Source organism: Microcoleus sp. AT3-D2, from assembly GCF_036705715.1.
Lineage (GTDB): Bacteria > Cyanobacteriota > Cyanobacteriia > Cyanobacteriales > Microcoleaceae > Microcoleus.
In genome coordinates this window covers 1-57,671 of the sequence record NZ_JAUBVE010000021.1, presented here as the reverse complement: position 1 = coordinate 57,671, position 57,671 = coordinate 1, and the positions used below count along the sequence as shown (strand labels likewise).

At 44.8% G+C, this 57,671-nt stretch carries 46 protein-coding genes, 1 tRNA gene and 1 pseudogene (1 of these 48 running past the window's edge); 24 read left to right on the top strand and 24 right to left on the bottom strand.

The features are described 5' to 3' along the window. The 9 genes and pseudogenes from QUB44_RS12105 to QUB44_RS12055 form a co-directional block, all read right to left on the bottom strand. Positions 1-805, bottom strand: partial view of a PAS domain S-box protein gene (locus QUB44_RS12105; protein ID WP_333367267.1) — the 5' portion only. Its footprint begins 4,034 nt before the window's first position; 805 of the gene's 4,839 nt are visible here — the first part of the coding sequence; its start codon is at positions 803-805; the stop codon falls past the left edge of the window. Further along, complete coding sequence (locus tag QUB44_RS12100; RefSeq protein ID WP_333367264.1) at positions 802-1,092, bottom strand: helix-turn-helix transcriptional regulator; 291 nt, start codon at positions 1,090-1,092, stop codon at positions 802-804. Before QUB44_RS12100 ends, QUB44_RS12105 begins: the two co-directional genes overlap by 4 nt. A 556-nt stretch (positions 1,093-1,648) precedes the next feature. Further along, complete coding sequence (locus tag QUB44_RS12095) at positions 1,649-3,124, bottom strand: adenylate/guanylate cyclase domain-containing protein (protein ID WP_333367260.1); 1,476 nt, start codon at positions 3,122-3,124, stop codon at positions 1,649-1,651. A 70-nt stretch (positions 3,125-3,194) separates the two neighbouring features. Then, complete coding sequence (locus QUB44_RS12090; protein WP_333367257.1) at positions 3,195-3,539, bottom strand: slr1659 superfamily regulator; 345 nt, start codon at positions 3,537-3,539, stop codon at positions 3,195-3,197. Between the two features lie 46 nt (positions 3,540-3,585). Continuing rightward, positions 3,586-4,164, bottom strand: a complete 579-nt coding sequence (locus tag QUB44_RS12085) for a DUF6272 family protein (protein WP_333367254.1) — start codon at positions 4,162-4,164, stop codon at positions 3,586-3,588. 77 nt (positions 4,165-4,241) lie between these two features. After that, a pseudogene (locus QUB44_RS31155) lies at positions 4,242-5,187 on the bottom strand (PP2C family protein-serine/threonine phosphatase); the annotation flags it as partial. Positions 5,188-5,199: 12 nt separating this feature from the next. After that, on the bottom strand, positions 5,200-5,493 hold the full coding sequence (locus QUB44_RS12065; RefSeq protein ID WP_333367241.1) for a hypothetical protein: 294 nt from the start codon (positions 5,491-5,493) through the stop codon (positions 5,200-5,202). A gap of 15 nt (positions 5,494-5,508) precedes the next feature. After that, entirely contained in the window at positions 5,509-5,844 is a 336-nt protein-coding gene (locus tag QUB44_RS12060; protein ID WP_333367239.1) for a hypothetical protein, read from the bottom strand. A gap of 75 nt (positions 5,845-5,919) precedes the next feature. After that, positions 5,920-6,207 (bottom strand): hypothetical protein, encoded by a 288-nt coding sequence (locus tag QUB44_RS12055; RefSeq protein ID WP_333367236.1) that lies wholly within the window; start codon positions 6,205-6,207, stop codon positions 5,920-5,922. A gap of 700 nt (positions 6,208-6,907) precedes the next feature. Between QUB44_RS12055 and QUB44_RS12050 the strand changes: the two genes are divergently transcribed. Next, positions 6,908-7,489, top strand: a complete 582-nt coding sequence (locus QUB44_RS12050) for a hypothetical protein (RefSeq protein WP_333367233.1) — start codon at positions 6,908-6,910, stop codon at positions 7,487-7,489. Positions 7,490-7,620: 131 nt separating this feature from the next. On the opposite strand, the gene mnmA is transcribed toward QUB44_RS12050, so the two are convergent. Next, positions 7,621-8,712: a tRNA 2-thiouridine(34) synthase MnmA gene (gene mnmA, locus QUB44_RS12045; RefSeq protein WP_333367230.1), complete on the bottom strand. Its 1,092-nt coding sequence runs from the start codon at positions 8,710-8,712 to the stop codon at positions 7,621-7,623. 115 nt (positions 8,713-8,827) lie between these two features. On the opposite strand from mnmA, the gene QUB44_RS12040 reads away from it, so the two are divergent. Both QUB44_RS12040 and QUB44_RS12035 read left to right on the top strand, forming a co-directional pair. Next, positions 8,828-10,480, top strand: coding sequence for an NAD(P)H-hydrate dehydratase (locus QUB44_RS12040; RefSeq protein WP_333367227.1), 1,653 nt, complete (start codon positions 8,828-8,830; stop codon positions 10,478-10,480). Between the two features lie 268 nt (positions 10,481-10,748). Next, positions 10,749-11,279 (top strand): peptidoglycan-binding protein, encoded by a 531-nt coding sequence (locus QUB44_RS12035; protein WP_333367224.1) that lies wholly within the window; start codon positions 10,749-10,751, stop codon positions 11,277-11,279. A 555-nt stretch (positions 11,280-11,834) separates the two neighbouring features. On the opposite strand, the gene QUB44_RS12030 is transcribed toward QUB44_RS12035, so the two are convergent. The 4 genes from QUB44_RS12030 to QUB44_RS12015 form a co-directional block, all read right to left on the bottom strand. Next, complete coding sequence (locus QUB44_RS12030) at positions 11,835-12,308, bottom strand: TerB family tellurite resistance protein (protein WP_333367221.1); 474 nt, start codon at positions 12,306-12,308, stop codon at positions 11,835-11,837. A 114-nt stretch (positions 12,309-12,422) separates the two neighbouring features. After that, positions 12,423-14,351, bottom strand: coding sequence for a M61 family metallopeptidase (locus QUB44_RS12025; protein WP_333367219.1), 1,929 nt, complete (start codon positions 14,349-14,351; stop codon positions 12,423-12,425). After that, positions 14,348-15,028 (bottom strand): Crp/Fnr family transcriptional regulator, encoded by a 681-nt coding sequence (locus tag QUB44_RS12020; protein ID WP_333165702.1) that lies wholly within the window; start codon positions 15,026-15,028, stop codon positions 14,348-14,350. The genes QUB44_RS12025 and QUB44_RS12020 overlap by 4 nt, the downstream gene beginning before the upstream one ends. Positions 15,029-15,593: 565 nt before the next feature. Beyond that, complete coding sequence (locus QUB44_RS12015) at positions 15,594-16,454, bottom strand: inositol monophosphatase family protein (protein ID WP_333367216.1); 861 nt, start codon at positions 16,452-16,454, stop codon at positions 15,594-15,596. 371 nt (positions 16,455-16,825) lie between these two features. Here QUB44_RS12015 and QUB44_RS12010 point away from each other — a divergent pair, with 371 nt between their 5' ends. Beyond that, a complete protein-coding gene (locus QUB44_RS12010; RefSeq protein ID WP_333367213.1) occupies positions 16,826-17,380 on the top strand; it encodes a hypothetical protein in 555 nt (184 codons plus the stop codon). Positions 17,381-17,511: 131 nt separating this feature from the next. Continuing rightward, on the top strand, positions 17,512-17,877 hold the full coding sequence (locus QUB44_RS12005) for a glycosyltransferase (RefSeq protein WP_333367210.1): 366 nt from the start codon (positions 17,512-17,514) through the stop codon (positions 17,875-17,877). Positions 17,878-18,168: 291 nt separating this feature from the next. Here QUB44_RS12005 and QUB44_RS12000 read toward each other — a convergent pair whose 3' ends face one another. The 3 genes from QUB44_RS12000 to QUB44_RS11990 all read right to left on the bottom strand — a co-directional run bounded on the left by QUB44_RS12000 (position 18,169) and on the right by QUB44_RS11990 (position 21,933). Continuing rightward, positions 18,169-20,094 carry an alpha-amylase family glycosyl hydrolase gene (locus tag QUB44_RS12000; protein ID WP_333367207.1) on the bottom strand — a complete coding sequence of 642 codons (1,926 nt, stop codon included), beginning with the start codon at positions 20,092-20,094 and terminating at the stop codon, positions 18,169-18,171. A 288-nt stretch (positions 20,095-20,382) separates the two neighbouring features. Beyond that, complete coding sequence (locus tag QUB44_RS11995; RefSeq protein ID WP_333367205.1) at positions 20,383-21,288, bottom strand: Rpn family recombination-promoting nuclease/putative transposase; 906 nt, start codon at positions 21,286-21,288, stop codon at positions 20,383-20,385. A 150-nt stretch (positions 21,289-21,438) separates the two neighbouring features. Then, positions 21,439-21,933, bottom strand: coding sequence for a hypothetical protein (locus QUB44_RS11990; RefSeq protein ID WP_333367202.1), 495 nt, complete (start codon positions 21,931-21,933; stop codon positions 21,439-21,441). Between the two features lie 199 nt (positions 21,934-22,132). Here QUB44_RS11990 and QUB44_RS11985 point away from each other — a divergent pair, with 199 nt between their 5' ends. Then, on the top strand, positions 22,133-22,339 hold the full coding sequence (locus tag QUB44_RS11985; protein WP_333367199.1) for a hypothetical protein: 207 nt from the start codon (positions 22,133-22,135) through the stop codon (positions 22,337-22,339). Positions 22,340-22,452: 113 nt separating this feature from the next. Then, positions 22,453-23,457, top strand: a complete 1,005-nt coding sequence (locus tag QUB44_RS11980; protein WP_333367196.1) for a hypothetical protein — start codon at positions 22,453-22,455, stop codon at positions 23,455-23,457. Positions 23,458-23,507: 50 nt separating this feature from the next. Here QUB44_RS11980 and QUB44_RS11975 read toward each other — a convergent pair whose 3' ends face one another. The 3 genes from QUB44_RS11975 to QUB44_RS11970 all read right to left on the bottom strand — a co-directional run bounded on the left by QUB44_RS11975 (position 23,508) and on the right by QUB44_RS11970 (position 25,039). Beyond that, positions 23,508-24,371, bottom strand: coding sequence for an Npun_R2479 family HD domain-containing metalloprotein (locus tag QUB44_RS11975; protein ID WP_333367193.1), 864 nt, complete (start codon positions 24,369-24,371; stop codon positions 23,508-23,510). Positions 24,372-24,701: 330 nt separating this feature from the next. Beyond that, a complete protein-coding gene (locus QUB44_RS31150) occupies positions 24,702-24,830 on the bottom strand; it encodes a Mo-dependent nitrogenase C-terminal domain-containing protein (protein WP_445299893.1) in 129 nt (42 codons plus the stop codon). Beyond that, complete coding sequence (locus QUB44_RS11970) at positions 24,797-25,039, bottom strand: hypothetical protein (RefSeq protein WP_333367190.1); 243 nt, start codon at positions 25,037-25,039, stop codon at positions 24,797-24,799. The genes QUB44_RS31150 and QUB44_RS11970 overlap by 34 nt, the downstream gene beginning before the upstream one ends. 324 nt (positions 25,040-25,363) lie before the next feature. Here QUB44_RS11970 and QUB44_RS11965 point away from each other — a divergent pair, with 324 nt between their 5' ends. Further along, entirely contained in the window at positions 25,364-26,179 is an 816-nt protein-coding gene (locus QUB44_RS11965) for a cobyrinic acid a,c-diamide synthase (RefSeq protein ID WP_333367186.1), read from the top strand. Positions 26,180-26,334: 155 nt separating this feature from the next. Here the strand turns inward: QUB44_RS11965 and QUB44_RS11960 are convergent, their stop codons facing one another. Then, complete coding sequence (locus QUB44_RS11960) at positions 26,335-27,378, bottom strand: AI-2E family transporter (protein ID WP_333367184.1); 1,044 nt, start codon at positions 27,376-27,378, stop codon at positions 26,335-26,337. Between the two features lie 440 nt (positions 27,379-27,818). Here QUB44_RS11960 and gshA point away from each other — a divergent pair, with 440 nt between their 5' ends. The 8 genes from gshA (at position 27,819) to QUB44_RS11920 (ending at position 39,634) form a co-directional block, all read left to right on the top strand. Next, positions 27,819-28,970, top strand: a complete 1,152-nt coding sequence (gshA, locus tag QUB44_RS11955) for a glutamate--cysteine ligase (protein WP_333367181.1) — start codon at positions 27,819-27,821, stop codon at positions 28,968-28,970. A 513-nt stretch (positions 28,971-29,483) separates the two neighbouring features. Beyond that, positions 29,484-29,945: a tRNA (cytidine(34)-2'-O)-methyltransferase gene (locus tag QUB44_RS11950; RefSeq protein WP_333367178.1), complete on the top strand. Its 462-nt coding sequence runs from the start codon at positions 29,484-29,486 to the stop codon at positions 29,943-29,945. A gap of 582 nt (positions 29,946-30,527) precedes the next feature. Further along, positions 30,528-32,999 carry a peptidoglycan DD-metalloendopeptidase family protein gene (locus QUB44_RS11945; RefSeq protein WP_333367173.1) on the top strand — a complete coding sequence of 824 codons (2,472 nt, stop codon included), beginning with the start codon at positions 30,528-30,530 and terminating at the stop codon, positions 32,997-32,999. A 138-nt stretch (positions 33,000-33,137) separates the two neighbouring features. Then, positions 33,138-33,210: transfer RNA gene (locus QUB44_RS11940), tRNA-Met, on the top strand. Between the two features lie 126 nt (positions 33,211-33,336). After that, a complete protein-coding gene (locus QUB44_RS11935; protein WP_190663488.1) occupies positions 33,337-33,936 on the top strand; it encodes a peroxiredoxin in 600 nt (199 codons plus the stop codon). Between the two features lie 211 nt (positions 33,937-34,147). Then, complete coding sequence (locus tag QUB44_RS11930) at positions 34,148-34,687, top strand: redoxin domain-containing protein (protein WP_333367170.1); 540 nt, start codon at positions 34,148-34,150, stop codon at positions 34,685-34,687. A 214-nt stretch (positions 34,688-34,901) separates the two neighbouring features. Then, on the top strand, positions 34,902-38,951 hold the full coding sequence (locus QUB44_RS11925) for a hypothetical protein (protein ID WP_333367167.1): 4,050 nt from the start codon (positions 34,902-34,904) through the stop codon (positions 38,949-38,951). A 122-nt stretch (positions 38,952-39,073) separates the two neighbouring features. Further along, positions 39,074-39,634: a Uma2 family endonuclease gene (locus QUB44_RS11920; protein ID WP_333367327.1), complete on the top strand. Its 561-nt coding sequence runs from the start codon at positions 39,074-39,076 to the stop codon at positions 39,632-39,634. Between the two features lie 391 nt (positions 39,635-40,025). Here the strand turns inward: QUB44_RS11920 and QUB44_RS11915 are convergent, their stop codons facing one another. Then, the gene (locus QUB44_RS11915; protein WP_333367164.1) at positions 40,026-42,494 is read right to left on the bottom strand and encodes an ATP-dependent Clp protease ATP-binding subunit; all 2,469 of its coding nucleotides are present in this window, start codon (positions 42,492-42,494) and stop codon (positions 40,026-40,028) included. Between the two features lie 436 nt (positions 42,495-42,930). Here QUB44_RS11915 and QUB44_RS11910 point away from each other — a divergent pair, with 436 nt between their 5' ends. Continuing rightward, positions 42,931-48,279 carry an AAA family ATPase gene (locus tag QUB44_RS11910; protein WP_333367161.1) on the top strand — a complete coding sequence of 1,783 codons (5,349 nt, stop codon included), beginning with the start codon at positions 42,931-42,933 and terminating at the stop codon, positions 48,277-48,279. 4 nt (positions 48,280-48,283) lie between these two features. Here the strand turns inward: QUB44_RS11910 and QUB44_RS11905 are convergent, their stop codons facing one another. Further along, a complete protein-coding gene (locus QUB44_RS11905; RefSeq protein WP_333367157.1) occupies positions 48,284-48,850 on the bottom strand; it encodes a hypothetical protein in 567 nt (188 codons plus the stop codon). Between the two features lie 122 nt (positions 48,851-48,972). On the opposite strand from QUB44_RS11905, the gene QUB44_RS11900 reads away from it, so the two are divergent. The 3 genes from QUB44_RS11900 (at position 48,973) to QUB44_RS11890 (ending at position 51,757) form a co-directional block, all read left to right on the top strand. After that, positions 48,973-49,986 carry a hypothetical protein gene (locus tag QUB44_RS11900; protein ID WP_333367154.1) on the top strand — a complete coding sequence of 338 codons (1,014 nt, stop codon included), beginning with the start codon at positions 48,973-48,975 and terminating at the stop codon, positions 49,984-49,986. A 157-nt stretch (positions 49,987-50,143) separates the two neighbouring features. Beyond that, positions 50,144-51,244 (top strand): glycosyl transferase, encoded by a 1,101-nt coding sequence (locus tag QUB44_RS11895; RefSeq protein WP_333367324.1) that lies wholly within the window; start codon positions 50,144-50,146, stop codon positions 51,242-51,244. A gap of 96 nt (positions 51,245-51,340) precedes the next feature. Continuing rightward, entirely contained in the window at positions 51,341-51,757 is a 417-nt protein-coding gene (locus tag QUB44_RS11890; protein ID WP_333367151.1) for a secondary thiamine-phosphate synthase enzyme YjbQ, read from the top strand. Here the strand turns inward: QUB44_RS11890 and QUB44_RS11885 are convergent. Beyond that, the gene (locus QUB44_RS11885; protein WP_333367149.1) at positions 51,744-52,259 is read right to left on the bottom strand and encodes a heme-binding protein; all 516 of its coding nucleotides are present in this window, start codon (positions 52,257-52,259) and stop codon (positions 51,744-51,746) included. The two genes, QUB44_RS11890 and QUB44_RS11885, sit on opposite strands and share 14 nt — an antisense overlap. A gap of 419 nt (positions 52,260-52,678) precedes the next feature. On the opposite strand from QUB44_RS11885, the gene QUB44_RS11880 reads away from it, so the two are divergent. From QUB44_RS11880 to QUB44_RS11865, 4 genes are all read left to right on the top strand, one after another. Further along, the gene (locus tag QUB44_RS11880; protein ID WP_333367145.1) at positions 52,679-53,881 is read left to right on the top strand and encodes an EAL domain-containing response regulator; all 1,203 of its coding nucleotides are present in this window, start codon (positions 52,679-52,681) and stop codon (positions 53,879-53,881) included. A gap of 678 nt (positions 53,882-54,559) precedes the next feature. After that, positions 54,560-55,894, top strand: a complete 1,335-nt coding sequence (locus QUB44_RS11875) for an alkaline phosphatase PhoX (protein ID WP_333367142.1) — start codon at positions 54,560-54,562, stop codon at positions 55,892-55,894. A gap of 157 nt (positions 55,895-56,051) precedes the next feature. Further along, on the top strand, positions 56,052-56,504 hold the full coding sequence (locus QUB44_RS11870; protein ID WP_333367139.1) for a DUF732 domain-containing protein: 453 nt from the start codon (positions 56,052-56,054) through the stop codon (positions 56,502-56,504). 632 nt (positions 56,505-57,136) lie between these two features. After that, positions 57,137-57,613, top strand: a complete 477-nt coding sequence (locus QUB44_RS11865; RefSeq protein ID WP_333367137.1) for a sulfite exporter TauE/SafE family protein — start codon at positions 57,137-57,139, stop codon at positions 57,611-57,613. Positions 57,614-57,671: the final 58 nt, after the last annotated feature.

Genomic DNA, 57,671 nt, shown 5'->3' with positions numbered 1-57,671 from the left:
TCTCCTCGACCAGGAGGACTTCCGCCTGCTTGCGATCGGTAATGTCAGCAAGCAAAACGGTCAGTCCACTGGGCGAAGGGTAAATCCGATAGTCATGCCAACCATTCCAAGGGGAGTACAGATTCTCAAACTGGAGCGGCGTTTGTTCGCGGATTGCCCGATGAAACTGCACGAAAGCGTCGGTGTCAACTGCCGCCGGAAATAGCTCCCAAACATTCTGACCCAGAATCGCTGACCGCTGCATTCCAACCATTTCACAGTAGCGATCGTTGGCATAGGTGTAGCGCCAATCGCGATCGAGGATGTAAAACCCATCGTTGATGCTAGAAAGTACCGTTTCTAACTGTTCTTTTGCCGCAGTCGCCGAAGTTTGTGCTGCGGAGCCCCGAGCCTGGGCCTGTTGTTCTAGCGACCTTGCCTCGTGTAAAGTTTGCAAGGCTGCTTTCGCGTTTTTTACAGCAGTGCGCCACGATAGATTGAGTGAAGCGCTCAATCCTGCCGCGATCGAAAACATACCCAGCCGAACAATTGTCTCTACATTAAGTATGTGTAAGGAATAGAACGGCTCAATAAAAAAATAGTTGATTGCCAGCGTGGATAAAATTGTTGCCAGAAACCCAGCCCCGAAACTGCCATACCAGGCACTCACCATCACCGCGATGAAAAACAGGGGCATCGTGGTTGGGTAGATCCACGGTAAAAGCGATCGGGTTAGCCCCAGTGCCAGAGCCACGGAGAGTGTCGCTACACCATAGGGAAGTAGTCGAATATCTCTGAAAATGCTGTTGATTCCCTCTAAACTCACCCTTTGTACTCCTTATCCGAAAAATATCTTGCTCGCAGCGCCTTACTGCATTCGCGAAGCGTTGCATCTGGCGAATTAGCTAACTCATCCAGCAAGATGTAAATTTGCTTGAGTGCCAAGCCAGAAGGCGTAGCGTGTCCATTTTCCCAACGATTAATCGTGGCAAAGGTCATCCCTAATTCATCGGCCAACTTTTTCTGAGACAGCTTCAGCGCTTGCCGCAGTTCTCGCACCAAATTACCGATCGCTGGTTGTTCCGCCCTCAGCCGTTCTATTTTGAGAGGCATCACAAATCACGGCTATAAAGCTGTTTATATTTTACACCTTTGACAGATTCCAGAGGTCAGTCATCACTCTCAAGATATATTTTAGTTGTACTAGCTTGAAAATATAAACGTTTCACCTTAAAAACCAGTGTCGTACCGGGGACGATTCGGCTTTTCTTGAAAGTCTCTGGGTTGTGCCTAAAAGCTTGATTGTTGATGATGTTGTGGCTGATTTTAAACACGCGACAGGCTTCTGTTTTTTTCATCCCAGAAAGCTCTCAGGGCTTGGATGACTTTGTGACGTAGTAGATTGTAACTGTATAGTTTGGCCGTGAGGGGAGTAAACACTATTAAGACGAGGGACTATCTCTAGTATCTTTCCTAACAGCCTTGGCGACTGTTATATTATTTAAATTCAACCGACTTGATATGAATCTTGATTCATAACTCCGCTCAAAAATGGATACTTGCTTTCTGCCAGAAGTCGTAAGCAGCTCAATTTTTTATACCAAACTTTAATCTCCCAGATTCATCTGTGGAGTATATCTACAATCTACAATTTACAATCTACAATCAACTAAATTCCTTTAAGGAGCGATCGCCAATCGCGACAGCGTTTCAGGTAAATGCGAGCTACATGATCGCTGGGATTTGTTCGCAAACACTCTTCAAATAATTTTCCTGCTTCTCGGAATTCCTTCCGCTCGCACAGTAACATAGCTTCATTATATACAGACAAATTTGCTAGCTTTGCCGACAAACTTTCCGGCGGATCTGCATCAAATACCTCATAGACTACGACATATTGAGATTTTCCTTTTACCTGTACTTTATCCACAATCCTAATAGCATAATCTGTGGGATTTCGCAACCGTTCCAAAGTCTGCTGAGAAATTAACAGAGGTACGCCGTAATCTTTGGTCAGTCCTTCAATGCGAGATGCTAAATTAACAGCATCGCTAATCACAGTGCTGTCCATTCGGCTTGTACCCCCCACTGTCCCCAGCATTAAAGAACCCGAATTGATGCCAATGCCAATTTGAATCGGGACGTAGCCGACCTCTTGACGGTATTCGTTGTAATTTTTCAGGATATTTAGCATTGCAATACCCGCTTTCACTGCATCATCTGCAAAGTCACTAAACAAAGCCATAATTGCATCGCCGATGTATTTATCAATAAACCCGTTATTGCTAGTAATTGCCGGCTCCATTCGCGAAAGATAAGCATTGATAAATTTAAAATTTTCTTGGGGAGTCATAGTTTCTGAAAGCGTCGTGAAGTCGCGAATATCCGAAAATAGCACCGACATATCCTGCTGCACTTGGTCGCCTAAATGGACATCTATAATACTTTCATATCCCAACAAATTTAGAAATTGGTGCGGCACAAATCTACCGTAGGCATCAGTTAACTCTGATTCGGCATCCAGAGATTTTTCTAGATTTTGGTTAAGATCAAATAGTTTCTTAATAAATAAATGGCGATCGGCTTCAGCTTCTTTGCGTTCCGTGACATCTTGAAAAACTGCGATCGCAAAAGCAACGTTGCCACCATCGTCAAAAATTGGCGTTCCCCAAATCTCTAGGGGAACTTTCTTGTGGGGTTGATAAATTTCCAGATCATCAGCCGTCGCGTTTTCGCCCCTCAAAGCTCGGACGATCGGCAAATTCTCGAAAGGGTAAATAGTCTCAGTTCCCGCGATATAAATTTGATAACTTTCTGACAAATCCTCCACTGAATTTAAGGGCAAAGCTCCTTGGCCGAGTAACTGGTGTCCGGCGTTATTTACGTAGTAAGGTTGGCCTTGAGAATCCAGCACGAGCACACCTATGGGAATCGCTTCTAGAAATTGAGCCAGCTTGATTTCGCCTTCGCGCACGGCCTCGAATGCGCGAGAGCGTAACTCAGTTTCAACCGTATCGGAATGTTGAGCAGTAGTTTCCAGCAAGATTTCCAGATCCGCTTTTTCCTCCTTCAAGTCTTCCACTTGCTGGCGCAATCTTTCTATCTCTAAAAGTAGCTGTTCTCTAGATGGTTGTTCTTCCAGCATAACTCGAGAATTTGCGCCTCGACTAACAAAAAATTGCTCAACATCTCGCACCCTAAAATTAATCGTGTTTCTATATAAATTCCAACTGCAAACCAGGCATCAGGCGCTGGAAATTCCTCAAAGATTTACCGTGCCAAGCTATGCTTTGAGAGCCTTGTACTGCCATTTGCACCCTGGCTGTTTTGCGGATCTCGATAATAAACTTTGATAGCATATTGATGCCAGAACTGTTCAAAAATTCTAACTGCTGCAAATTGAGGGTAATTTTAGTCGGTTCCAAGTCGGCAACCTTGGTCAGAAACTGCGCTATCGGCGCGTACTCTGCAGGCCCGCTCAGCCTTAGAGATCCAATAAAAATCACGGTTGCCGTTGCTGGATCGTAACAGATCTCGTAATCTTCTGTATTAATTTCCATAGCCACACAAAAAAGTCCCTTAGATATTATCGATCGCCAGCGTTGCTTATACTGTTAATTGCACCATAGTTGTCACCGCAATTACTTCCGGGTCTTTGTGCACGGTCTGGAATTTCCAGCCAAGTTTGGCGGTATAATCGGTGAGCATGGTCAACAAACCCAATCCAGAATTGGTAGAGTTGTCGTCAGCAGCATTTTTTTCCAACTGCTGAATGTAAAGTTCGCTTGGCTCCGAGGTCAGCAACTCCTGAATGTAAGCCTGAAACTTGTCCACAGCTTGCGGAGAGATGCTGTTAGCAACTGAGAAAATCACTCCGTCGCTCTCTAATTGCAGTTTAATATCGATCGGGTACTCCGAGGTTTCATCATTAAACTTCATGGCATTTTCCAATAACTCGTTAGCAATGTAGCTAACAGCGCTTTTTATTTCAGCTTGTCTTTCAATTGTCGAGGGATCATCTTGATTTCCCGGAAAAAAACTCGTCAGGTAGTCAGCCAGAAAATCCGCTGACAAACCATTGTTTCGCCACCGCTGCTTGAGAGGAACTGAACTCGGAGAAAATCCAATTATTAAGTATTCTTGGCTAGCTGGCTGCTCTATGAAATCGCCTAAAATGTTAATCATATCAATGTAAGAGCTAAAGTTTTAGATGAGGTACCCCAGTGAACATATTTTAAACTTTAGAATGGATATCCAAGTAGTTATTTTTGTTTGAGTACCAGCAATGTGATGTCGTCAAAAACTTTTTGTTCGTCGATATGCGATCGCACGTCCTTAATTACAGCGTGCCTGATTTCAGCAGCCGAGCGCTGCCAATTAATCTCTCTTACCTCAATTAACCTATCTAAACCATAAAGCAGTTTATCCATATTTTTAGCTTCCGTAATCCCGTCAGTGTACAGCACAACCACCTCTCCTGAATGCAAATGCACAATTTTTTCAGCAACAAATTCAGCAATATCTGCATCCAGCCCGATCTGGAAACCCAAATCGATTGTATCAAACCGCTCGACAGAACCGTTATATGATGTCTGATCGATTGACCATAATATCCCTACCGGGCGGGTTTTTGAGATTGTCAATTATTGGCAGATATTGGCAGGTTTACCCCCCCTACCTGATTTCGGGCGAAGCGAAGCGGAGGGAATCGACCGGACATGATATTACACCGCACGACAATCATTTCTTCATGCAGGCCGCTCAACTTCAGCATTCCTTGCTGATAGTCTAGCAAGGCAAGGCTGGCGTTTTTATCGCATTTCATCCGCTGCACATTATCGTAAATTACACTGTTAATAGCACTTAAAAATCTTACTGAGTCTGGTTCATTGTAGGCTAGCAAAGTTGGCACTGCCGTCTGAACCATAATCATTAAATACCGCTCTCAAATCCGTGTCCCGTCACATCCCCAAGGCCGATTTTTACTCTACCGTTGTGTTGGAGTACATCGTAATAGTCGCCGCCTACTTCCTCAGCAGCTTGCATAAATCCCGCAATATCTAAGCCGATAAATTCCTTGAGTTCTCGGTCTTTCGGCAGTAGCATCTGCTGAATCTTGCGAATAACGTGTAGTTCGGCGCTCATTCGCATATTTTCAGCTTTTAGGCGATCGTTGAAAGCAGTAATTTTGTGATTTGCACCAACTAAGGCATCGGCAATTTAGTTAAACGCACCCACAACTTGCCCCAGTTCCTCTCTGTTATCCAAAATAGTTTTTTGGGATAAATTTCCACTGACCATCTTTTTTGATGTTTCATCAAGAGCAAATACAGTTTGCATAACTGCCCTGTAAGAAGACACAAATAGATGAATAACGATAGCTAATATTATTAACAGTAAAATAAAAATCAATTGTTTTCTGTTAACAAAAGCATCAATCCGGTGCTGAAAAATAAAATATAACTCATTTACTACAGTTTTATCGCCGAGTTGAAAACTTGTACTTAAAGCCAAATTGCTTCCAGCGATCTAGGTATAATATTTTAGTGATACCGTTTGATATATTGTTTTATCTAGTTGCTTAGTTACCTGCTTAACCAGAGAGTTGAATTTTATTAAATCCTCTGTTAATGCCGAGCGCAAATTACCCTGATGGTTATTGCTAAATGCTACCTCCATATTAATTTCCAAATCATTATTAATTTCTTTCAATCTGCTCGAAAGAGTAATTAGTTGCGCTCTTTCTTCTGGTGTGGCATCGGAACGCAGGCTAATTTTTTGAGAAATTCGCCTAATTCCTGACCAAAGTTTTTCCATTTCTGGAAGCTGACGCAAAGTAGCATTTATTAAATAATAGGTATCCAAATCTGGGTCTGGAATTAGATTGCAAGTATCGCCGACGCGAGCGCTCAGTCTATCAACGTCTGTAGTTATCTGTAGTTAAACAACGTTGATAGACAAAAAATCGTAAGTTTCTAAACTCCACTGGCTGCGGCGAAGTTTTAAATCTTGCCAATCTTGATAAATATTATTAATTTTATCACTGAACATTAATATGTTTCCAAGCTGGCGATCTGTATTAGCCAGGAATTGAAAGTTTGCGTCCATCTTAGCTTCTAAATCTACTCTCGTATCTGGTAGGCTTAAATTTGTATTTAAACTCTGATAATTTAACAGTTGAAGTTTCGGTATATATTCCCTCAACTGGCGCCGATCGCAGGTATTCATTATCGTAGATTTATTTTTGAGTAAAATCTACCCTGCTGTTAATTTCGGAAATCAACAGGTACATGACCAAGGTTAACGGTATTGCAAATAGAAAACCGATCAGGAGAAATTTTTGAGGATAACTCAGCCGATTCATTAAATGGATTGCCACGGATTTCCTGTTCATAATGGATAGATGTCAACAAAATTGTACTCAAAAAGTAGCCTTTGCTACTAAAGTAGTTGCGGGACTCTCGCTCTAGAAAACCACAATACTAATACAATTAATCAGCGATAGCTGATTTAATTTCTAATGCGTTTTTGTCCTATTGCAACAATTTTTGCGGCATCCCTGTGATATCCTTGGCTCAGCTCGCCTCCCACAGTCTAAAACACGTTTAGCAGTTTTGGAACGCAGAATAGTAATTTGTACTGAGAGTTGGGGGCAGGATTAGAGGCTTTTAAGAATATTTACTTAAGCATAAATTTTTCTTAATACCCTGAGACAAAAAGTAAAAATTAAGTAATAACTGGGTAGTGCAAGTTTCCTGAAACACAACTGCAGGCGGCGAGTAGAAAATACTTGCGCCGCACGCACCAGCAGTCAAATCGGTTCTGCACAAAGGAACCAATAGCACCAGCAATAGTGTCTAAATAAGTATCTGTAGTTGAGTGTTCAGGAGCGATCGCGCATTGTGTAAAGTGAGGCAGAGGGCATATTATGAAAAGAATCTCGAAAAATAAATTTCAAAAAAATAAAAACAGAGACCAAAAGCAACCCAATCCTGTAATCTTAGCTTTGGTGCTGACAGGGATTCTGGTATGGGAAATGTATCCGGCGCTAAGACACACCGCTGCGGCTAACGCGGGCGCCCTCAAAGATTCCTTTGCCCAGTTGGAAAGGCAACAGCAGCAAACCGCGCAGCAATTTTCCTCAGCCGCGGTGCCCCAAAACATCAGCTATTCGGTATTGGCACTCAATACTCTAATTTCCGAACCGGGCATTTTGGCCGAGACGATGCGCCCAAATCCCCCGAACAAATTGCCCGCAACCGTAGCAGAAGCAGTTCGCCGAGAGTTGTCGGACTCCACTGGCATTGCTGCTGACAAGTTGAAAGTAACTGAATCGAGCGGACAAAGTTGGCCGAATACTTGTTTAGGACTCGCGAAAACGGATGAAATTTGCGGTCAAATGATTGTCGAAGGTTGGCGGGTTGTGGTTTCTGATGGTAGTCAAACTTGGGTTTACCGTACTAATGCTAGGGGAAATATCTTGCGTTTGGAAAAAAAGTTAGTTAAGTAAATGTACCCATGTGAAATCAAAAATAAACTTCCTTTTGGAACAGGCAAGATGCCTGTTCCACAAAGAGTGAGTTTTCTTGTGGGTGGTTTCTTGTGGGGAGTAGGGGTTGGGCTTCTAGCCCGCCCCTTGCTTTAATTTGGGAGTTGGTTTCTTTCGATGATGCCGCCGCCTAATAGCACATCGCCGTCATACCAAACAGCCGCTTGTCCGGGGGTAATGCTCAACTGCGGTTCGTCAAAAATCAACTTAACTCTTGTACCGCCGGCTTTTTCCTCTGCTTGGGAGGATTCCACCGGAATAATTGTAGCCGGGACGGGTTGCGATCGATATCGAATCTGTACCTGAGCCCGAATCGGAGCCGTCGGTGCAGCCACAGAAACCCAATTCACTTTCTGGACTGTACACTCAGATTCTACTGCCAACTGTCGATCGCCCACAATTACCCGATTGCCAGCAGCATCAAGTTCAATCACATACAGCGGTTCCGGTGCAGCAATCCCAAGTCCCTTCCGCTGGCCGATGGTGTAGTGGTGAACGCCGTCGTGCTGTCCGAGCACCCGCCCTGACTTGTCCACAATGTCACCCTTTTGCGGCGCAATGTACTTATCCAGAAAAGCCCGCATCGAACCGTTACTTTCCACCAAGCACAAATCCTGACTTTCCGGCTTATCAGAAGTTGTCAAGCCAAATTCCGCCGCAATTCTGCGAGTTTCTGTCTTGGTAATTTCCCCCAAAGGAAATTCCGTACCCGCCAACAAATCCTGTGTTAGATCGTACAAGAAATAAGACTGATCTTTCGCAGGGTCGATCGCCCGCAGCAACTGATAGCGACCCGTAGCAGCATCGTAAGTAATCCGAGCGTAGTGGCCTGTAGCGATTTTTTCAATTCCCAGTTCTTCGCGAGCATACTTGAGCATCGGCCCGAACTTCACAGTTTTATTGCACTGCGAACAAGGCAGAGGCGTAATTCCTGCACTGTAACCCTCCACCAAATAATCGACAATACTTGCCTGAAAGACCTCGCGGCTGTCAACAATGTGGTGGGGAACGCCCAAATCTTCGCAAATTTTAGCTGCATCGACCATTCCCTCAGAGCAGCACTGACCTTTGCCCTTCATCAACCACAGCGTTAAACCCACCACTTCATATCCCTGATGGTGTAAAATTGCGGCTGCTGCGGAACTATCGACCCCGCCGGAGAGGCCTACAACAATCTTGTTCATGATTCGGAGAGAAATTGCTATTTTACTGTTACTTTGTTCGATCGAGCTAATTTATTATACCACAAGTATACTACAACTTGCCACTGCTGCTGTTAGCTGAAATTTTAGCACTAATATGACTATTCAAAAATTTGTTGTCACCGCCGACCAAATGCGGCAAATAGAAACCAGAATCTTTGCTGCTGGAATGCCAGTCGCAGCTTTAATGGAAAAAGTCGCGGGACTGATTGCTAGACGCATTCAGGAGCTTTTGAAAGCGGAAGGAAGTTCGGCAACGAGCAGTGTACCGGATTTAACGGATAGAAGGAAAAGGGAAGAAGGGAAAAATCTTGTTAATTCTCAATTGTCAGTTATCGGCGTATTGGTAGGGCCTGGACACAACGGCGGCGATGCTTTGGTTGTTGCCCGCGAATTGCACTTTCAAGGATTCCAAGTAGTTATTTACTGCCCGTTTTCTAAACTAAAAGAACTAACAAAAACTCACGCTGATTATGCGCGTTCTTTAAATATTCCATTTGTTGATAAAGTTGAACTGCTGAAAAACTGCGATTTGCTCGTAGATGGTTTATTTGGCTTTGGATTAGAACGAGAAATTACTAATCAGACAGCCGCCGCGATTGACGAAATAAATAATTTAAATATCCCCATTTTCAGTATAGACATTCCATCGGGAATTCATACAGATACCGGAGAAGTTTTGGGAACCGCAATCCGAGCCAAACATACATTATGTTTGGGTTTGTGGAAAATGGCATTTCTGCAAGACAAAGCGTTAGAATATATCGGCAGCTCAGAATTAATTGATTTTGATATTCCCGCAGCAGATATTGCAGCAATCTTGGGCGAAACGCCAGCAATACAACGCATAACAAAAGCATCGGCAACTCAGCATTTGCCGTTACCCCGATCGCCAATTTCGCACAAATACACTAACGGTCACTTACTAATTATTGCAGGTTCCCGCCGCTACAGCGGAGCCGCAATTTTGGCAGCATTGGGAGCAAGAGCTAGCGGCATCGGAATGCTGTCAATTGCTGTTCCTGAGTCGATTAAATCGATGTTGAGCAGCCAGTTGCCAGAGGCATTAGTTATAGGATGTCCCGAAACCCAGAGCGGTGCAATTAGCGAATTGCCAGTAGCAATTGATTTGAGTACCTATGATGCGATCGCCGCAGGCCCAGGTCTGACATTGGAAGCCGCAATAGCTGTAGAATCTGTACTGGAGAGCGATCGACCTCTGGTTTTAGATGCTGACGGTTTAAATATCCTCGCTCAACTCGGCACAGTCCCGATTTTGTCCGAACGCCCAGCACTGACAATTATCACGCCTCATCCGGGCGAATTCAAGCGTTTATTTCCCGAATTAGCCGACGAAACCGGCGATGATCGAATTGCCGCCACTCAAGCAGCAGCTCAGCTTTGCGGCGCAACGATATTGCTCAAAGGAGCCAGAGTGTGCATAAGTTGGAAGGATGAGGGCGATTCCCTACGGGATAGTGACGCTTCACGTACCATCACCTACCTCAATCCCGAAAGCACCCCAGCCCTCGCCAGAGGCGGCAGCGGCGACGTTCTCACCGGCTTGTTAGGGGGACTATTAGCAAGTGCGATCGCCCGCAAATCCCCCCCCAAATCAGTTGCTGCAACAGCAGCTTGGTGGCACGCTCAAGCCGGAATCATGGCTGCTAAAGAACGGACGGAATTAGGAGTAGATGCCTTTACTTTGACACAGTATTTAATTCCAGCTTTGCGAGAATGTGCTGAGTAAACAATCAACATGAGTTGATAGAGTGCGTACCCCGCATCTTTGTATTGGGTAGGTGTCCACCGCGCACCTTACTCCTTGGTTTGTATTGACAACTAAAGTCATCATAAAAATATTACAACTTGCATTCCTTACGACAAACCAACGGGTAACTCAAACGAGTGACACTCACATGAGTGACACTCCAAAAAGTGACTGTGCATCCACAAATCCCAGCAGTTATACCTGAAATATCAAAGACCAAAACTTAAATATTGAGAGGAACCACATTATGTACACCGAAGAAAGAAGCTTGAACAATGAAACTATGGCTCTCGTCGCCGATACTACTGCTCAATCAAGTCTTGCATTTGCTGAAACCACGGGAGTAAACAAACCCACTTTACAAATGGGTTCAACAGGTCAATCTGTCAAGGAACTACAACAGCTTCTATATCATTGGGCATATTATTTTGGCCCGATTGACGGTATCTTCGGCGTCCAAGTTCAAAACGCGGTCAAAGGCTATCAACACCGCGTCTTTTTAAAAGAAGATGGGATTGTCGGCCCTATCACTTGGGAAGCACTATACTCTGGTGCACCTGTGAATATGCCGATCGTCATGAAGGGCAGTTCTGGTAATGCTGTTAAAATAGTTCAGAATGTCTTGAAAATCAATGGATACTATTTCGGTGCGATTGACGGATTCTTCGGGGCGATGACAGATGTAGCCGTGCGACAATTGCAACTGAGCAAGGCTTTACCGCAAGATGGAATTGTCGGCTACAGAACTTGGCACGCCCTCAGCAAGTTACCGCACTAATGACGGGTTGGATTAATATCTATTTCGGTTGTACGAGCGAAATGATTGTTGACTGTTGACTGTTGACTGTTTACTCGGTGTTGAAAAACTGAATGGTTGAGTGTTGACTGTTTACTCGATCTTATTATGCCGATGCAACCGGAAACGATACCACTTTCAGTTATGGCAAAAAATCGGTAGTTCAATTAGGGATTGAGGCTTTGCCTAAGTCCCTAATTCTCGTTAAGGGGAAGACAGTGCGCGGGAAGGGCGATTAAGAGCGGGATAGCTTCGCTTCACGCAAATTCTGTTACCGTTCCCGGCGATGAAAAGTATTCTCGACTTTTGCGTGTTTATTTGTTAGTATATCTTAGGAAAGTGGGAGTCACCATCCGGTTTATTTCCCTTCTGATTTAGTTGTAAATAGTTGCACTCAGAAAATTACTATGCTGATACTTACCTAACAAGATTTAGGCATGGAGGCTTATCCCCGGTTTCTACGAAAAATTCCAGGTTGAGTAACGAGAAATCTAGGAGTCAACCGGGTTGTTAAGCCAAGCGCACGCAAGTCCCGAACTAGCCTTTGATGAACTTTTCTAATTTTTGAGCCATCTTCTCGACAATTCCCTCCGAAGTATCTCCCGCCGATGATTCAGCTTCAATACGCTTGACCACATCCTCTGAAAGATTTAGCAACTGCACTAATTTTTGATAAGCTGCGGCTTCTTCAGCGTTAATTTTTGGTTCGTCGGGAGTACGAGAACTAGAGGAAATCACTTCATAGCCGAGTTGCAAGACTAATTCCTTTTCATCTTGAGTTTCTAGTTGACCGATCAACTCATCAAGGGGAATATTTTGCATGATGTAATCCCGCAGTTCTTGTTGCATTTGTTGTCCGTCGGTATCTGGGGCAAACAAACGACAAAAGCGATCGAGCATTAAATTAACTTCTTCTGTGGCCAGTTCGCCGTCAGCCCAGGCCATAGAAGCAACAATTCTCAGCAGATTCATTTGGCGGGGCGTAATTGATGGAGGAGGTGGGGTTTGCATAATCAAAAGGGGTAATGGGGAATTGGGAATGGGCAATTGGGAATTGGGAATTGGGAATTGGGAATTGAGCCTGATTCCTTCTTGTCTTTTCTTTCCCGTTCCCCTTCATTTATGTCACAATTTCGATAGAGGAACTCCCAGCCATCCAGTAAAGTTTTGTTTCTGAATAGCGGTGGGCTGTTCCACTGGCACGATCGAGTAACGCATCGGGCGTGGCGGGGCGAGAGTAACAGGACAAGTCCGCAGTTCGTCTTGGTGAAAAACTGTCACCGAGACGATATCCCCAGGCTTGAAATCTTTTAGTCTCTCGCCCGCTTGTTCTGAATTTACCCGAAAACCTTCGATCGCCAGCAACTCGTCTCCAGCATCAATTCCGGCCAATTGTGCCGGAGATCCTACTTCGACAAATTTAACCATTTCCCGCCCGTTTTCCGTTCCCAACGTCCAACCGATGCGAGGTGTTTCGCTAGTTTCACTTGCGGTAAGTTCCAGCCCGAAAGGTTCCAGATACTTGTTGTAAGGCAACTCTTCTGTACCGTCTATATAGCGCGCAAAAAAGTCGCTCAAATCAATGCCGGCGATCGACTCGATCGCACTTTGCAACTGTTCGGGAGTAAAGCCTATTTCTGCTGCTGGCAGCGAAGGAGAATATAACTCTCCGTTTGAGGTTAAATGCGCCGATTTGCCATCCGTTTCCGACTTCAGCTCAAAACCGCCGTTTCCAGCCGAATTAGCATTGCCAAACTGCTGCCACATCAAACGCATCACATCGTCGAGCGAGCGATCGTTGCCGTGTCTGGCTCGAATCAACAAATCGAGCAAAAACGATACAACTTCCCCTTTCAAATAATAGGAAATCTGCGAGTTGTCGCTGTTAGCATCCCGGCGATAAAGTTTAATCCAAGCATCCCAGCTCGACTCGCTCAGAGGCTGCACACTCCGCCCCGGAGTCGTCTGCAAGCGAGTAATTTCCTTAGCTATACCTTGGAAAAAACCTTTAACGCTGTAGAGACCCGATCGAAAAGGAATCACCAAATCGTAATAACTGGTAGTGCCTTCAGAGAACCATAAAGAAGGAGTGTAATTTTCTTTTTCGTAGTCAAATACTTCGAGAGCTTTCGGTCGAATGCGCTTGACATTCCAGAGGTGAAAAAACTCGTGAGCTACCAACTGAATAAAGCGTTCATACTTTTCCTTAGCCCGAAAACCAAAACGCGGATAGTTGAGAGTGCAACTCTCCTTATGTTCCAAACCGCCAAAACCAGAGCCGGACAAATGCAGGAAAAACACATAGCGTTCGTAAGGCAAACCGCCGAACATTTTTGCCTCGACTTCTATCACTTTTTGGATGTCTCGAATCGTGCGTTCTGGTTCTAAATTACCTTTTCCCCAAACAACTAGCTGGTGGGGTTTTCCCATCACTTCAAAATCGTATACTTCGTGACAGCCAATCTCAAAAGGACTGTCTACGAGAGTGTCAAAATCCGCTGCAGCGAAAGTAAGATTTTGGCCAGAAACAGGTGGCAAAGTAGTAACTGTGCGCCATTCGGGCTGCGGCGGCACAACGGTTACGGTGTAACAGTTGCTCTCAAAACCGGACAAGAAAAAGCACAAAGCCGCCGGATTGAAATAACCGTGAGTCGAGTCTAGATGATTGGTTCGCACTGTCAGTTCGTTGGCAAAAATGCGGTAGAAAACCGTGACATCTGACACCGAATTTGTCTCGATTTGCCAGTGATTTTTGCTGAGCTTGCGCCAAGGTAAAGCACGTGAAGCGTAGCTATCCCGTAGGGAATCGCCCGCATGGGAGCTAAAATCTTGCAGGTGGCGGGCGTACTCTCGAACCAAGTAAGAACCGGGAGTCCAGACAGGCATTTTTAAATCCAGAACCGGCTTCGACCAACCTTGCACGCGCAAAGTCACTTCAAACAGGTGGGATTCCGGATTCGGCATCGCCACCGAATATTGAATTGTCGGTGCTGTTAGTTGCCCCTCACGGTTGTCGGCAGCCGACGAGGTATCCAAAGAAGTAACATCAGTCATTGACTTGCCAAATTAATCAAGTGCTTGAGGTTGATCAAATGGATAGTTTGGCGGTCTGGATCGATTTTGATCCAACCTTTACTATCGAGTTTTTCCATAATTTTGCTGGTTTCATCTAGGGTGATATCTGTGACATCAGCTAAGTCTTCATAAGGAATATTGAAGATCTCTTTGCCCTCAGCAGTTTTCTGACCGTAGTTTTCTGCCAGCTCGACTAAAGTATTTGCTAGTTTAACCGCTGGCTGGCGGTTTCGGAGTTGATAGCGGTGATTGGTTTGGCGGAGCCGCCGCACCATCAGTTGCAGCATCCGGTGGTGCAATTGCGGGTCTTTAAACAGGGTTTGGATAAATCGCTGAGCTGTGACGCTGAGAAGTCGCACGGGCGATAGAGCAAGTACGTCATTCGATCGAGGTGATTCGTCCAGAATGGCCATTTCGCCGAAGAAGGCACCCCGTCCTAAAATAGCCATTGATACAGCTCGATCGTTTGACAAGCGGCGGACTTTTACCCAGCCAGACACGACAAAGTAAATCGCGTTGCCCCAAGAATCCTCCATCACCACAGCTCGGCCCGGGGGATACTCATGCTTGACGGCATTTGATAGCAGCCCTCCCAAGGTTTCTGGGTTAGCACCCTTAAATAGAGGGAATAGCTCACTGAAAGCTTCTGTCTTCATCAAAAAAATGGGTAGAAACTCCGTCCTTCAGGACGGCTTTATATTGTCTTTTTTTGATTACTACCGCCTTGGGACTGGTTGGCTCGGTGTGCTTTTGTGTTGCACTTTCAGCGGGACAATTACCGCCTCAAACTTCCCAGCCCTGTACGCATAGTGTTTTGCTCTTTCGAGCCTCCCTTTCGGGGTGATGTTAGCCTGCGCCTTGGTTTAGTGAGCTTGTTGGGCCCAAAGCACTGCCCCAGTGACATTAGGGCTGTTTAACCTTCAGCGACAGAGCCCAAAACTGGCTTCGCATTCAAGGAGTGTCGTGACTCAAAAAACGTAGTCAGTTAAGACGATAGCCCGTCAGAATGGCTTGTCAGATTACTCTTCCAAGCCTCACGCCTGATAGCTGAGGTTCCTGACGCAAACTCGCGGAGGTGGGAAATATGATTAGGCGACACCCAACAGCTAGGGAACGATCAATGTTTGGGAACACAAACAATCCGTTGCTCCTTTAATTGATGATAAGGGTGCAGAGGCCCGGTTCACGTAAAATTGGCAGATTCTTTAATCTTAAACGGGTTTACAAGCCTGCCACTGCCTGTTGAACTTTGCCCAACAGAGGTTCTATGTATTCCGGCCAGCCGATCGCGATTGACTGCGTGTGGGCCAGAGTCTCCGGCTCGATCGCATCTTTAGTCCACCTCAGCGGTTGACCTTGCAAGTCGCAACAAACCAATCCGGCTGCTTTTGCTAAAGCCAGAGGACCGGCGGTATCCCACACTTTAACTCTGCCGTTGAGATATAGGTACAAACCAGCTCGACCGAAGATAACTTCCATTACTTTTAAGCCAAAGCTGCCCAGCGAGTAAAATTCGGCTCCGGGGATGCTTTGGGCGATCGCCCGGGCGTAGTTTTTCTGGTCTTTGTCTCCGAGAATAATTTTACAATTTTCCGCTGTCGGGGCCGGGGGCGCGCATAGCGCGATCGGCTCCGGCGCTTGGGTTCCCACACTTTGGAACAATCCCCAATCTTTGCCGCCAAAATACATTTGGTCAAAAGCCGGGGCGTAGAGCCAGCCGGCCACCGGTTCCCCTTCCAGCAGCAGCCCCACCATCGAAGCGTAGTGCAGTTTTCCCCGAATAAATTCTTCAGTCCCGTCGAGGGGATCGATGCACCAGAGGCGGTGGTAATTGGCGCGGTAAGCTGCTCTGGAGGCGAGGTTTTCCTCCGTGATTCTCCCGTCTTCAGGAAACAAAGCGCTAAATGCTGCCGATAGTTGTCGGTCTAGGTATTGATCTATACTCGTCACGTAGTCGTTGGGCCCTTTCTCGCAAACTTCAAAAGGTTGGGCTGCGAGCTTGTAAGCTTCTTGACCGCACTCGCGCAGGGTGTAGCGAATTTTTTGATCTTGCTCTGGAGAAATATACATGAGGTTAAACATAAATTTTTTAGCTAACTTCAGCATAAAAGCTTAAGTCCTTGGAATCGATCAGCCCATGTCACTGTTTTTGATTCGTACAGGATTTGCGCGTAGGTGTCGAGAAACCAGGTTTCCTAACCATCAGGGTCGTTGGTATAGCCCCAGACAGGAGTCGTGGAACTCAAAAAATTTTTAGACACTAAGCAGATACTAAGCTTTCCCGTATCTAAATTGTATTTTTGGGGCGGGCGAGACACCCCACAATAATGTCATCAAACTTGACTATAAAATTTAGATGCGCCTTAGCTTACTAGATTTATCTGTTTTAAAATCTACAATCTAAAACCCAGTGACCGATCGCACCAGCACGTTCAACAGCAAAGGAGAATAGTTTGAAATACCATTTGGCATTAGGTCGCAAAATAGACCTAGATGGAATTGACCGCGATGCAAAACTCGGCAAATGTCCTCGCCACGTCCTGCGAGCCCTCAGAGACCGCTTAAATGCCGCTGTCCACGCCCCGGATGGCGAAGCCATATCGTTCAGCGACAAGCTGCGATCAAAAATTTCTTCTAAACCCGAACATTGGGCCGCCGCGCGCAAATTGTCCAAGCAAGTCAGCAGCGACGACGTGATATTTTGTAACGGCGAGGACATTGGGATTCCAGTGGCGGCGGTGTGTGGCCAATCGCCCAATCGCCCGAAAATTGTTGTATTTTTCCACAATATCGATCGGCCGCGCGACCGCCTCGCCCTGAAACTATTCGGTTTGGCTGACAAAATTGACGTATTCATTGTCAACGCCCGCCCTCAAACTGACTTGCTCCGTAGTTATTTAGCTATAGCTGAATCGCGCATTTTAGTACTTCTAGAACAGACAGACACCCAATTTTTTACACCGGTCCAGTTTCTGGCGATAAAAAGCGGCAAACAGTTGTTAGCGTAGGATTAGAAAAGCGCGACTACCGACTCTTAGCAGCAGCAACTGCTGACTTAGATGTTGACGTAAAAATTACCGATTTTTCTAAAGATACCAAAGCTTTATCGCAAGCTTTCCCCGATACTATGCCAGAAAATATGTCGCGCAAATTCTACGAATGGCCGGATTTAGTCCAGCTTTACCGCGATGCAGACATAATTGCAGTTTGTTTGGTAGACAATAAATATGCTGCGGGAGTGCAGGGTTTGCTGGAAGCAATGGCCTGCAAGCGATCGGTCGTCATTACTCGGACTCAAGGTATGGTCGATTATTTAGCGGCCCCGGATATTGCCAAAGTGGTAGATGTGGGAGATGCAGCAGGTTTGCGCGAGGCGATCGTCCATTTGCTAAAAAATCCTCAAGAAGCTCAATCTCAAGCGCAGCCGGCCTACGAAATGGTTGTGAACCAGCACAGCAGCGAACGTTATGTCGATGTTTTAGCCCAGAAGTTGCGATCGCTTTAATAAAAATGTAGGGTGCGCTTCGGCGCACCATAACTCACGCATGGAGGATGCACAATGCACACCTTACTGCTAGGGAGAAAAAGCCAAACTATTTATTACCTAAGTCATATTTAAAAAGTAATGAATTATGAGGTGCAGTTAATAATTAAATCTCACAGCAGTTACGTACCGAGTAAATAAACCGGGTTTGAAAAATATAATCGAAAGCCTTCATTAAGGAAGTATTTTCATTCATCAAACCCGGTTTCTGTGCCTAAAACGGTTTCACTCAAAACTCCGAAATCAAAACTCTTAAGACTCCCGTCCACTCGCCCACTTATCCCGCCATTTCACAGTTCCTTCCGAAACTAAAACCCAGCGACGACAAACCAGATTTTCTCGCAGCGGCGACTGTCCTTCCCGTAGCAGCGCATACTTATAAGAAATCAACTTCCCCGCACTTTCATTAAAAGGAATTTCCCCAAACCAAGTATTAGTATTGATATACTCCAACGGGTAACCCTTACTAATATCCCAATTCCCCAATTCAGGACAATCTCCAATCACCACCATTCTTTCTCCAGGCTGAGTTCTAACGCTGTTAAGCTGCGCCCGCACAATAGTTGTCGCCTTAACTCGCTCTCCGACGCGGCTAAAAATCATTACTTCCCGCGCACCCAACTCTAAATTGTACAGCATCCCATCTTTAACTTCAAACTTGCGGCGCGATAAAACCTCCGTATGCTCTCCATCAGGCAGCTCAGTATCAACCTCTTCAATTGTAACAGGATTGCCACGATTCATCGCAACAAACACCACAGAATCGCGATAGCGGCGCACGTAACAATAAACATCAGGAGTTAGATATTTTTGCCACTGACTCCCCATCGAAATAGCTGGATTCAGCCGTCGCAATCCCGACAGCAACCGCACCTCTCGGTAAATCGCCGAATCACTATCCCACTTTTCCATCATCGGGCGGTTATAAGGGTCATTTCCCCCATCTGTATCATCGTGCAGATACTGTTCGGTGCCGTAATAAATGCAGGGAATGCCGCGAGTCGTCATAATTAAACCTATCGCCAACAGCAGCATTTCTGGATCGGGATTCAACGACTGAAACCTCGGCATATCGTGGTTGTCAATAAAAGTAATCAACTCCGTCGCCCCGTAGTAGCGGTGATCCAAATTCAGGACATCTTGGACTAACTTAAATCCCGCGCCCGCACCCTTCCCCAATACTTCTCGAATTGCCACGCACAGACCAAAATCTAAAATAGTCATCCCCGACTCGTTGACAAATTCCACAGAACGATCGTTTCTAGGGTCGCTGTAAATCCATTCGCCAAAAATGAAAACATCAGGTCTGTGTGTTAAAATGTCAGCATTAAATTCCTGCCAAAACCAAATAGGCATATGCTTGACTGTATCAACCCGCAAAGCATCAACACCTCTGTCCAGCCATTGTTTAATTGCTGACTTAATGTAATTCCGGTAGGCAATATTGTTTTCGTTGAAAGTTGCTAAACCCGACAGTTCGCAGTTTTGGACTTGCCATTCATCTTCCCAGTTTGTGACTTCGCCGTAGTGGTGATACCAGTCATCTTCATCGTCGTTAAAGTCAGCTATTTTTACACCGTCGTCGTAGAGTTCCCCTTTTTTACCGCTAAAATCTGGGTTGCTGTGATTGCAGACAATATCAAGTACGAGTTTCATGTTTCGCTGGTGCAACTCGTGTACTAATTTGTCAAATACCGTATCTTTACTTTCTTGTGTTTGGTTAATAGAAGGATTGTCGCCTGTGGCAATAAAGCGGGGATTTAGTCGCTTGAAATCTTTAGTCCAGTAGCCGTGAATTGCAGCTTGTTCGACAAATAATTCTTCAACTTGCTCGAACAGTGGAGTCAGCCAAACGGCGGTAACTCCCATATCTTTTAAATAATCGAGTTTGTCAATAACTCCCTGCAAGTCGCCGCCCCAATATTTGCCCCAATCTTTCCCTTCTGGATCGTAAAGTTCTGGGTTGGGGCCTTCGTTATTTGTGGGGTCGCCGTCGTAAAAGCGATCGACTACAATGAAATAAATTGTTTCTTGTCGGAATTCAATATCTCTGGTGTAAAGGAACTCTAAATCGATTTCGCTTTCTGCCTTAACTTCTTCTACCAGAGACTCAATTTTTTCTTCTGGTTCGCTAACTTCGTATTGAGAGGAAGTTTGATTGGGAGTGACTGATGTCATGAGATGTATTTTTTTATATTGTAAGATTGGTCAGTTATTCGGAGCTAGAGTCGGAGATAGCTTTCCCCTATAACTGACTTTTACAGCATCATACGGAATTTACTGGTTTAATGAAATCTTCCTTTAGACTGAGGGCAGACTCATCCTTGAACATTAAGTGGATGAGAGTTAATGTTTAGCGTAATTCTCAATCCAAGAGGCAAACCCTCAAAAACCTACGCTACCAGGCTCAGCCTGGTAACGAGAAAAGGTGCACTACTTATGCGATCGTACTTTTTCCCTTCCTTTCTATTCCTTCCGCAAGTTTTGGATATCTTCAACGCTCAAACCAGTAGTTTGACTAATGGTTTGATTGTCAAGGACATTCAGAAGTTGCCTAGCAATTTCTAGAGCCTTTTCTCTCATTCCTAGCGCGACTCCTTCTTCTCTACCTTCTTCTCTACCTTCTGCGATGCCTTGTTCTCTGCCTTGTGCGATGCCTTTTTCAATTCCCTTGAGCAAGACACCCTGCTGATCGAGAATAAACATTTCGCGTTCTTCTAAATCTGCCAACTCCTCTGAATTCAAATTAGTTTCATTGGCAATCGCAAAGGCTTGCTGTATTTCCGATACTGTTTCCATTGTTGACGGCACTATTTCCAAGCTGGGAGCATTTTTCATAAAATAAATCCACTTGTCAGTCAAAGTTTCTAACTCATCCAATTGTTTATTGAATTTTGGCAATTCGATAAAAATTAGTTCAATCTCTGGATCGACATAATCAAATAAACGCTTTTTCTCCTTAAACACAAAATGAGAAATCACTTCTTGGTCATGATCAAACATTTCAAAATCAGTAATTGTCAAAGCAATTACAGGTTTTAACTTAAAGTAACCTTGACCGCGAATCAGTTGAGTTGAGTAAGTTTTCGCAGCATTGTAAACCACCCGTTTAGCAAAAGATGCTACATTTAAAACTTGCATTTCGATAATTACAGTTGCGCCTCCTGCAAGCCTGGCTTTGACATCCAGGTAAGAGTCTTTGAGATACGGAACTCTCGATGCTAAATACGGGTCGATAATTTCTAGGTCGGCGATGGTGGGGTTGCCATCATAAATCATGGCATTGAGAAAGCTGATTAAAATTGGTTTGCTTTCGTTGGAGCCGAATATTTTTTTGAATGCAAAATCGGTTTTGGGGTTAATGAATGTCATGGCTAATCTCTTTTAAAATGACTTACCTATTATTTTAACCCAGTGGGAAAATGGATTGGGCGAGTTACCAAAACTAGATATCGGATGCTCTATCCAAGCTTGAGCCGATCGATAATGAAGTCCATCAGTCATTAGCGCTTGCTCTATATTCTATTCTGTCAAATCGACTTGTCGAATCTCTTCTAGCGTCAGATCCAAGCATTGCGCGATTTGCTCGTCGCTCAAACCGACGGCTTGCAAGCGTTGGATCGCCTCTATTTTCGCCTGCCGCTTTCCCCGCAAAAACTCAGGCGACTCTTCCTGCGAGGTGCAGATATTCAGAGATCCGATTACATGATTATGAGCGACATGATGACCAGTAATGACGCCACCAGTAACATTGCTAATTCTCGACTTGCGAATCAGTGCCGATCGCAAGTTTAATTTATTAACATCTTCTCCGAAAGCCTCAGAGAACAACTGCCATAGCTCGTAGCCGATATCTTTAGCATAACCCTCAGTACAGTTAAGCGTTTGAGCAATATCGCCGTACTTTTGCCGCTTCAAAACGCCCTCAATCACGCCAACTTGCATATCATCTAAATGCTTGCCAGTTTTCGCAAAGACCACTTCATCAGCAAAAGCCAGTGCTTCTCGAACGTTCATCAGGCTTCCCTCACAACCTCGCAACAATAAAATTATAACCGTCTATATCCGACTATTTTCGCCTTAAATACAAAAACGGTTGAATAGCTCTTAAAATTTTCTGCATTATCCGACTTTATTCGACTTTATTCGACTATACAAATTAATGTGCAAGTTGTATTGTTGTGGTGTAAAACCATCGCTAAATAAAAATTAACTTATGACGACTACCCAGCTCGCTCTCGACAAAAAAGCAAATCCTTTGATGATGCACCTGAGCATCTTGTCGAAGTACGAAATCTCCGAAGAGGAACCTAGCTACGATCCCAGCACGCAGACTTCCAACATCACCTCCATGAGCGGCTCCTGGTGTACTCGCAATAGCTCCACTTTTAATTGTGACGACGACCAGCAAGAGGACGACTAGAATTTCCTTTGGTTAAGGTCGTTTTTTGCTTGCTGTTTCGTTTCTTGAAAGACCTGTATGAATTTTTGCATTACAGGTCTTTCATTGTCAACATTATTTCAATTGATTTAGTTATGACCGACCTTTTAATCGTGACTTCCGAGACTGACCTTCATGCGGATGTTATTATCAAAGAATTGCAAAAATCGAAGATTCGAGCAATTAGGTTAAATTCAGAAAGTTTTATTCATAAAAGTAAATACTTTTATGAATGGCAAGCTTCTGGCACTCCCCGTCCAAGTTTTTTGTATTTTGAAGACTCCTTGAGAGAAGTTCAAGATGTTGGCGTTATTTGGTGGCGAAAACCCGAAAATTATCAAGTTTATCCAGAAGTTAATGATGCTTGGGCAATCAAATATTGTCAACAGGAAACAGAATCTTTGACTTACTCACTTTCTGGACTATATCCCAAAGCTAGATGGGTCAATCATTACTATAAAATTAGATTGCCATCGCATCGAATCAATCAGATTCCAATTGCTCACAAGCTAGGAATTACCATCCCTCCAACACTCGTCACCAATTCATACGAAGCGGCTTGCAACTTTGTGACACAACAGGGAAAGTGCATTGTCAAACCGATGCGTTACTCTGGATTTTTACATGATGAAAAACAGTATGCTTGCTATACTCGCCCCATTGATGTAGAAACACTCTTAGCATTTCGAGAGAGCATTCGATTGGCACCCGTTTTTATTCAAAAACGCATTCAAAAGAAGGCAGAATATCGCGTTACATTAATTGGTAAGCATGATTTTGTTTGTCGCATTGATGCCCAGCATACCAACGATGCAGACGTGACTTTGGATTGGCGCGTTATCGAACCAGATAAACTCGTTCACGTTCCCGACAAGTTGCCAATGGATTACCTCAACAAACTTCATCAAATGCTTGACGAGTTTGGTTTAAATTTTGGTGCATTCGATATCATTCGCGACGAGGACGACACCCTCTATTTTATCGAACTCAATCCCAATGGACAGTGGTATTGGATCGAAATTCTTACTAAAATGCCTATGGTTCGCGCAATGGTGGAACTCATCGAAGATTTAGCGCTTCAATATCAACAGGATTGCTGAATTCTGTCTTGCATAAGGATTCTAACGATCGCCCGACATCCAGCCAAACCCTAACTAACTACAGCCACCGCAGACTCTGGAACCTGAGAATGCTCCACCCGAAAAACATTTGCGCTCAGATTAGCAACAACTTGTTTTCCCTGCTGCGTCAGTTCCAAATAGCCGATCGCATCCTTCACATACCGATAAACCACATTCCAATAAAACTTCGGATAACCATCCCGCAACTCCCCCGGATTCTGATAGCCCAAAACCAGATTTTGCCCAGTCTCCTCAAACTCGTAAAACAGCGCCGCAATCTTTTGCAAATATCGCGGATCACTCAACTGACCAATTAAATCAGCAGCGCGAACTAAACCCGGATAATTTACAGTATCTTGATAATCTTCATCTGCAGGAACTGGAAAACGAGTCAGCTCAATATTGCGCTTAACCAGCTCAGCATCAATCAGTTTATGACCGCCAAAACGCTCGTCAATAAACATTTTTCCGCGATCGACATGATAAGGCATCAAACTAGCATCCGTAGCCCCCGGAGGCAGCGTTAATTTCAGGTCGCCTATTCCCGTCGCATACAGTCCCAAATCTGTTCTATCTTGCCGACAAACACCTTTAACATACCCGATATCGTGACATAGCAAAGCAATGTGGAAGTGCAGCCAATCTTCGCAAGAAACACCCCCTTCGCGGATGTGCTTCCCACCCAGAATTGCTTGTCCCACCAAGGTCACTAAAATAGTGTGTTCGACATTATGGTAAAGAGCATCGCTATTAGCAATATTTTCTAAAGCCATACTCGCCACCCAAGCAATAATCTCGCCATAGTCAGATTTAAACCCGCCATAAGTGTGGCGGTAGCCTTCAATCAGGCGATTGACAAAAGCCTTAATCAGCAGTTCAGTTGCGTTAAACATATTCACTTCCCTGAGCCCACGTAGATTATTAAATTATTTTTATAGTTATTGTTTTTGCTGCTACCGTTTAATGTTATTTTTGGCTTAAGCGCCACGATGGATACCCACTCCTATCGAGAGGCATCCATTGATATTATCAACAATTATGGCTTAAATTATGGCTCTCGCAACTACCAGAGCAACAGACCCCATAAATAATTTATATCAATGGGCGATCGAGGTATTACACCCCTCAATCAGTAGTACAGGGTTACATCTTCGCCGCATACGTCAGTCGATTTTATATTTTAGATTTACTTCACAGATACATCTGGGGGCTGGAACTAGGATCTAAAATTTTGGGTTGCTCACTACTCTTGTCGGAAACTTGTATCTGTTCTGGCTGACCCCGCCCAAAAACGAGAGCGAGCGAAAGCTTAACCCAATTAATTCCTCATACCCAGGATTAAGCTTGCACATAGGCGGTATGTGGAAAAAATGGTGTCCCAATAACTACATATCTCTTTCACAATGACACCCTGCAGGTATAAGTTTGCACACCACTGAGTTACTGGTGGCTCTCCCACTGCAATGCTATCGAGCCACTGTCCCACTGGTTGCAGGAGGCGATCGCGAAAAGTTAAGTCTTGGCACTGATTGTCCGGGAAAATGCTTATAGTCAAGTTCATGATTGATCTCAGTAATCATTACTAACAAAAACTGATGAATCACCCGGCTTAATCCTCAACGAAACCCACTGTTGCTCCGGGGACGTGAATAAGTTTTATGAGTGACACTCACAGTCGCAAAATGTGATGCGAAGAGCTAGCAATTGTGATTTAAAACTCGCTAAAGTGTGAGACAGATCACGCCTCCTGTTCCCTCCAGAATGTATATTTAGATAGATGGCAAGAAAATAAGACAGAATAACTGGCCACCCTCCCTCGCAGCTCCCCTCTCCCATCATCTGCGATCTATTACTCTGTATACTTACTAATATAAGGTTTCAGGCAATGATTAAACAAAAACATAAATATGCCGACCTTGCTCAACTCTCCCACACAGATACCGTCTTCCAAAAACTCCCTGTAGAAGTTAAAGATTGGGCCCAAAGCTTGCCTTGGAACCAACGGCGCTATGTCTTGTCCCTCTGCTACATATTGTGTGCATCTACTCCCGACTTGCAAGCAGAATTTTTAGATGATTATACAGCCGACGGTTTAGTCTCAAAAATGTTTGAAGATGTAGATACTCTACACCGAGTCAAAGAGTATTTAATCAGATTTCGAGTCAAAAAACAATTAAACGAATCAGATTTAAGAAGCTACATTAAACAATTTTATATCCACTCAGCTCAACAATCGCGCCGAGAAACTGACCAATATTTAGAATCTGCACTCCGCTTCGTCTTGAGTACAGAAGAACGCAATAATGTTTTTAACTACATTTTGGGCTTTGAATTTATTAAAATTGTGTTTCAAATGAGCTGGTTGCAACACGAAAGATTAGCGAGACTCCAAAAAAATCAGTCGCAGTTTATTGAAACCTATATCAAGCCGATTCAACACGCACACAGAATTAATGGCATAATTCTACCGAAAGATGAGAGAATCTTTTTTGCCAGACGCACCTATTACGTTCAACAGCCTAACATTTCCTACAGAAAGCTGATTGAGTTAGTCATGGCAACTTTTACTACAGAAATGGTGAGTAATTGCGGATTTTCTATCAGCCGCCACTCTCAAGCTCTGCGTTTTGACTGCGATTACATTTATGATCCAGAACCAGAAGAAGAAAGATTTCCTACTGACTTGCAATTTATTCATTAACTGTACGCAGTAAGGTGTACCATACATTGCTTTTTTCTCTTTACTTTTCGTTTCGCGTTGGACACAGGAGAGTTTTTGAAGCATGGGACTTCTAGTTTGTAGTTAAAACCGAATTTTCCAGCCGGATTTGATATAAAATAGGAGGGCTGTATCAATTAAACTTCCGATTGCATTTCTTCAATTTCAAACCAGCTAACTATCACTCCCGCGAGCGGAATAGCCAGAAATATGCCTAAAAGTCCTGCTGCTCTCGCGCCTACTAACAGTGCAAAAAACACCACTACCGGATTGAGGTTAAGGGAATTTTGCATGAGTCTCGGATGAATAAAGTTGTCTTGAATTTGCTGCAAAACAATGCAAGCTGCCAAGACTTTTAAAGCTAGCCACACATTTTGAGACAATACAAGAAAACACACTAAGCTAATTCCCAGCGTCGCTCCGATTCCCGGAACTAAGTCAAACAATCCGATGATAAATGCTAAAATTAAAGGAAATCTCACATCTAACAGCAGGAAAATTACAAAGCTTGCTGTTGTCAAAAATAACATTAACAGAATTTGTGCCTGAAAAAATCCTAAAAAGTTTCGCTCTATTGTTAAACTTAAACGCCTGTGCAGGTGTCGAGGTATAAATTTGAGAACCAATACCCACAGCCTCTCTCCATCAAGTAACATGAAAGAGGCCACTACCATAATGAATATTAAATTTAATAAATTGGTTAAAAATACTTGTAAAAAAGCAATGCTCGAAACAACTCCAGCCAAAGCTTGATTTCGCAGTTGTTCCTCAATAACTCGCAGGTTAACTTGCAGGTTTCTCGCCCGCAGGAATGCTTCGATGCGCTCGGACAGAGGCGCCAGAGCATTCACAAATTCAGTCATTCTGTCAATTAATTGCTGCCCTTGAGATAAAAGAGTGACGCCTACGGTGACGGTGAGACTGCCAAAAACTAAAATGGTGAGCAAGACAACGAAGGCGACAGCTAAACTTCGCGGTAAAAATCTCTGGAGAGTTCGCACCGGATAGTTGAGCAAAAAAGCCACGAGTGCAGCAATGGTGAAAACTACGACTGCTGTTTCAAAGTAAGCTAAAAGTTGCAGTCCAGCCCAACCTGAAGCAAATAAAAGCAAAAACCGGACTAAGGCTAAATTGCTTACCATATTCCAAAAATTGGGAGGAGTTCTTTCTTGCTCTTTCACAGGGATTTTTAGGGGTTAATATTATAGCTCAAATTATAGCTCAAAAATATTGCATAGCCCCCTCTTATCATAGCATTCAAGATATATCTGCGGCTATCCTTCTCAAGGCAGAAAACAGATGTCGAAATGAGGCAGGGGTGGGTTCTATTCAGCATAAGTTTGATAGTCACGAATACCCAATGAAAAACGCTCGTGATCGAACAAATAGCCAAACAGCCTTTTTGACTCGAAAACCGCCTCGGAAACTCTTTGCGATGGCAGTATTAGTCGCGGCAGCCCGATCGCCACTAACACACAAACGCTCAAACAAAGCTGCGACCGAAAAACCCAGTTTCAGTGCCAGTCGCGAAAAAATTCAACTCTGCCTCGTGGAAGATAGTATGAACAGGTCAATTTTTGGGATACTAGAAACTAGCACTCAACTTAGCTGAGGAACAAACGTGCTGCTATCAAAAGGCTTTGAAGTAGAAATGTATACCGGCACTCCCGAAGGTGAGGTTGTCGGTCTCTCCGATCGCATAGTTGCCGATCTAGAGGGATTTGTGCGGGAGCCTGATAGCCGCAATGTGGAGTACACGACCGCCCCGCTGTCCAGCTACGATCGCCTGTTATGTGCCTTAGTCAAGCCGCGAGTCCGGCTGCGCGAGTATCTCAAACAATTGGGCGACTATACCTTGCTGCCGGGAAGTACCTTGTCTCTTGGAGGAAGCGATCGATTTTACAGATCCGATCCCAACAACCCTTACCACACCTACATCGAGCAAACCTACGGCACCAAAGTCGTCACCGCCAGCATTCACATCAACATCGGCATCTCCGAACCAGAAATGCTGATGCGCGCCATCCGCCTTGCCCGCGTCGAAGCACCGCTATACCTTGCCTTGAGCGCATCTTCCCCCTTCCTCGACGGCGAAGTCACGGGCTATCATTCCACTAGGTGGGGTTTGTTTCCCAAAACTCCCGCCATCGTCCCCCTGTTTGAAAGTCACAGACATTACATCCAGTGGACTGAAGAACAGCTAGAACTCGGTACTATGCAAAACGTCCGCCATTTGTGGTCTGCAGTGCGACCAAATGGCGATCGTCGCCCCTACTGTCTCAACCGCCTCGAACTGAGAATTTGCGACCTCGAAGTCAATCCTCTGGCTTTGTTAGCCATCACTGCCTTACTAGAAGCTCGCATCTGGCAGATGATGGAAGACCCCAGCTTAGACCCCTTAGAGCTCAGCACCTTGCCTGCGGCCACCCGCAACGAAGACTTAGTTGCCCTCACAGACGCCAACGAAATTGCTGCATCCCGGCAAAGTTTGGATGCCGAACTTACCCACTGGCAAGACGGCAGAACTATTCTGGCACGAGATTGGATTGAGGAGATTTACCGCGAAGTGTGGCCTCTAGCTAAAAAACGCGGCTTTAGTTGCTTTCTATCGCCACTCAAAAAGATTCTCCGGGAAGGCAACACGGCCCAGCAGTGGTTGAAGCTACACGAGGACGGTTCGGACACCCGCAGTATTATTCTGCAAGGGATTCAGGGCATGGCTCACCAAGAATGGGAGCTAGAAGACAACTTGTGCGCCCAGTTAGTTGCCTGAAGTACCCGCCGTTATTATAATGGGGGCTTTCGCTAGCCCTGGCTATGCGTACTCAGCCAATACAAATAGCCCGAACCTCCCGGTCAATCGATTTTAGATTTTAGATTAAAGATTAAAGAATTGAAGCCTTGACCCAGCCCAAAAACGGATACCGTGCCACGTACAGGAGTCGGGGAAAGATAAAAATTTTAGACCCTAGTTCAAGCTCCCAGATTGATCTGTGGGGTAAATCTAAAATCTAAAATCTAAAATCTAAAATCGACTGACCCCACGAATAAATTCGGGGGGCAAGTTTCATCGGATACAGGTTTTTTATTTCTCCACAGATGAATCAAGGGGCTTGTATCCTGGATGCTTTCGGTCAAAAGTTGCAGAGCGAGTCCCAAAAACAAATCAGAATATTTAATCAATGGATCTCGACAAAGGTTATAAATAAAAGCTATAAGGTATATCTACTTGTGGGTAGTTTTATAAATTTCCCAATAGCTGTATTTTTCGCTTTTAATTAGCTTCATGCCCCAACTTGTCTTGATTCACCCGCAAATCCCCCCGAATACTGGCAATATCGCCCGCACTTGCGCTGCCACAGACACGGAACTGCATTTAGTCGGCCCGCTGGGGTTTGAAATTAGCGATCGCTACCTGAAACGGGCCGGCTTAGATTACTGGCCCTACGTCAATCTCCACTGCCACGAAGACTTAGCGGCTTTTCTGGCCTGTCGGCAGCAGCGCGGGGGACGCTCGATTGGATTTAGCACTGGCGGGCGATGCAATTACACGCAATTCCAATTTCAGCCCAGCGACTGGCTGATGTTTGGCTCGGAAACTGTAGGCATTCCCCAATTCGTCTTGGATGCCTGCGACGCCACAGTTTTTATTGCGATGAGCCAGCCTGGAGTCAGGAGTTTGAACCTCTCCGTCAGCGCCGCTGTGGGTTTATTTGAGGCTAAACGACAGTTGGGCGAGCTGGGATAAACCATTATCAGCACATAAATATATAGATATTTAATACCTGCAGCAGGCTGCCAAATCTTCTTTTAAATATAAGAAATTTGTATCAAAGCGGTGAAAATCTAGATAGCCGACATTAATATATTTTATTCATTCAAAAACAGATTGTTATCAGCAACACCAAATGACTGCCAAGAGGATTCAGCAAAAAAAATAAATAATTTTAGCGATTTAGGGCGTCAGCGAACACCAGCTTAGGTCAGAACACTATATCTAGTAAATATACGGTTGTAGCCTGTCCGGAAATTAGCCTAAAGTCGGATAATAGGTAAGAGTTCAGAGCCTTACGGGAATGAAGATTTTATGTATTCGTTCCAGCTATTGCAGTGTAAGGCTTTCGGGGTTAATTGCAGCAGGTTAGACCGAGAATTTAAAAATTTCTGACGGTTTGAGCTTGTCTAAATTAAAAAAGCAAGGTAATCTGGCCTAAGCATGATAGCTGTCAACAATCAGAATATTTTTGCTTGTTGATTTAAATTCAGCGTCATGCGATCCCCTTGAGTGTTTCCAAGGACAGTTAGCGCTTCTCAGTAGGAGGTCGTTTTTTTGAAACGAACATATCCCCAAATTAAGCCTGTTCAGGCTAGTGAAATCGACAGAGACGGTTCTGCGGAACCATCCAAACAGACAACGCTCAGCACAGGCAGAGTTCGCTCTCTCGCCACGATCGGGCTGGCAATATCGGTAGGTGCTTCTGGCATCCTGCTACCGAGAAATGGAGACAGCGCTCGCGCGTCTGAACTCGCACCGACATCGGAATCCACCGCTGAAGTACAGCCAGTATCGGCCAACGGGTCCGTTACGTCCGCACAAGTTGACGGTTCCAGGGCCGAACAGCCCGGATCACCTTCTGAGCCGGTGACGGTTAAGGTGCAGGAGGGGCAAAGCCTTTGGGAGCTTTCTCGGGATTATGAAGTTGAACCGTTGGTACTAGCAACTGCCAACGACATCAAACCCGATACCATACTCCAAGTTGGCCAACAGCTCAGAATTCCGACTGCGACGGAAGCCACACCACAAGAGAACGCCGGCTATAGCACATCGGCTTCGCTAGATAGCGCAGCGACGGTCAATCCCGAACAAGAGTTAAATCTGACTGGCTCCGAGCCATTGGATAATGCAGCCATGACAGCGCTGCCATCAACCGCAGCGACCCCGCTGGTCACGACGGTGCCGGAACAAAGTTTGATCGAGATCCCGAATGCAGACGGGGCGATCGACAGTTTGAAAAAACAGGAAAACCGCACCACAGAATCGGGTCGAACTATGTTCGGGTCGGAGGGGGGAGCCAATTCATCTACACCTACGGCATTTTTGCCCGAGTCAGCACCGACGCTGACCACCCCCGGATATGCAACTGGGACAACTATTCCTGACCTCGATGCCACACCTGTAATTCCCAATTCCGGGGGAGGTCAAGCAGCATCGCCCGATCGAGCATTCGAGTCAATTGAACAGTCTTTGGCAACACCCAGTTTGCCCTCGGCTGTGCTAGTCCCCCCAGCAGGAAGTACCGCCGCGCCGGCTGAGGTTCTCTACAGCGTGCGTCCGGGAGATACGGTAGATGCGATCGCCAAAGGTCACGGCGTATCGCCCAAAGATCTGATCTCCGTCAACAAGCTCGGCAACCCCAACTTTCTGAATGTCAATCAACGGCTCAAAATTCCCCCAGTTGGGTTAAAAAATCCAGGGGTGCAGGCGGCAGCCTCTTATTCTGCCTCCAACTCTACATCTGTCTGGGCGGCAAGTTCGGTTCCCGCATCTTTGAACCCCAGCTCGTCTACCTCGGAAATAGCCGGTGCTGGCGCCGCTCCCGCGCCCACAGTGCCTGTTGTCTCTCCCCTGGAGAACCTGGAAGGTCTGAACAATATTTCAGCGCCGATGGTTCCCCAAATTAACAGCATTCCGCTGACTCAAGTTTCCCAAACCATTAGCGATCCACGGAAGCTGGATCTTCAAGGCGAACCAACATTTACAGGTGCAGTTGACACCAGTGCCCTGCCCTCGCCAGCCAGTGCAACTGCTACCGCCATCGCTACGGGAGAATACCCGCAGCCGATCAGCTTCGTGGCAAATACTAGCGCCCAGGGTTCAAATGCCGATCCAACTAGCGCTTTACCAGAGTCGAATTCGGAGGCTCTCCCCAATGCAGAAGCTCTCAACCCTTATTCCGAACGCTTGAGAGCAGAAGTTGTCAGGCTGCGAGAGGAATATCGTGCCTCGCGCAATTCGATCGGCGCCAATGCGGTGTCCCTGGCTCCAAATGACGGGCCCTCGGTCAACCCGTCTGAGGATATGCCAAGTGTCAATCCATATCTCTACACCCCCGACTATACTGAGGCGGTGCAGAATGAAATCAGCAGACCGCCATCGAGAGCATGGTCTGAGCAGGTTCAGAAGCAGCAGCAAGAGCGTTTAGACCCAGCTCGCGCAGCGGAACTGCAACCGATCAACCTGACGCCGACCTCTGCTGGGCAGCAGCCTATGGTAGCAACTGCTCCTTTGGGCTCTGAGGGTTACGACCTCCTAAGCAACCCGTCTTTGGGACGCATGGTTTCTCCGGAACTGCCTCCGCTTTCCAACCCTGATACTTATCTGCCTAACGGCAAACAACAGTCGGCTAACGGGTTCATTTGGCCATCTAAAGGCGTTCTTACTTCTGGCTACGGTTGGCGCTGGGGACGGATGCACAAGGGAATTGATATTGCAGGGCCGATCGGCACGCCAATTGTGGCAGCATCAGACGGGGTGGTTACCTATGCTCAGTGGAACGACGGCGGCTACGGGTATCTGGTGGAAATTACCCATCCTGACGGCACTGAGACTGTCTATGCCCACAACAGCCGAATTTTGGTGCAAAAGGGTCAGAAAGTCGCTCAAGGGGAACAGATTTCCGAAATGGGCAGCACTGGCTTCAGTACCGGGCCACACTTGCACTTTGAAATTCATCCCGCCGGACAGGGTGCTATCAACCCAATGGCTTTTCTGCCAGACGATGCGTCCAGCGCTTCTCGGTAACAACTGGTCGGAAGTTATGGGTTTTGAATGATTACCAAAACTCATAACTTTTACTGGGAGTCATTAGAAAGAGTGTTGTGTGAAAAGAAGACATAGCTAGCCCTACCGTGCTACGATAGTAAATCGTGAAGTAGATTTGGCTCAGTGGCGCAGTGGTTAGCGCAGGGGACTCATAAGCCCAAGGTCGCAGGTTCAAATCCCGCCTGAGCCATTATTTAATAAAAAAAACTGCGCTCTCAAAGTTGAGAGCGTCTTTTTTTTATTGATCGAGAAGATACTTGTAGTCGTTATGAGTATGATATATTTGTAACAGTTCGTAAAAAAGGAAACAAAATTTATGACCAGTGAATGCCTCCGGGTTGGTCAAGCTGCACCCGATTTCGCCGCAACAGCCGTAGTGGATCAGGAATTCAAGACTGTTAAACTGTCAGACTATAAAGGCAAAAAGTATGTAGTCCTGTTCTTCTACCCCTTGGACTTCACCTTTGTGTGTCCGACTGAGATTACAGCATTTAGCGATCGCTTCGAGGACTTCAAGAAAATCGATACCGAAATCCTCGGCGTATCCGTTGACAGCGAATTCTCTCACCTCGCTTGGATACAAACAGACCGCAAGTCAGGCGGTGTTGGCGACCTCAACTATCCCTTAGTTGCTGACCTCAAAAAAACAATTAGTTCAGACTACAACGTCCTGGACCCAGAAGCAGGCGTTGCCCTCAGAGGTCTGTTCATTATTGACAAAGAAGGCATCATCCAACACTCTACTATTAACAATCTTGCCTTCGGCCGCAACGTGGATGAAACTCTCCGTACTCTGCAAGCTATCCAACACGTCCAGTCTCACCCCGATGAAGTTTGTCCCGCTGGCTGGCAGCCCGGTGACAAAACCATGACTCCCGATCCAGTCAAGTCTAAGGTATTCTTTGCTGCTGTTTAAGTCATGAAAGTGGCGGGGGAACTCCGTCACTCAAAAAAGCCTTTGCAAAAAAGGAAAAAGAAGCCTGCGGTCTAACGGTAATCCGTTGACCGTCGGGTTAGTTCACGCAGATTATATTTGTAGGGACACGGCAGTGTCCTGTCCGTACCCGCAGGGGCATTCATTTAACCGGATTTTTAATTAGCAATTAGCAATTACCCAATTAGGAAATATGCTGACTTCTACTAATTTTAGCGGCTTGTTAAATCAGCGGTTTTTCCAAAATTTATTGCCTATTCCGGCGACTAATTTTCTGAACCTAGGGCAGATGACGCCAGATTTTGAATTGCCGGATATTAATAATGGCAAATTGGTACGGCTGTCTAATTATCGTGGCGATAGACCGGTGGTTCTGGCTTTTACGCGGATTTTTACAGAAAAGCAATATTGCCCTTTCTGTTTTCCTCACATTAAAGCTTTGAATGAAAACTGGGAAAAATTTGCCGATCGCAATATAGAATTATTGATGGTTGCCAGTACCGACGATCGCCAAAGCCAAATTGTGGTTAAAGATTTAGGCTTGAAAATGCCTCTGCTTTCTGATCCAGGCTGTCAAGTTTTTCGGGCTTATCAAGTCGGTCAGGCTTTAGGTGCTCCTTTGCCTGCTCAGTTTGTTTTGGATGCAGATGGAAAACTCCTCTTCAAACATTTGTTTTCTTTCATAGACCACAATGCTAGTGTGGACACTTTATTGAAATATGTCGATCGGTAAGGACACCGCTGCTGTGTCCTAATTTGGAGTTTTTCACCGCTGATGCACGCTGGTTTAGGCCCATCAGCGTTATTTTTTCACCGGTTGACACTGGTTGATACAGCTCTTTAGTTATAAATACTTATTGTGCCAATTGCGATGTCGGAATGTTGCCATATTCGCTCGACATTAATCTAGGCTATAGCTTGAAGGTACTTAGTACAAGTTTAAGCCAATGTCGTCTCCCAAAGATCGATCGAGCAAAATTGAATTGAGCATCTTAGCGTCGCATCCTGAGTTGTTGACAGGTTTAGATGCGTGGCTGCGGCTAGGTTTACTTTCGCCCGCTGAGGTTGAGGAATTGTGCCGACAGTATTTAGTCTGCCCAATCAGAGAGCCCGCTGTAGATTTTTCTGAAATTGAAAACCCGCGAGATCCTATTGCCGAGCCAAAAGTACCTGCCTTATCAACACCTCAAGCAGTACCTAGCAGCAGAGAAAGCCTTGCTAGGCCAACAGAAACTACTCAAACCCCTAATTTTATCGCTCAAATTTTGCACTCGCTAATGGCAGAAATTAGCGTGGTGTGGCTGTTGTTTTTAGGAGTGTTCATGGTAGTTGTCTCCTCTGGAGTCTTAGCTGCCAGTCAGTGGGAAAGATTTCCTGCCGCCGGACAATATGGAGTTTTGTTAGCTTATACTTTAACCTTTTGGGCGATTAGCAGTTGGGCAAACAGACAGCAGAATTTGCACTTGACTGCTCAAACTTTGCAAGAAGTGACGCTGTTGCTAGTGCCAATCAATTTTTGGGCAATGGATACTTTTGGATTGTGGCGGTATCCTTGGGATTGGGCGGTAGCAATCGCAGCGGCACTTATTTTGACTTGGATAACTGCCCGAATTATCAAATATCAATATCAAAGCTGTTCAGGAAAAAACATCACTCGATCGATCGCCCTAAATCACTTGGGATTGAGTTATTTGCACTCTTGGTGGGCATTGGCCGGCTTTGCCCTCACTGCGGTTTATGTGGGTACAGTGGGAACTGCTGCTATTACAGTTTATCAAGTTCAGCAACAACGATTGCAATCTACCCAACTTGGGGGAAATACTGAAACATTCCCCGCTGCTTTCAGTTTGAGCAGAGATTTTTTGACTTACAAAAAAGCAGCTTTAGTAGCTTATTCGTTAGGAATTTTACTGGGTCGAGCGATATTTGTCAAGGATGTAAATATCGCTGAAATGGGTTTAGCTTTGGCGATTTGTGGCGTGCTTTTAGCATGGCTGGATTGGCAGCACCCCCTCGCATCTAGGACTATTGAAAACAATATATCCGACCAGCCAAATCCCAGCAATTTTTTTTACTGGCAATTAGCGGGAGGGGGTTTGTTGGGTTTGGGATACCTAGTTTGTTTCCGCGACATTCCGCTACAGGCGATCGCAGTTAGCGGATTGGCTGTTTGGTTTTTTTATAACCGTTTAGTGCGGTTTTGGCAAGAGTTTGATTTGCTAATGCTAGAGGCGGTGGGACTTCAGAGTATTTGGCTGTTTTGGCGAGTGCTTCCTTTAGGGATTAAAACACAAGTTGTGGCATTTTTAAGTCAGCTTACAAACTCTCAGGAAACTCCTTGGGCTTTTTGGAGTGTTCTGCTGTTGCCTTATCTAATTTTAATGGTAAGTGCGGCCGAGTTGCTCTACCGCAAGCGAAAGTTTCAACTTGCCAGTTTTGGCGAAAACCTTGCTCTCGGTTTGGGGAGTGTTTTAACTGTTATTAGTTTTGTTAATCCGTTTTGGCGATCGCTCAATTTATTAGTCTCTACTTTAATTTTAGGTTGGATTACTTGGAAATACATAATTCCCGATAATTCCCGGCGAGTTTCGAGGCCGGCTTCTGCGGCTAAACAACAGGGAAATCCGGCAATTTTGGTTCCTGTAACTCACATTATGGGTTTTGGCGCGATCGCTTCGGCAATTGAGTTATTTTTCCCAAACCTGACACCCAATATTTGGTCAGCAATATTATTAATATTCATGGCGAGTGAATGGGGATTTTTTGTCTGGATGAAAGCGGCAAGTTTCCGAGAAAACTCTGCATTTTTTCGCTGGCATCCTGCATGGTTTCAAACTTCCTGGTATCTGGGCTTAGTATTAGCAGGATGCAGCTTTATATTGTTGCAAAATTATTTAATTGCGGGTACTGCCACTTATCGCCCTCAGTGGAGTTTGCTCTGGCTGGCGACTCCTTTGGCTTTGACTGCTGTTGCTAAATATACTGAGGCTGCTCACAAACAAGTTGCCAGTACCTTTAGTGCGATCGCCCTAATATTTGCACAATTTCTAATTTTTAGTTTTCCGGGATATCGGTTAATTGGTTTTGGCTTTGCAGCCGTCTTAATGTTGGTCAATACTTACTATTTAGTAGAGCTACCAGCGGCTGTGATTGGAGTCGGGTTTGGCTTGAGTTTCGTAGCTGCGGCGATCGATCGATTAGGTTTTGTGTCGGGTTGGGATTGGGCAATTGCCGGGGCGATCGCTCTTTTGTGTCTGTGGTTGCTTCGCAGCATGATTGTTCGTTTTTCCAGCGGTTTACCTGAGCCTTCTCAATTAGGTGAACTTTACGATCGAGCTTTAGATGGGTGGGCCATCTTACTCGCAGGCTTACTGTTAACAACTATTACTTTTTATTCCTATGAAATCTACGCAGCCAGTAGCTTGAGTTACCCGCCATCGGCTGAAGTTTTGGCTGCTATTTTGGTGATAATGGCTGCGATTATTTTCCGAAGTTTACGTCAGCTTTCCCCTCTGGCAATTTATGCCTTGGCTTGGAGTTTGGAGTTGTTAACAGCAGTCGGTTTGAGTTTTGTCGATCGCACGACGATTAATTTGGCAGTTGCTAATATCGCTCTCGGATTGTTTACTCAATTGTTGGGGGATTGGTGGAGGCGACGCCACCCCGATCGAACAAATTTACCTAGCATTCATTTTATACCTTTGGTTTACGGGGTATTGGGTTTAACTTTCCGATCGCACACTTTGACGAATTGGACTGGTTTAACTGTATTGGGGGCGTCTTTAATTGCGATCGGCATTGGTAGGCGTGAGCCAGAATTCAAACCTTTGGTTTATTTAGGATTAATTGGCGTTTCCGTTGCTGCTTACGAATCGCTACTATATCAACTTTTTCAAACACCAGGAGGAGCTTTTGGAGATGGCTTAATTGTCCTGGCTACTCTCGGCACAACATTAACATATATCTATCGCATTTTATCTCCTTGGCTCAGCAATTATTTACATTTAACTAATGCAGAGTTAAAAATCTTTGCTCACCTGCACTGGGTTTTGAGCAGTTTGCTGCTGATTTGGGCTTCTGCCGATGATATTAAGTCCGGCCTCAATTTAGGATTAGTCACTGGTGCTTTATTAGTTCAATACGCTTTCTTGCAAGGGCGAAATAATCTCGATCGCCAATGGGCAGAAATTTGGATTTACTTAGGTTGGCTAGAAGCCTTTGGCATCCGGCTTTACTGGATCAATACACCTTTAGTTAAGTATATTTCCGGGCCGCTGGGGCCTTGGAAAGTTGCCCTCGCTTCTCTATTTGCCTATTTTATTTACATTTTGCCTTGGGACAACTGGGGTTGGTCAAAAAAACCTTGGCAGGTAATTGCTTCGCTGATTCCCATAGTTACTATTTTGGAAAGTCCGGCTAAGTTTTATCCGATTAGTTTGCTGATAGCTGCTACCTTCTATTTTTTCCTGGCTTGGGAAAGGGAGGAAGTCCGTTCTACCTATGTGAGTGTGGCAATAATTGACTGGATAATGCTGCGGTGGTTCTGGCAAATAGGATTGACTCAGCCAGAGTTTTATGTTACTCCTTTAGGACTTTCTTTACTTTACATTACTCACTTTGATCGCACTCTCAAATTACCAGCAGAAAAACCGCTGCGCCACACTCTGCGAATGCTGGCAACTGCGCTGATTTGCGGGATGCCTCTTTTGACTCAGCAAAGCCACGGTTTAGTGGCGGGAGCTTTTAGTTTAGTGGCGATTGCAGCGGGTTTGGCGGTGCGAGTTCGGGCGTTTTTGTTTGTGGGAACTGGAATTTTTTTAATCAATGTTTTCTATCAGTTGGTGGTTCTGATATTCGATTATCCGCTGATTAAATGGGCGATTGGTTTGGCTTTTGGGATTGTGTTTATCTGGATTGCTGCTACTTTTGAAACTAGGCGCGATCGCATTTCGGCTTTTGTACAGCATTGGGTTGGGCAATTGCAATCGTGGGATTAGATTCGTCGATTGTAAGGCGGGCAATGCCGACCCTACTAAACGACTACTGGTCGATATAGTATAATCACATTATTAAACCTGGGTCGCAGGCAAAAACTCCAATATTCTTGTACGAAACAATGATGACAACTCAGTTAATCAAGCGGTTATTTACAGTAAAAGAATATCATCAGATGATTGAAGCTGGCATCTTGACAAAAGATGATAAAGTTGAATTAATTCGAGGAGAAATTGTTCAAATGGCCGCCGTCGGTAGAAGGCATACATCTCATGTCAAGCGTTTGACAGAGTTATTCTATATCCGCTTATTATCGAGAGTAACCATTGGAGTTCAAGATCCGGTAGAATTGGACGATCGCTCGGAACCGGAACCGGATATTTCCTTGCTGCGGCGGCGCGATGATTTTTACGAATCGGGACATCCTCAGTCTGAGGATATTTTACTAATTGTGGAAGTAGCGGATGCAACCGCTGAAACTGACAGAAATATCAAAATTCCTCTTTATGCTGAAGACAATATTGTAGAAGTTTGGCTAGTAGATATTAACGAGCAATGTGTAGTAGTTTATCGCCAACCTTCTCCATCGGGATACCAAAATATTCAAAGATTCCAGCGAGGTCAGACTTTATCGATTCTAGCTTTTCCCGATATAGAAATTGCTGTAGATAATGTGTTGGGATAAAAGAGCCAAAACTCATACGATTTTAGATTTTAGATTTTATAATTATCTCAAATCTATTACCTGGGAATTATTCATATATCTATTCTCTTGATCTGCGTGAATCTGCGCCAATCCCTTGTCATCTGCGACCCGAAAATTTCTCTTTTTTTAACCGCAGATACAGGCAGATGCAACACAGATTAACGCAGATTAATTATATCAATTCCGGTTGCTGTGTCCGTGATTGTTGACGGAATTTTACGCCCGACGATGCTACCGGATTTGATATTATATAAGGATTTGGAGCTTGCCTAAAGTTGCTTTTTTTTAACTGGTATTTTTTAATTAAAAACCCGGCTTCTCCGAGAAACCGGGTTTTTAATCAACAGTATTTATCCGTTGGTAGAGTGCATTAATGGCTTAATGCGAATTCAGGCAATTTCGGCTCAGATGAACCATCGGGCAACACCTTAACCTGACCATTTTCATCTACATCAACGATCGCCTTTTGGCCTTCTTTCAGCTTCCCAGACAGCATTTCCTCAGCCAGTACATCTTCCAACAACCGCATGATTGCGCGGCGCAAAGGTCGAGCACCGTAGCTGGGATTGTAGCCTTCTGTAACTAACAAGTCCTTGAAACGGTCTGTCACCGACAAAGTAATACCCTGTTCGGTTAAGCGGCTGAAGACTTGCTGCAACATAATGTCCGCAATCTGCTTGACTTCTTCCCTGTTCAACTGGCGGAAGACGATAATCTCATCCAAGCGGTTGATAAATTCAGGACGGAAAAACTGTTTCAGTTCTTCGTTTACCAAGCTGCGAACGCGGTTATACTGACCGTCAGCAGCACTTTCAGCAAACTCGAAACCGAGACCGCCGCCGCCTTTTTCAATCACTCGCGAACCGATGTTGGAGGTCATGATCAGCAGCGTATTCTTAAAGTCAACTGTCCGACCTTTAGCATCAGTCAAGCGACCGTCTTCCAAGATTTGCAGCATCATGTTGAAGACATCCGGGTGAGCTTTTTCGATTTCGTCGAACAAGATGACCGTGTAAGGACGGCGCCGGACTGCTTCTGTTAGTTGGCCGCCTTCATCGTAGCCAACGTAACCCGGAGGTGAACCGATGAGTTTAGAAACCGTGTGGCGTTCCATGAATTCGGACATATCTAACCGAATCATGGCTTCTTCGGAACCGAAGAAATAAGTTGCCAAGGCTTTTGTAAGTTCGGTTTTGCCGACGCCTGTGGGGCCGGAAAAGATGAAACTGGCGATCGGGCGATTCGGATTTTTCAAGCCTACCCGCGCGCGGCGGATGGCCCGAGAAACTGCGGTGACAGCTTCTTCTTGACCGATCAAGCGCTGGTGCAAAGTATCTTCCATGTGCAGCAGCAATTCCGATTCGGATTCTGTCAGCTTGCTGACTGGTACTCCCGTCCAATTAGCCACGATGTGAGCGATGTCTTCTTCGGTGACGATGGGAGAAGTTTTGAGCTGGCTTTTGTTGATCGTAGCTTCGGCGATTTCGGCTTCAATTTCTAATTCGCGATCGCGCAATTTTCCAGCTTTGTCGAAGTCTTGCTCGCGCACTGCGGCATCTTTTTCTTTTGTTACTGCCGGCAGTTGCTTTTTGAGTTCTTTAACTTCAGGCGGGGTTTGTGAATTCATCACGCGGACGCGGGAACCTGCTTCGTCAATTAAGTCGATCGCCTTGTCGGGCAAAAACCGATCGTTAATGTATCTGTCTGACAGTGTGGCCGCTGCTTCTAAAGCTGCGTCGGAAATTGTCAGTCGGTGATGCTGTTCATAAGCCGATCGCAAGCCGTACAATATTTCTATTGTTTCAGCCACGCTCGGTTCACCGACTTTGATCGGTTGGAAGCGGCGTTCTAACGCAGCGTCGCGCTCGATGTGTTTGCGATATTCGTCCAAGGTAGTGGCGCCGACACACTGCAATTCGCCTCTAGCAAGGGCGGGTTTGAGCATATTGGAGGCGTCCATGCTGCCTTGAATTGCGCCTGCACCGACTAAGGTGTGAATTTCATCGATTACCAGAATGATGTTGCCGGCAGCACGAATTTCGGCCATGATTTTCGTCAGGCGTTCTTCAAATTCGCCTCGGAACTTTGTACCAGCAATCAGCGAACCCATATCGAGGCTGATTACTTGTTTGTCTTCTAAAATTTCCGGGACGTTTCTATTAACAATCCGCTGGGCTAGGCCTTCGGCGAGGGCTGTTTTGCCGACTCCCGGTTCGCCTACTAACACTGGATTGTTCTTCGTGCGGCGGCCGAGCACTTGGATCACGCGCTCGATTTCATTTTCGCGGCCCACTACGGGGTCGAGTTTGCCTGCTGCGGCTAACTTGGTCAAGTTTGTGCCAAATTCTTCTAAAGTCGGGATTTTGCGATCGCCGCTATCTCCCCTACCTCCGGGTACCGCCGCGACTTCTCCCACGGCACGAATTACCTGCGTGCGGACTCTCTGGCGATCGATTCCCAAGTTTTGCAGCACCTTCGCCGCCACCCCTTCATCGTCCTGAATCAGCCCCAGCAGGATGTGCTCGGTGCCAATGTAATTGTGGCCTAACTGCCGTGCTTCGTTCAGCGCAGTCTCAAAAATGCGCTTGACGCGGGGCGTAAAAGGAATTTCCGGCGGGAGGAACCCCGAACCTCTACCGATGATATTTTCGATTTCATTGCGCGCCTCTTTCAAGTTGAGGCCCATATCCAGTAATACTTTTGCAGCGATGCCAGTGCCTTCGCCGACGAGCCCCAGAAGTATTTGCTCGGTGCCTACAAAATTGTGACCGAGGCGCCGCGCTTCCTCTTGGGCTAGCATGATTGCTTTAATGGCTTGTTCTGTAAAGCGTTCAAACATATTTTTTCTATCCTACTGTCTTGGCGAGGGCTGTATCGCTGCTGGTGAGGAGCGATTTGGAACACTACACAAATTATAGATGTAAATTTTTGTGTATTTCCTTCTCTAACAATGTATCTTGCTAAAGGGGTAGGGACAGTGGGGAGAGCCGAATAGTAGGGGTGTGGTTGCCGTCCGCCACCAACGACTATTAATTGAGAATAATAGTAGCAAAATGGCTTTGTTGCATAAATACTATAATTTTTTATATATCAAAATTTTATACCAGGAAATAAAATTTATTTTTTTACTCTAAGTAAACCATTTAACTAAGCTAAGCATATAACGGTTGCCCTGTCAAGACTTTTGACGATTGACGGTAGTCGTGCCGTCAGCCAACAGTCAACAGCGAATAGCGACTCGGATCAGATATATTTCCAACTCAGAGGAGAACTCCATGCAATTTCTATCGCAGTACCAAATCCACTCTATTCTCCACGAAGGTATAGAAACGATTATTTATCGAGGAAAAATCCCCACCCAGCAGGAGACAACTGTACTCAAAATCCTGAAAGCTGAATATCCGACCCTCGATGCAATTACCCGGATCAAGCACGAGTATCGCATTCGCCAACATTTAGACCATCCTGGCTTAGTTAAAGTCATTAGCCTAGAAACCTTTGATAACCGTCTCGGCTTGCTTTTAGAAGACTTTGAGGGCGAATCTCTCGATCTCCTCATGTCCAGAAAAAAGCTCGAAGTCATCACCTGTTTGAGGTTTGGCATTCAACTCATAAAAACCTTAGAATATCTACACCTTCAAAAAATTATTCACAAAGATATTAAGCCTAGCAATATCATCATCAACAGCCAAACAGGAATTATTAAACTGACAGATTTCGGGATTGCTTCACGATTGTCCAAAGAAAATCCCCAAATTAATAATATTAACTCGATAGTCGGTACTTTTGCTTATATGTCTCCCGAACAAACCGGGAGAATGAACCGCACCCTCGACTACCGCACCGACTTTTATTCTGTCGGAATCACTTTATATGAAATGCTGACAGGTCAATTGCCATTTATGAGCAATGACCCGTTAGAAATAGTTTACAGTCACATAGCTTCTCAAGCAATTTTACCGCATCAAATTAATTCAGACATTCCACCAGCAATTTCACAAATTGTGATAAAATTAATGGCTAAAAATGCCGAAAATAGATATCAAACAGCAGGCGGATTGTTAGCCGATTTAGAAATTTGTTTACATCAGTTAGAAACAATAGGCAAAACAGTCAATTTTACGCCCGGAAACTTAGATATATTGAGTCAGTTCTTGATTCCTCAAAAATTGTACGGTCGGGAAACACAAGTCAGCCAACTATTGGCAGCGTTTGAACGTGTAGCTAATCCTTGCCAGGAAAATTCTTCCCCTTCCCAAATTGAAGTGATTCTAGTGTCGGGTTATGCAGGTATAGGCAAATCGGCAGTAGTCAACGAAATTCAAAAACCCATCACCAGACAGCGGGGCTATTTTATTTCAGGTAAATTTGATCAATTCAAACGGAATATACCTTACGCATCTTTAATTCAAGCTTTTCAATCTTTGATCCAGCAGTTACTTGCGGAAAATAACGAAAAATTACAATATTGGCAACATCAACTTTTAGCCGCACTAGGCGATTCCGGACAAGTAATTATTGACGTGATTCCCGAACTAGAATTGTTAATTGGCAAACAGCCTGCCGTTGCGGAACTTGCCCCCACAGAAGCACAAAACCGCTTTAACAGGCTATTCAAAGAATTTATTCACGTAGTCGCGCAAAAAGATCATCCATTAGTCATATTTATCGATGACTTGCAGTGGTCAGATTCAGCGACCTTGAAATTAATGGAATTGCTGGCAACTGACCCAGATAGCAGATATTTACTATTAATTGGAGCCTATCGAGACCATGAAGTTAGCTCTACACATCCTTTAATGCAGACAGTAGAGTATCTTCAAGAAACGGGGATTATTCTCAACAATTTAGTGCTGGAACCTCTTTCTTTAGCTCAGGTGACTGAGTTGATTTCGGAGACATTGCATGACTCAGAAAGAATTCAACCTTTAGCGGAGTTAATTTGGAATAAGACTGGTGGTAATCCTTTTTTCTTGACGCAATTGCTCAACTCTCTTTATCAAGAAAAACTTTTGAGATTTGACTTTAACCGACTGCTGTCTCGCGGAACAAAAGGGGAGTGGCAGTGGAACATTGAGGAGATTCAGGCTATTGGCATCACAGATAAGAGTGTAGTTGAACTGGTAGCCAGTCGCATTCAACAACTGCCAGAGACTACACAAGAAATTTTGAAATTAGCCGCTTGTGTTGGGGACAATTTTACTCTAGATGTTCTCTCTACTGTCAACGCAAAATCTCCATCAGTCACTGCGACTGAACTCTGGGATGCTTTGCAAGCGGGGTTAATACTTCCATTGAATGAGAGTTACCTCATTCCTTTATTTTTAGATGGAGAAGCCGGAGTTAATTTAACTTTCGATTCTTCGCGAGTCAGCTATAAATTTTTGCACGATCGTGTCCAGCAAGCTGCATATTCGCTGATTCCTGATGATGAAAAGAAAGCGACTCATCTTAGCATCGGTAAATTGCTGTTGGAAAATACGCCCGCCGATAAAGTAGAAGAGAGAATTTTTGATATTATTAACCAGTTGAATGTAGGAATTGATTGTCTCAGCCTGCAATCAGGAAAAGATGAATTAGCCGAATTAAATTTAATTGCTGGACATAAGGCAAAAGCAGCTAACGCTTATGAACCCGCTGTTAAGTATTTGAATGTGGGAATTTCGTTATTAGCACCTGATAGCTGGGATCGCAACTATAGCATGACGCTGCGGTTGTATGTAGAGACGCTGGAAGCGGAATATTTAAACACGAACTTCCAGCCAGCAGAAAATTTGGCGGAAGTGGTTTTGCGATCGGCTAAAAACCAGCTTGACATAGTGAAAGTGTATCAGCTAAGAATCCTATTTTATCAGGCTCAAAGCCAGATGCTAAAAGCTGTTGAAACAGGTCTAGAAGTGCTGGCAATGCTAGGAGTAAACCTATTAGCTCAGCAAACCATTGCAGTGCCAAAATTGCCGCGAATTGAGGAATTAGAAAACCTGCCAGTTATGACAGATCCTTATCAACTGGCAGCTATGGAAATCTTGACAGCCCTCTATCCTCCTGCTTATATTGCAAAACCAGAAATTGTGTCCTCTCTCGTCTTGACTATGGTTAATCTTTGTATCGATCACGGTCATTCAGCATTAGCTACTTTTCCCTATACTCTTTATGGAACGATCCTATGCGGCGTCGAAGGCGACATCGAAGCTGGCTACTACGCTGGACTAATCGCTTTAAAGCTGCTAGAACAATTTAATGCTACCCAACAAAAAGCTAAGGTTTATGTAATGTTTAATGCTCATATAAGAATCTGGAAAGAGTCTACTAAAAATACACTTGCTTCGTTTATAGAAGGGCTAAAAATTGGTGTAGATACTGGGGATTTAGAATGGGCAATTTATAATTCTATGCACTACATTACCAATATATTTTTGGTTGGAGAATCGGTAGAATATGTCAAGGAGAAACAAAGAATTTATATGGAATTCTTGCTAAAAAATAAACACGAATTTGCCATAGGTTATGCTAAAATCTGGCAAGTAATTGCTTCAAGCTTAAGAAGCAAAACAGCAGAGGAAGTACGATTAGTTAGCGACAGTTTGGATGAACCGGCTGTGATATCGCGTTGGCAGGAAGAAAATAATCGAATGTCGCTGTTTGCAGCTTATGTTGCTAAATTGATGCTGCTTTATTTATTTAAAGATTATGCTCCGGCTGTTGCCCGCGGTAAATTAGCGGCAGAATATGCAGATGGGGCGATCGGCTTAATCACTGTTGGGGTACACAATTTCTACTATTCGCTGGCCCTCCTCGCTCATTATCCTCACAGTGACAATCAAGAAGCCTCCCTAGCTATTGTTAACTCTAATCAGCAACTTATGAAAAAGTGGGCCTACCATGCACCCATGAATTATCAGCATAAATACGAGTTAGTCGAAGCAGAAAAAGCGCGAGTTATCAACGATAAACTTGCCGCCATGGATTATTATGACTTAGCTATTAAAGGAGCGGCTGCTAACGGTTACATCCACGAAGAAGCATTAGCTTATGAATTAGCTGGAGAGTTTTATCAATCTTTGGATAAAGAGATATGTGCTCGAGCTTATCTGACCAAAGCTTATTATGCTTACATCCCCTGGGGAGCTACAGCCAAAGTTAAAGACTTAGAATCCCGTTATCATTATTTAGTCGATCGCAATCAAGGAGCAATATCTAAAAATGTTGATCTCACGACTGCCAAAACTACTATTAACAATAGTTTGGTGCTGGATTTGTCCACAGTTGTCAAAGCATCTCAAGCTGTTTCGAGCGAAATTATTCTCAGCCGTTTGCTAGAGAAACTCGTACAGCTTGTAAAGGAAAACGCAGGCGCTCAAAAAGTATTATTTCTTGCCAAGACAGGTAATCAATTCTTCATAGAAGCTGGGCTTACGGGTCAGTTTAATGATGTAAACGTGTTACAATCTCTCCCGATTGCAGAATCGGAGAGCCTCCCAATTTCATTGATTAACTACGTAGAAAGAACCCAAAAATACTTGGTTTTAGATGATGCTACGCGAGCCGATCAATTCCAATTTGATCCTTATATTGTTTCCAATCAACCCCTATCTATCCTGGTATTGCCAATTATCCATCAAGGCAACCTTACGGGAATTTTTTATTTAGAAAACAATTTAACAAAGGGTGCTTTTACTAGCGACAGGCTAGAAATTTTGGGAATCTTGTCTGCACAAGCAGCTATTTCTCTAGAAAATGCTCGCTTTTATACTATTCTGGAAACGCGAGTAGCCGAAAGAACTGAGAATTTGCATACTGCATTGGAAGAACTCCGCCACACTCAATTGCAGCTAATTCAAAGTGAAAAAATGTCCAGTTTAGGGCAAGTGGTAGGGGGAATTGCTCACGAAATTAATAACCCGATTAACTTTATTTATGGAAATTTACACTATACCAATGAATACGCTCAAAACTTACTAGATTTAATATGTTTATACCAAAATAAATACCCAGATTACGATTCCGAAATAGTAAATAAAAGTGAGGAAATAGATTTAGATTTCTTGATGAATGATTTCACTAAAATGATTGATTCCATGAGAATTGGTGCTGCGAGGGTTCGCGATATTGTGCTGTCGCTGCGAAACTTTGCTCGACTAGATGAATCAGATAGAAAATGGGTTAATCTCCACGAAGGTATCGACAGCACGTTGATGATTTTGGATCACAAATTAATTGATATTCAAGTGATTAAGGAGTACGAAAATTTGCCTTTAGTGAACTGCTATCCGGGAGAAATTAATCAGGTATTTATGAATGTACTGACTAATGCTATTGATGCTTTGTCTCGCGAAAGAGGGAGTAAAGTTGACTCGACACACACTCGAACAATTCAGATTGGGACTGAAGTCGGGGAAGGCAATCAAGTAGCGATTCGCATAGTTGATAATGGTGTGGGTATGAGTTCGGAGGTGCGGGGTAAAATATTCGACCCGTTTTTTACTACTAAAGAGGTAGGTAAGGGGACTGGTTTGGGATTGTCTATCAGTTATCAAATTGTGGTAGAACAACATAGAGGAAAGCTAATTTGCAAGTCGACACCTGGAGAGGGCACCGAGTTTACTATACTGCTTCCGTATTGATTAATTAAAGCCATCGTGAAAGCAACTGTTCAAATACTTCCACAAAGCCGATCGCAATTTGAATCAACGGCCAACCCACAAAACAAATTAACACCGCCCAGCGAGTTTTAATATCCAAACCTTGTCGAACCGCCACAATTACAGCTAGCAAACTCCACACAACTAATATCCGCTCAATTCCTTCTCCGAGCAAAGGAATTAACGTTAAGAAATTCAGCACTTGAGGGGCGTAGGCAAAGCCGATCGGAACCAACAACTCCCTATAAGCTACGTGACCCGGTTTCAGCCACTCCCCGATTTTAAAGATAGTGAAAGTCCAAAAATAATAACCCCCCGCGACAGCCAAACCCTCTATCCAAAGTCCTAGAAATAATACTGATGGCTCAGTTCGGTTGATTAACAAGATGACTGCACTGCCCAACACGCGGGACACCGCAGCTAAAATTACAATTGTTAAAGCTATCCGCTTAGTTCTGCGAGTGTAGGGAGTTTTTTCGTAAAAATTGCCGTTCAAAGAAAGTGCATTCCAAAGCGTTGCGCCCAAACCTGCAATTGAATCTTCTCCCTTCACGTTGAACTCCTGCTCCTCAAGATAGTTGACAACTTTTACAAAATAATGTCTAATACAGCAGAATCACCGAACTATTTCTACGTAATTAGGTAATTAATTGGCATTCTACCAGATTTTATTAAATGCTAAGATTGATTTTACGGATACTTGCATGGCTGCGCGGGGGAAGTTTAAATTTGTTGCTCATCGCAGGTGTAATCCTGATAATTTGGGGCATCCTTTCGCCAGTGGGGACTGTTATATGGTGGCTGAATCAAAGTGCCGAAACGTTTGGTATCAAGAAAAATCCGCCGGAGATATTGCCCCAGAAAAACGGCAATCTAGAAGCCCGCAAGTCTTCGCCGCTCAATTGTTATATCATATTTTTACCGGGAGTTGGCGATTTTTCGGGGGACGAATTAACACCGGGAGAAGCATTTTTTCTCAAGCGTTTAGTTGAAAGTCACCCGCAGTGCGTAGCAGTGGGCGATGTTTTTCCTTATTCGGCTTCTAACCAAAGTTTAGGAGGAGAGCGGTGGCTAGCTCCTTTTTGGCGGTTTGCAGCACAGGCAAAAAGCGGGCCGATTGCGGGGGATATATTCATCAAAATTCGCAATCTCTGGAGGTTTGCAATTTCTCTAGATTATCGCTACGGCTTTGCATACAATCAGGGAATTACTAATGCAATTATCGATCGCATGAATGCTAAATCTCCGATTACAGTTAATCCTCAAAAACCTTTGAAAGTTATTTTAATTGGCACAAGCGGCGGCGCACAAGTTGCTTTGGGTGCTACTCGTTATCTTAAAGAATGGCTGAAGGCAGAAATTACGGTTGTTTCGGTTGGGGGCGTGTTTTCGGGAGAAAATGGTTTTGCAGAGGCCGATCGCATTTTCCACTTTCGCGGCACTCGCGATTCAATTGAGGACATTGGCGGCATAGTTTTTCCGAGTCGCTGGTACTGGTACGCGACTTCTCCGTTCAATCAAGCTCGTTTGCAAGGCCGCTATGCAGCAGCTTTGAGCGGCCCTCACAAGCACGACGGCGATGAGGGATATTTTGGGGAAAATCTGGCGGGGGACGGTAAAAAGTATGTAGATATAACCCTGGACAAGATTAATCAATTGCCTGTTTGGTCTGAGGGCGCGTCCGATTAATGAGTTCTTGCATATTCGATAGTCATTAGTTATTAATTGTGTCATTGTTGGTTGTGCGTCGCTTGAAGCTTGGCCTTGTTGCCTTCCAGTCTCTACCTCCAATTCCCGATGCCCGATGCCCGATGCCCAATTCCCAATTCCCAATTCCCTATTATCAATGTCTCGACCAACATTATATATTGCCATCACAAATCACGGATTCGGGCACGCTGTCCGAGTCTCCTCCGTAGCTGCAAAAATTCAAGAATTAAATCCCGATATCTTACTAATTATCACAACAACAGCACCTCGCTGGCTGCTAGAATCTTATATTAGTGGGGACTTTATCCACCGTCCCCGCGCTTTTGATGTCGGAGTCGTGCAAGCTGACAGTTTGAATATGGATAAAGACGCGACGCTGGAAAAATTACGGGAAATTCGGAAAAAGCAAAATTCCCTAATCGCCAGCGAAGTTAATTTTCTCAAGCAAAATCGGGTGGGTTTGGTGCTGGCAGACATTCCTCCTTTGGCAACGCGAATGGCGGCAGCGGCTGGGGTTCCTTGCTGGATGATGAGCAATTTTGGGTGGGATTTTATCTATCGCGATTGGGGCGGGGAATTTGTAGAAATGGCAGATTGGATTGGTGAGTGTTTCGGAATGTGCGATCGGCTTTTTCGTCTTCCTTTGCACGAACCGATGGCAGCTTTCCCAAATATTCAAGATGTGGGCTTGACTGGCGGCAATCCTCGCTACACTAACGATAAAGTCCGGGAAGTATTCGGAATCGAAACACCGCTGGAAAAAACTGTATTGTTGACTTTCGGCGGATTGGGTTTAGAGGAAATTCCTTATCAAAATTTACAGCAATTTAGGGACTGGCAATTTATTACTTTTGATGCGGGAGCTCCCGATTTGCCGAATTTGATTTATGTCAAAAATCAGGATTTTGCACAATCTTTCCCGATTTTACCGCGTCCGGTTGATATTATGCCTGTCTGCGGGCGCTTAGTTTCTAAACCGGGATACAGCACTTTTGCGGAAGCTTTGCGCTTGGAAATACCTGTTGTTTCTATAATGAGAGAAGGTTTTGCAGAAGCTGCGGTGTTGCTGGAAGGGATTCAAAATTATGCGGAACATCAAATTTTGACGGTGACGGAGTTTTTTGAGGGGGATTGGGAGTTTTTGCGACAACCGCTGCATCCGCCCTGTTTGTCGGATAAATTGGATAAAAACGGTACGGAGGATATCGCCCAAGCTGTTGTAGACTATTTTTCATAAGTGCGATTAGAAATCGATCGTACACAAACAAAGTCTACCTCCGCCGACAGAAGACTTTTGCATCAGTCTCATCCAAAATCTAAAATCTAAAATCTAATGAATCACTATCAACAGATACTCAAGATTCAAACTACAGGGAAATCTCTGTGCAAAATCACTCCTAAGATAGAAGAGGCGGTGGCGAATTCAGGTATTAAAACGGGACTTTGTAGTTTATTTTTGCGCCACACTTCTGCTAGTTTGGTGATTCAAGAAAATGCTGACCCGGATGTACTTAAGGATTTGGCTAACTTTTTAGCTAAACTGGTACCGGAGGACGATCGCTACATTCACGATGCGGAAGGCCCAGACGATATGCCGGCGCATATTCGCACTGCGCTGACTCATACTTCCGAACAAATCCCGATCGATCGCGGCAGGTTGCTGTTAGGAACTTGGCAGGGCATTTACCTGTGGGAACACCGCCAGCGGGGTCACATTCGCGAATTAGTTGTTCACGTCAGCGGCACTTGATCGGAATTTGTACCTCGCTGATTTTAGTTGCTTCCGGCGTCATCGGGGAATTGTAAAAAAAACGGCGCGGCGGCCCGACTATTTCGTATTCAGGATGTTCTTGAAGCCAATCTTTGAGTTTCTGGAGGTTATTTTCGTAGCTTTCCCAAGTGTAGGCCCCGCCCACGCCGATGCTGACAACCGTCATCGGCGAAGTATCCGTGATTTCTACAGCGGAATTAACGCTGCTGGGGGCGATATTTGGTGCGGGATAGAGGAACGAAACTTCTGCTTGGGGAACTGCATCGATTTGCCCGGAAGTTTGGGTGTAGCGCGCTTCTACTGGCGTTGTCATCGCAATTTGATTGTTGCTGATGTGTTGAAATAAGGGATTGAAGGCGATGCCAGTTGCTTGTCGCAAATCGCCCGCGTGGGTGTAGGTGACAGCGCGGTACTGAGGATATTGCTTAACTTCTATGACCCCAATCTGTGCGGGTTCAGGGAATCCAGTAGGTAATACCATTTGAGATTGAAAAGTTGAGATTTTACATTTAAAAATGGGGAAGACTGACTCCGCAAGGGTTTGGAACTTGCTTGCAGTTGCAGGGTTTTTGGCAAGTGGTATAAATAGGCTGAGATTGTTTGCAGACAATCGTTCAGGTGGCACAATTAGTTTAGCAGTTATTTAAGGCGCTGCTAACTATCGATCGCCTAGAATTAGTTGAGAGATTATTAATTAACCTCGTAATAATACGGACGGCACTGACTAAGCAGAGAAACATTAATCTAGTTGTGCTTGAAAAATTAGTGTTTTCAGGCGTTTGCTATTTGTGTCGGAAAATATTCGGCTGTTGGGCCGATCGAGCTGTGCGTTCTCAGTTATTGGGACGCTTATCGCGTTCAGTAACGCCTATCAATTATACCGCTTTCAGGGAATGACGTATGAAAAAGATTCTAGTGATTGAGGACGAGCAAGTAATTCGGGAGAATATTCTCAAACTCCTCAAAGCTGAAGGTTTCGACGTGACGGGTGCAGAAAATGGAGCAAAAGGTTTATATGCGGCGGTGTCAAATGTTCCCGACGTGATTATTTGCGACGTGATGATGCCAGAACTTGACGGGTATGGGGTGCTGATGGCCTTGCGATCTAATCCTGTTACTGCTACAGTACCTTTTGTTTTTCTTACCGGTAAAGCCGATCGCTCTGAGATGCGGCAAGGTATGGAATTGGGCGCAGATGATTACCTGACTAAACCTTTTAGTAAAGCTGAACTTGTGGGTGCGATATCGAGTCGCTTGAAAAAACAAGAAGCTGTCGCCGAACAGTACAATACTTTGCGATCGCAAAGCAGCGAATATACCCAAAAGACGGCCGACAAATTAGATCAGATAAAAACTTGTTTGTGCAACGCACTGGAACGAGAAGAATTCCAAGTTTACTATCAGCCGCAAGTCAATGTCCAGACGGGTAAAATTATGAGCGCAGAAGCTTTAGTGCGCTGGGTACATCCAGAAAAAGGGCTGATTTCACCCGCAGAATTTATTCCCCATGCCGAAGCAACTGGCTTCATTATACAGTTAGGCGAGTGGGTGTTGCATACAGCTTGCAGGCAAATGCAAGTTTGGCAAAATGCTGGTTTTCCACTCCGAATAGCGGTAAATCTGTCGCCGCGCCAATTTCACCAACCTGATCTCAGCAGTAGAGTTGCCCAAATTTTAGCAGAAACTGGTTTGGAAGCGAGCAGTTTGGAATTAGAGCTGACAGAAAGTTTGATGGTAGAAGATGCCGAAAGTGCGATCGCGACTTTACAACACTTGAAAAATTTGGGAGTTTGTATATCTCTTGACGATTTCGGCACTGGGTATTCTTCTTTAAGCTATCTGACGCAATACCCCTTCGATACTTTAAAAATAGACCGCTGTTTTATCAGCAAGATAACCGATGGTTGCACAAACGCAGCGATTGTGAAAGCTATTATTGAAATGGCCCACAGTCTCTGTCTTGAGGTAATTGCCGAAGGAGTTGAGACGGAAGCCGAAAAAGATTTTCTGTGGCGCTATAAGTGCGATATGATGCAAGGCTATTTGTTTAGCCCTCCTTTGGCTGCAGCGGATTTTGAACAGTTGTTGATGGCAGGAAAATAAAATATCTATTCAGTCAATATTGAGCAGATAATTAAGTGCGATCGGGGTGTAGGGTGGTTTGAGAGTCCAGCATTAACGTTGACTCCCTCAAATCCAGCAAGAAAAAAAATAAAGAGGTTGACCTAGTTGTTAAACCAACTCTAGTGATAGTTTTTTTAGCTATTATTTCTAAGTTTTTTGTCCTAGTCAACGCTGGAGAACCCGGCGTTATGATGCAGTTTGGTAAAGTGCAAGCACAGGTATTAGGGGAAGGAATTCACGGGGATGGGATTATCTCACTTTTGAAGTGGCTATTATCTGGGTAGAGGTTGAAGAAATATAAGCTGTTAAAAACAATGTTTACTATAGCAAAATTAAAAAGTTAATACGGCAACCAAAGTCTCATAAATGTTAGAAATTATCCTAAATAAGTCAAATTGAAGACACCTACATTCATTTTAGGGAAATGTTTTTCTAGAATGCTGATTAACTTGCTGTCTCCCCTACAACTCCCTAGTTAAAAAACGTCAATGGGTTCTGAACAGGCAGAGCAACGAACAGTCAGGTTCGTCGAGCAGTTACGAGCTACAGAGATTGACTTTTAACAACTATGAGACAACCTTAATGAGAAGTTAAACCAACCTTATCTTGGTCTTGATGCAGGTTGAGTATGCTTTGTTTAATTCACCGGAAAAGCTGATGCAACTATCACGACGAAAGTTTTTTACCTTGGCAGGAGCGAGCGCTGCTGGCACTTTGATGATGTCTCCTCTAGAAGCGCTTTATGCCAGAAAAGCCAATGGTCAATCAGTATTTGGGGGAGGGTATGGCCCTCTCGTAGCCGATCCGAATGGATTGTTAGATTTACCCCGTGGGTTTCAGTATCGGGCTTTTTCACGAACGGGCGAAATGATGAGTGACGGTTCCCCTGTGCCCGGTGGTCACGATGGCATGGCGGCTTTTCCAGGTCCCCAAAACACGGTGATTCTGGTTCGCAATCACGAACTGAGTCCGAATTCTTCAACACAAGTTGTGGGCCCAAATCCTTACGATCCTCTTTGCAAAGGGGGGACAACCACACTACAGGTTGGACCCAATCGTCAGCTCATCAAGCACTACGCTTCGCTTAGCGGTACCTATCGAAATTGTGCGGGCGGCCCGACTCCCTGGGGTTCTTGGATTACTTGCGAGGAAAATGTCTCGACTCCGGCGACTAATAGACCTGGCAATGCGACAAATGTATCTCAACTGCACGGCTACAACTTTGAAGTGCCGGCTCAAGCAACAACTCCTGTGAATCCCGTACCTTTAGTTGCGATGGGACGGTTTAACCATGAAGCGGTGGCGATCGACCCCAAAACCGGAATTGTCTACGAGACTGAAGACCGAGGAGATGGCCTTTTCTATCGCTTTATCCCATCTCAACGGAACAATTTAAGCGCAGGGGGTACTCTCCAAGCGCTGAAGATTAAGAATATGTCTCAGGCAAAAACTTTTGCAGGGTTTCCCAAGGGCCAACCGATGCCGGTGGAATGGGTGACAATTGACAATCCTGACCCTGCTACGGATACGGTACGGGTAGAAGGTTTCGGTAAAGGTGCTGCCCAGTTTACTCGTGGGGAAGGTATCTGGTACGGCAATCGTGAAGTTTACTTCTGTTGTTCGGACGGTGGCTCTGTTGACGCCAATGGCAGACCGAACGGATTTGGTCAGGTTTGGCGGTATCTTCCCGATCGAGATACGATCGAACTTTTTGTTGAGGCTCAATCGGCTGACGAACTCGATGGCCCTGACAACATTGTTGTGGCACCTCATGGTGATCTGATAATTTGCGAGGATGGCGATGATGAGCAGTTCGTGGTGGGCGTAACTCCCAAGGGGGAACTGTATCGTCTGGCAAAAAATGCTATCAACGATCGGGAATTTGCCGGAGCCTGCTTCTCGCCGGATGGTAACACTATGTTCGTTAATATCCAAACCCCAGGCATCACGTTTGCCATTTGGGGCCCTTGGAAGTCTCAACGAGGAGCATAACATTACTGTCTTGTAGTGCGGGCATTTATTTGGGTGTAAAACGCTTAATGTTCGCACTATGCAGAATATGGCGAATCACGCTGGATTGTGGCAACATTCGGTGTGGGTTCTCTATAAGCTGATGAAAATTTAACGGTTTGTGGGAGTTTGAAGAGTAGTGCAATATGTCCGCCAGTCGAAACGAGTGTTTTATTCTTTGGTAATGATGTCGATCGCCTTTGGCGTTGACCTATGTCAATCTAGTGGTTCAGTCGCTCAAACATCGGTTGATTACGTTTGCTATATACAGACGAGTGATGGTCGAACGATCGACTTAGGTAAGCTTTGTGGACGTAGTAGCAGTGGTCGCCCGATCGCTTTAGGGTCAAATGATCAGGCTTTTATTAATAATTACCAACAATCGTTGAGCAAACGGCTCAATTCATCCTCATCCGATGCCGTGTCTCGCCTTCAGCGAAATCCCCAAGCTGCTATCGAACGTGCGCGCGGGATATGTAATGCGCTCAGTGGGGGAATGTCGATCGACTTGCTGCAACCTCAAGGCAATGCTGAAGTTGATGCGCTTAACGCTCTGGCTCCTAAATATTACTGCCCTGAGTTTCACGACTGAGCAAGGAAGTCTGTGTGGAGCTATCGCCTCGCCTCCGCCATTACTGGCCGTTCAGGAGTAGGAAAAGCGGCTCAGATTGCCTCTGTTAGGTCAGTTTGCCAGTCACAAAAAGCAAGGAAGTAACTAGATTTTGAAGGGCTTTAAGGAAGTCTGGTTTAAAAAAATCTGAGGCTGGTTACTTCTGGCAATTGAATACAGCGTATTCCAGGTGTACTTAATAAACCTGGAATACACTGTATTTTAATGTTTTCGATACTCCCGATTTTTGTTCGGGTAAACAGTCGGTTAACCTCTACTTTATTTTACCTGCGATCCTCGTCAATTTAAGGTATAATACAAAACATCAACCATGAATAAATCGACGTTTTTAAATCACTTACACAGGCAAATACAAGAATTTTATAAAAAGTTTTACTATAATTTATGTTGATTTATTTATTGTGATATGGTTCCTTTAAAAACTAAAATTGTAGCTAAACCAGAGGTTGATTGTCAGCGTTTAAGAGCAAAGTTAGTGGAAAAAATATTGAATTGCGGATAAAATTTTTCCTATGTTACTGTGTGGCAGTAGCCGCCAAAATTATCTATTTGTTGGTTAGCAGCGCTTAAATACACAGTTTTTGGGCATAATCGTGAACTACTTATTGCTATCGTTTCTCAGCTTTTTCGTGGGCATTATCGTTGGTTTGACCGGAGTTGGCGGAGCCTCGCCCATCACCCCAATGTTAATTTTTGTTTTCCAAATTCCGGCATCAATTGCTATTAGTTCGGATGTCGTAGCTGCTACAATGATGAAAGTTGTTGGCGGCTTCAAACACTGGCAGCACAAAACCCTCGACTTGCAAGTAGTTAAGTGGCTGGCTTTGGGCAGCGTTCCGGGTTCGCTGACTGGCGTGTGGATTTTACACTGCATCAAATCTACCGGAAATCAGGACTTAGACAGCATATTGCTGCGCTGTCTCGGAATAGCGATCGCACTAATTGTCGCTTTATCGCTGACCCAATTAGCGGTCAAAACATTTTTCCCTAATTTTAAATTGCCTGCGCCCCCTGAATGGGACTTAAATACTAATTATGGCCGTATTTATACCAGGGCTATTTCATTCTAAACAGCTTCTTCAAAACGTCTAGACCATAGCCCGCGAGCCGTTGTGCCTGTGCCATATT

Bases quoted from the DNA above. Each gene is read 5' to 3' on its own strand.
- QUB44_RS12100 (WP_333367264.1), bottom strand. From the start codon at position 1,092: ATGCCTCTCAAAATAGAACGGCTGAGGGCGGAACAACCAGCGATCGGT.
- QUB44_RS12095 (WP_333367260.1), bottom strand. From the start codon at position 3,124: ATGCTGGAAGAACAACCATCTAGAGAACAGCTACTTTTAGAGATAGAA.
- QUB44_RS12090 (WP_333367257.1), bottom strand. From the start codon at position 3,539: ATGGAAATTAATACAGAAGATTACGAGATCTGTTACGATCCAGCAACG.
- QUB44_RS12085 (WP_333367254.1), bottom strand. From the start codon at position 4,164: ATGATTAACATTTTAGGCGATTTCATAGAGCAGCCAGCTAGCCAAGAA.
- QUB44_RS12055 (WP_333367236.1), bottom strand. From the start codon at position 6,207: ATGAATACCTGCGATCGGCGCCAGTTGAGGGAATATATACCGAAACTT.
- QUB44_RS12050 (WP_333367233.1), top strand. From the start codon at position 6,908: ATGAAAAGAATCTCGAAAAATAAATTTCAAAAAAATAAAAACAGAGAC.
- mnmA (WP_333367230.1), bottom strand. From the start codon at position 8,712: ATGAACAAGATTGTTGTAGGCCTCTCCGGCGGGGTCGATAGTTCCGCA.
- QUB44_RS12040 (WP_333367227.1), top strand. From the start codon at position 8,828: ATGACTATTCAAAAATTTGTTGTCACCGCCGACCAAATGCGGCAAATA.
- QUB44_RS12035 (WP_333367224.1), top strand. From the start codon at position 10,749: ATGTACACCGAAGAAAGAAGCTTGAACAATGAAACTATGGCTCTCGTC.
- QUB44_RS12030 (WP_333367221.1), bottom strand. From the start codon at position 12,308: ATGCAAACCCCACCTCCTCCATCAATTACGCCCCGCCAAATGAATCTG.
- QUB44_RS12025 (WP_333367219.1), bottom strand. From the start codon at position 14,351: ATGACTGATGTTACTTCTTTGGATACCTCGTCGGCTGCCGACAACCGT.
- QUB44_RS12020 (WP_333165702.1), bottom strand. From the start codon at position 15,028: ATGAAGACAGAAGCTTTCAGTGAGCTATTCCCTCTATTTAAGGGTGCT.
- QUB44_RS12015 (WP_333367216.1), bottom strand. From the start codon at position 16,454: ATGTTTAACCTCATGTATATTTCTCCAGAGCAAGATCAAAAAATTCGC.
- QUB44_RS12005 (WP_333367210.1), top strand. From the start codon at position 17,512: ATGTCGCGCAAATTCTACGAATGGCCGGATTTAGTCCAGCTTTACCGC.
- QUB44_RS12000 (WP_333367207.1), bottom strand. From the start codon at position 20,094: ATGACATCAGTCACTCCCAATCAAACTTCCTCTCAATACGAAGTTAGC.
- QUB44_RS11995 (WP_333367205.1), bottom strand. From the start codon at position 21,288: ATGACATTCATTAACCCCAAAACCGATTTTGCATTCAAAAAAATATTC.
- QUB44_RS11990 (WP_333367202.1), bottom strand. From the start codon at position 21,933: ATGAACGTTCGAGAAGCACTGGCTTTTGCTGATGAAGTGGTCTTTGCG.
- QUB44_RS11985 (WP_333367199.1), top strand. From the start codon at position 22,133: ATGACGACTACCCAGCTCGCTCTCGACAAAAAAGCAAATCCTTTGATG.
- QUB44_RS11980 (WP_333367196.1), top strand. From the start codon at position 22,453: ATGACCGACCTTTTAATCGTGACTTCCGAGACTGACCTTCATGCGGAT.
- QUB44_RS11975 (WP_333367193.1), bottom strand. From the start codon at position 24,371: ATGTTTAACGCAACTGAACTGCTGATTAAGGCTTTTGTCAATCGCCTG.
- QUB44_RS31150 (WP_445299893.1), bottom strand. From the start codon at position 24,830: ATGTGCAAGCTTAATCCTGGGTATGAGGAATTAATTGGGTTAAGCTTT.
- QUB44_RS11970 (WP_333367190.1), bottom strand. From the start codon at position 25,039: ATGAACTTGACTATAAGCATTTTCCCGGACAATCAGTGCCAAGACTTA.
- QUB44_RS11965 (WP_333367186.1), top strand. From the start codon at position 25,364: ATGATTAAACAAAAACATAAATATGCCGACCTTGCTCAACTCTCCCAC.
- QUB44_RS11950 (WP_333367178.1), top strand. From the start codon at position 29,484: ATGCCCCAACTTGTCTTGATTCACCCGCAAATCCCCCCGAATACTGGC.
- QUB44_RS11935 (WP_190663488.1), top strand. From the start codon at position 33,337: ATGACCAGTGAATGCCTCCGGGTTGGTCAAGCTGCACCCGATTTCGCC.
- QUB44_RS11930 (WP_333367170.1), top strand. From the start codon at position 34,148: ATGCTGACTTCTACTAATTTTAGCGGCTTGTTAAATCAGCGGTTTTTC.
- QUB44_RS11925 (WP_333367167.1), top strand. From the start codon at position 34,902: ATGTCGTCTCCCAAAGATCGATCGAGCAAAATTGAATTGAGCATCTTA.
- QUB44_RS11920 (WP_333367327.1), top strand. From the start codon at position 39,074: ATGACAACTCAGTTAATCAAGCGGTTATTTACAGTAAAAGAATATCAT.
- QUB44_RS11915 (WP_333367164.1), bottom strand. From the start codon at position 42,494: ATGTTTGAACGCTTTACAGAACAAGCCATTAAAGCAATCATGCTAGCC.
- QUB44_RS11910 (WP_333367161.1), top strand. From the start codon at position 42,931: ATGCAATTTCTATCGCAGTACCAAATCCACTCTATTCTCCACGAAGGT.
- QUB44_RS11900 (WP_333367154.1), top strand. From the start codon at position 48,973: ATGCTAAGATTGATTTTACGGATACTTGCATGGCTGCGCGGGGGAAGT.
- QUB44_RS11895 (WP_333367324.1), top strand. From the start codon at position 50,144: ATGTCTCGACCAACATTATATATTGCCATCACAAATCACGGATTCGGG.
- QUB44_RS11890 (WP_333367151.1), top strand. From the start codon at position 51,341: ATGAATCACTATCAACAGATACTCAAGATTCAAACTACAGGGAAATCT.
- QUB44_RS11885 (WP_333367149.1), bottom strand. From the start codon at position 52,259: ATGGTATTACCTACTGGATTCCCTGAACCCGCACAGATTGGGGTCATA.
- QUB44_RS11880 (WP_333367145.1), top strand. From the start codon at position 52,679: ATGAAAAAGATTCTAGTGATTGAGGACGAGCAAGTAATTCGGGAGAAT.
- QUB44_RS11875 (WP_333367142.1), top strand. From the start codon at position 54,560: ATGCAACTATCACGACGAAAGTTTTTTACCTTGGCAGGAGCGAGCGCT.